The following is a 57226-nucleotide window of genomic DNA, read 5'->3' as shown; positions in this document are numbered from 1 at the left end:
TGCCCAGCCCGAGCCGAAGCGCTTCAGGACATTGTTCGCCCGCGCGCAGGCGGCGACAAGCTCGGCTTCGGTGGCGGATTCTAGATCGGGGCCGCGGAACCTGAGGACGCGCGAAAAGCTGCCGTCCTTGTTGAGCACCACGCCGGGCGCGACAAGCGCCGCCCATGGAAGGTGATCGGCGAGCCGGGCGGCCTTCTGACGGTATTCGCGCAGATTCAGCATGACAGATGCCCCTTCTGGCGAAGGTGGCGAACCAGGACCGGGGCGAAGTCGGGATCGCGTTTGGCGGCGAACACCGCGAGGGTGTGCCCGAACGCCCACATGGCCAGCCCGGCGATCCACTGCTGGAGACCGAGCCCGAGCGCGGCCGCGATCGTACCATTGACGATCGCGATCGCCCTCGGCGCCCCGCCGAGCAGGATCGGCTCGGCGAGCGCGCGGTGCATCGGCGCCTCGAAACCCTCGATATGACTGCCGGAGGCGATCACGAGATGAGCGCTCCACCGCCGAAGCTGAAGAAGCTGAGGAAGAAGCTCGACGCCGCGAACGCAATCGACAGGCCGAAGATGATCTGGATGAGGCGGCGGAACCCGCCTGCTGTCTCGCCGAACGCCAGCGTCAAACCGGTGACGATGATGATGATCACCGCGACGATCTTGGCGACCGGACCCTGGACCGACTCCAGCACCTGCTGGAGCGGTTCCTCCCACGGCATGCCCGAGCCGGCGGCCTGCGCGGTGGCGGCGAGCGCAAGCCCGAGGCCGATGGCGGCTCCGGTGAGGAAGATGCTCCGACGATCAGGAATACGGGCAGGAATACGGGACAAGCGCATGGTCATTCTCCTTGGGGTTCGAGGGCGTGGTCGGGAGTAAGGTCGAGGACGGCGTAGCCGCCGTCGGGATCGAGGCCGGCGACGCGCGCGATCGTGTCGACGCGGCGCGCGAGGCCGCGCCCGGCGATGAACACGATCATGTCGATGGATTCGGCGATCAGCCGGCGCGGAACGGTGACGACGCTTTCCTGCACGAGCTGCTCGAGCCGGTAGAGGGCCGACACTGCCGAATTGGCGTGGACGGTTGCGATGCCGCCCGGATGCCCGGTGTTCCAGGCTTTGAGCATGTCGAGCGCTTCGCGCCCGCGCACCTCGCCAACGACGATGCGATCGGGGCGGAGCCGCAATGTCGAGCGGACAAGATCAGCCATCGTGACGCCGCCGGCTCCGGCAGTGCCGATCGTACGCGTGCGCAGCCCCACCACGTCGGGCGCGGCGCATTGCAACTCACGCGTGTCTTCAATGATGATGACGCGTTCATCGAGGTGCGCCATCTCGGCGAGCAGCGCGTTGGCAAGCGTCGTCTTGCCCGAACTGGTGCCGCCCGCGACCAGGATGTTCTTGCGCTCGACCACGGCCATCGACAGCAGTCGCGCCGTGTCGGCGAGCATGATGCCGTCCCGCACATAGTCGAGCAAAGTGTAGATGCGCGCCGCGGGCTTGCGGATCGAGAAGCATGGCGCGAGGCTGACCGGCGGCAGGATACCCTCGAACCGCTCGCCCGCGCCTTCGCCGTGCGGCGGCAGCTCGGCCGAAACGATCGGCGCATTGCCATGAACCTCGGTGCGCGCGTGGGATGCTACCAGACGAATGATCCGCTCGACTTGCGCGGGCTCATATTTGGTGCCGGTATCGATCCGGCCTTCGCCAAGTCGATCGAGGCGCAACACGCCGTCCGGGTTGACCATGATCTCGATGACCATCGGATCGGCCAGCGCCGCCGCGATAGTCGTCCCCATCGCGGTGCGCAGCATCGCGCGCCGACGCCCTGCGGAATTATCGGAGCCGAAAAGCGTGTCGCTCATCGCCCACCTCCATTGTCTTTCGCGGAGGCAGCAAGCGTGCGCTGGCCGCTGGCGAGCGCTTCGCCGACGCGGGCAATGAACGCCTCGAAGCGGTCTCGGCCGATCGCACGCGCCGCTTCGTCGGCTTCGGCCAAAGGGGCCTGCACCATCAGTTCATAGCGGATGAACAGCGCCAGGCTCTCGAGCAGCACATGCCCGTCACGCTCGACACGCCCCAGCGCGAGCGACATGCGATCGAGCCGCTGGCTGAACTTGTTCTCCAGCCCGCTCGCCGCCTGCCGGTTGAGCCAGGCGGTGAGCGCGTCGGTGAGGATCGCCGATTTGGACGCGCCGGGCTGGCTCGCCAGCGCCTCGAAGCGGTGGCTCAGATCTTCGGGCAGGAAGAGCTGGTAGCGGACGCGGTTGGGTTTGATCGCCGCCATCGTCAGAAGCTCGGCAGTGTGTCGCTGTCGCGACCCTGGTTGATGGTATGGGCGCGGATCAGCGTGCCGGTGGTGCCGGCGCGGTCCATCGCGTGCTTTTCGGCGACGGGATCGGTGTCGTCGCGGTCGAGGCCGAGAAGATCGAGCTGCCTGGGCGGTTCGGGCTTTTTGGTCTGTTCCTCGCCGAGTCCGGGATGGCGCTGCTGTTGCAAGCCGCCGTCCTCATCGGCTTTCGCGTCGTCGTCGGCCTTGCCAAGCCGGCTGTCAGGCGCGCGGACCAGCCCGCTCCAATCGTCGGGGCGGCCCTGCGGGCGATCGGGATAGTCTCCGGGCGCGAGCTGGGGCGGCGGCGCGATCCGCTCGCGGAAATTGCGATCCTCGTAATAGCGCAGCTTCTTCGCGCGGATCGGCGCCATGCCGGAAACGAGCACCAGTTCGTCCTTGGGCGGGAGCTGCATCACCTCGCCGGTGGTCAGGAGCGGCCGCGCCGTCTCCTGCCGGCTGACCATGACATGGGCCAACCACAGCGCGAGCCTGTGGCCGGCGTAGTTGCGCATCGCGCGCTGCTCGGTGGCGATGCCGAGCGCGTCCGAGATCCGCCGCGCCGTGCGTTCGTCATTGGTCGCGAAGGCAATACGGACATGGCAGTTATCGAGAATGGAGTTGTGCTCGCCATATGCCTTCTCGATTTGATTGAGCGACTGCGCGATCAGGAAGGCGCGAACCCCATAGCCTGCAAGAAACGCAAGGCTGGTCTCGAAGAAGTCGAGGCGCCCCAATGCCGGAAACTCGTCCAGCATCATCAGGAGCTTGTGCTTGCCCGCCTTGGCAGGATCGGCATCCAGCTTCTCGGTAAGGCGGCGACCAATCTGGTTGAGCACCAAGCGTACCAGCGGCTTGGTTCGGCTGATGTCCGATGGCGGAATGACGAGGTAGAGCGAGACGGGGTGGCCCGCCTCGACGAGATCCGCGATCCGCCAGTCGCAGCGCGACGTGACCTCGGCGACGGTCGGGTCGCGATAGAGGCCGAGAAATGACATGGCGGTGGAGAGGACGCCGCTGCGCTCGTTCTCGGACTTGTTGAGCACCTCGCGCGCCGCCGACGCCACGACCGGATGCACGATCGGCGCATCCTTCGTGCCGAGATGATTGGTGGTCATCATCCGCCGGAGCGTGGTGACGAACGGCTGCTGGGGGTCCGACAGGAATGTGGCTACCCGCGCGAGCGTCTTTTCCGGCTCGGCATAAAGAACGTGGAGGATCGCGCCGACCAGCAGGCTGTGGCTGGTTTTCTCCCAATGGTTGCGCCGTTCGAGCGCGCCTTCGGGATCGACCAGGATGTCGGCGATGTTCTGGACGTCGCGGACCTCATGCTCGCCGCGCCGGACTTCGAGCAGCGGGTTGTATTTGGCGGAAGCGGGATCGGTCGGGTTGAACAGCAGGACGTGGGAGAAGCGCGCGCGCCAACCGGCGGTGAGCTGCCAGTTTTCACCCTTGATGTCGTGAACGACGGTGCTGCCGGTCCAGCCGAGCAACGTCGGTATGACCAGCCCGACGCCCTTGCCCGAACGGGTCGGCGCGAACGCCATGATATGTTCGGGGCCGTTATGGCGCAGATAACGGCCACGCGAGCGGCCCAGGAACACGCCGGCGTCACCATGAAGGCCTGCCCGCTCGATCTCGTTCGGCTTGGCCCAGCGCGCGGAACCATAAGTGGTGACCTGGCGCGACTGCCGCGCGCGCCAGAGCGAGCCTGCGATCGCCGCGCCGCAGCCGATGAAACCGCTCGCGCCGGCGAGCGCGCCGGCCTTGTCGAAAACATGCGGCGCATAGGCATCGTAGTGATACCACCAGGGGAAGAGCGCCCAGGGACGATAGACCGGCGTGCTTCCAGCCATGAACCAGGCCGGACCAAGTTCGGGCTGGTAGGCGAGCATCGCCGCCGCCCATTGGGTCGCCGCCCAGAGGCCCGCGATCACGATTGCGAACACGACAAGGATCTGGCCGATGAGCAATTTGGTCGGGGTCACGTTGAAGCTCCCGCCCATACCGCCGGATGCGGTCGGGGCGCGGCTTCAAGACTCGGCTATGGGCCGCCCGAAATGAACGGAGCCGCTGGGGGCTGGTGGGTGACCGAAGGAGATCACTCGTCGGCGACTGACTCAATATTCCAGCTCTGTTCTTTTGATCGAGCTATGACCCGAGTTGATGATTCTGCCCTGCCGTTGTCCCTCGAGGTGGCACTGACCACCACACCGCACCGCCGATGACCCGCTACACCCTGCAAAAATCCGAGCTGCAAATTCGGGCTTGCGTGTCGGATTATCAGACATTATATCGCATTTAATGTAGTGAAATCGTGCGAGGCATGCATGGCGACAATCGCTCCTCCGAAGCCCGCGGCAACCGCGTTTCCCAAAGCCGACGCCATTAGGGCGTTGGTCGACGAACTGCTGCAAGTGGCCAGGGCTGAGGCACAGGTGCGCGGAATTGCCCTACCTCCGGAAAACCCGAAGATCATCCAGGCGCCCGTGCCACTCGACTCCTTGTCCGTGGTCGACACGCTTTGCGCGGTGGAGCAGGTCCTCGACATCGAGCTTCGCGACAGCATCGTCCGCACCGGCGGCTACAATTCGATCGAGAAGGCGATTGACGACCTCCTCCCTAAGATCGAACGCGTCTGGGTTAAGAAGAAAGGGTCGAAGCCATGACCAATCTCGCACTCCGCCAGGAAGGCGACGAGCAGGAGCGGCGGCGCTTGGGCGACCGTCTGCGCGAAGCACGGAAATATCTCGGCCTCAAGCAGGAAGAAGTTGCTGCCTATCTCAAGATTCCCCGGACCGCGCTTACCGATATCGAGAATGGCCAGCGCCGCGTTGAAGCGATCGAACTGACGCGGCTTGCCCGTCTTTACCGCCAGTCGGTGGCCTATTTTACCGGCGAAGACGAGGCCTCCGCGAGCCTTCCCGCCGATGTCGCCCATCTGGCGCGACGCGTTGCGGCCTTGTCGACTGAGGACCGGGCCGAGCTGAGCCGGTTTGCCGAATATCTCCGCTCGCGGTCTGGCGGCGAACGGAGCTGATCGATGGCGTCGGATTATGCGAGCGCGGTTCGCGCTGGTACGATGGCAGCGGGCCGCCTGCATCGCGAACTCGATACGCGCGCACTGATCGAGACCCAAGGCGGCAGCGTCGATGTCTTCGGCGCGATCCATGCCGTGGGTCTACCCTTGCTGCTTCGTCCCCTGAAAGGCCTGCTCGGCGCCTATCTCAGCGCACCTGCTCCTGGCGTTCTCGTCACGACGGAACGACCGATGAGCATCCAGCGCTTCACGGCCGCGCACGAACTCGGGCATTTTTCGATGCGACACGAGCCGAGCCTCGACGATGAGAGCATCCTGCGCCGGATGCCGATGTCGCCCGAACCGGGAAACAACTTCGAGGAAACCGAAGCCGACGCCTTTGCGATCGCCTTCATGATGCCGAAATGGCTGATGCTCGCGCACAGCGCGCGACAAGGATGGCAGATCGATCATTTCCGGCGCCCCAATGTCGTCTATCAGCTCTCGCTGCGGATCGGCGCCAGCTATGAGGCGACGTGCCGCACCCTGGTTCGCTACAATCTGATTTCGCCATCGGTGATGACCGACCTGCTCCGGACGCAGCCGCGCAGCCTGAAGGTCGATCTCCTCAAGGACTATCGGCCCGACAACTATCGCGGCGACGTCTGGCTGCTGACCGAGCGCGATGCCGGCTCGCGGATCGATGGCAGTCGCAATGATCTTTTCGTGCTGCGGCTCGAAGAACATAGCGGCGGTGGGTATCTCTGGGATCTCGACCAACTGATCGCCAGCGGCTTCGCCGTCGTTCGCGACGAGCGTGAGGCAATCGACGGCGATGGCATCGGTGGTCCCGTTGTCCGCCGTGTCACCGCGGCGCCCGATGCGCCGCGGCGCGGCCGCATGTCGCTCGACGAGCGGCGGCCGTGGCAGCCTGCGCCGGCCCTCACCAGCCTGACGCTCGATTTCGACCTCACCGGCCCGGAACAGACGGGCCTGTCGCGCGCCGAACGGCGGCACCTGCTCGAGGCCGCCTGACGCCCCATGATCGATATCGTCCGTGACCTTCGGCCGCTGTTCGGACCTGCGCGCGATCAAGGCGCGCGGCCGACATGCCTCGCATTCGCCGCGAGCGACACCCACGCCGGGCTTCGCGACGGCTGGGCACCGCTGTCGTGTGAATTCGCCTTTCATGCCGCGCAGAAACGGGCGGGCAGACCGCCGACGAGCGGCGCACTGCTATCCACAATGCTGGACGCGCTACGGCTCGATGGCCAACCCGACGAGAAAGGCTGGCCGTATCTGGCTGCGGTTCCAGCCGATCATCGACTGTGGACGCCGCCGGCGACCGTTGGCCCGCTCTATGGCCGCAACGGACAGAGGGATGGAACCGACCTGTCATCCATCCTTGCCGCGCTGGACCGTGACACGCCGGTGCTCATGCTGACGATGCTGTCACGGTCTTTCTTCCAGCCGCGCGGTGATGGCGTCGTCGATCCGGCGAACGACGAACTCCCCGAGCCAGCGCAACGGCACGCGGTCGTCGCGGTCGGGCATGGAACCGTGGACGGCATCCCGGCCATTCTCATCCGCAACAGCTGGGGACCAGGTTGGGGCTTGGAAGGCCACGCCTGGCTTACTGAGCGCTTTCTAGCGCCGCGCCTTTTCGCCACGGCAAATTTGACGGAGGAAGTCGATGTATCTTCCCATACCGCCGCAGCCTGACTGCGTTGCTGGCTGGCGCGAGGCGGTCCGGCTCGTCGACCTCGCCACCGGACACCAGGCGCAGAATGTCGTCATCTCCGTGGCCGAGCCGACTGCGCGCGCAACACTCGCCGATCCCGTCGTGGCGGAAGTCGATGCCTTCCTTTCGGGCCATGGCAAGAAGCCCATCGAGACGGTCGCCAACACGATTTTTCCGGCAGCGCTGTACAGGCGCTACGGCGCGCCGCAATTCTTCGACCGGTTTCGCGACAACGTGCTGCCGAAGGTCCGGAGGTCGGGCGCTTGGTCGGGCTATTATTTCGAACGGATGATGGAATTGCCCCGCGCCGACGGCCAGCCAATCAATCAAATCTGGGGCATCGTCGAGCGCCTGCGCAACCCGAACGTCCGAGCGCTCAACAAATTCGAACTGCTGATCTTCGACCCCGCCCGCGACGTGAATGACTCGCCCTACGGCGGTCAGTGCCTGAGCTTTGCCAGTCTCAAGCTGATCGGCAAGGGCGACGATCGTCGCCTCGGCATGACCGCGCTCTACCGCAATCACTACTATATCGAAAAACTGCTCGGCAATCTGATCGGCCTCGGCCGTCTGCTCGAATTCATCGCCAAGGAAGGCGGGGTCGCGCTGGGTCCGCTCACGATCGTCTCGACCAACGCCACGGTCGACACCGCCAACTGGAACCGCGGCGATCTTAAGCAACTCTTTGAGCGCTGCGATCAGGCGAGCGCACATCTCCTTGCTGCGGCGTGAGGCGCGCCCAACGGCAGTTCTAGCGGCTCATCGTTGTCATCCGCGACACCGTACAGGCTGAACATGCCCTCGATGAACTCGCGCTGCCCGCCGTAGCTCGGATGGCGGACCGCGGTGGTCGGAATGTCGAGACCGTCCAGCGCCAGGTGAGCATCGCGCCCGATCGCGACGATCTGGCGGGGCCGGATCATTGACACGAGGGCTTGCAATATCGGCCAGGTCGCCTCGCGCTCGCTTCGCGTGTGGCATCGGTTCGACATCGGATCATCCGCTTCATGGGGATGGAACGGGAAAACGTTCCAGAGCATGACAGGCTGACCGATCCGCTCTAGCACACGCCAGACGATCGCCGCGGTGCGCTCCGCCACGGCGGGTCCCTGCGTCGCACGTTCGAATGCGATGCCGCCCATCAGCGTACCGGCATGTCCGAGGTGAATTTCGTCGGTCAGCGGTACGCCCGTACGCCGCCCCCCGCGATAGCCGAGATCACGCGCGATCCAGATCGTTTCGACGCGATGATCAAGCGCCGCGGTGAGCAGCATTTCGAGATTGTCGCGGCGCCGGGCGGCGGCGTCGCTGCGGTCATGGACCGTGCAGCGATCGCGCCAGGGATTGAACACTGAGGGAAGTTCGGTCGCCGCCAGGGTGGACACAAAGGATTTCGGGGTCATGACGGCAATTCCTTGATACGCAGGCGGCGATTGGCGAAGTCGATCAGGACGCGGCCGCGCCGATGCTCCTGAAGGAAGCGGAAAGCCGTATAGCCCTGGAGGATCGCTTCCTCCCAAAGCCACAGCGGACAGCGTTCTGATTCGTAGCCGGCGACGAACTGGCGGACATGCTTCAGCATGTCCAGCGGAAGGCCACCGCGCTTCACGTTTTCAAAGTACCGGAGTTGCTGCGCTTGTCCGAAAATCCAGGAAGTTATGCCCTCTTCGATGAGAATCGCCCGAGCACCGTCTTCGGCGTCGTCGAGTTTCGGATCGCTCTTGCGCTTGAGACGGAGCAGCGCACGCAGCACTGGCGACCAGCCAAGCACCGCGACATAAGCGTAGTGAAAGACATCGTGGAAGCGATAGTCGTCGGGTTCGAGCGCGTTGTCGGTGAGCCGGTCGCCGACATACACACCGCTTGAGCGTTGATACACGAATGTCTGCCCGCGAACGGTGCGTTCATAGACGTCGATCGCCATCCGCCGCGGCAATTGCTCTTCTGGGTCGAGCGCCGCATCGGTCGGCGCCGGATAGATGCGCTCGCGCGGCCAGCGATCGAAGATCTTGTGAAGATTCTTCACGGCGGCAGCCTCGATGGTAACACCGGATTCGTTTGCCGCCTGGATCAACCGGCGCATGACCGCGACCAGCCGGCCCGCGAGTGCTTCGCGGTCCTTCGCAAGACCGCCCGCCTGGAAATCGTTGATGAGCAGCCCAACGTCGCCTGCCAGCGCGAGCAGGCTATGCTCGAACTGCGGCATCGGTGCCTTGGCAAGCGGAATGTGCTGCGGCTGCAGCGCATGGAAACTGAGCGTTTCGTTGCCGCCCGTCTGCCATTGTCCGCCGTTTGTCGCCGCGGCGGCAGCGATGTCGCTGAGCGCCATGCGGCTGCGCCGTGCGATCGCCGCCAGATACCAAAGGACGTCACCAAGCTCTTCCGCGACGGCGTGAGCGTAACCCAGGTAGGAGGCATCGTCGCGCTGCTTTTTCTTGGCCTCACTGAGCAAGCTGCCGACTTCGCCGAAAAGGCCAAGCATCGAGAAGCCCAGTGCGCGGCCACCGCTGCGTTGATCAGTCCGCGCGGCCTGCTTCGCATAATCCGCAACAGTGAGAGCTTCGAAATCCTCGCTCATCGCCTGCCCTTCCGGCGATCCGATATCGCGTCTGCGGGGACGCTCACGCCATAGGCTTCAAGTGCCCGCAGTACGATCATCCGGATCGGCTCGCGGGAATCGAGCGACCGTTGACCGAGATCGCGTTTCGTAACGGCAGGAATCTGCACCTGAAGATGCTCGTCGCCGACATCGGTTTGCGCTGCGATATTTTTCATGAATCCATGAAAACATAATTTCATGAAAATAGGAAGCCCGAATCCTCCGGATCAGGAGACGCTCGGCCCGCTGCGCTGCCGCCCGAGTGTCCAGTTGATCCCGCCGTCGCGCATGATGCCCGAGACCGATTTGCCGACATGGCGATCGAGAACAGAGCGCCACGGCACCAGCGTGAAATCGCGCGACCGTTCGATGAGCGCATGGCGACCACTCGTCATCTCGACTGCGCGCACGAGCCTGCCTTGAACAGCCTCCCCCTCTCTGGCCTCGGCGAACGGAACGCCTAACTTGTCGGAGAGCTGGCGGGCGACACGCAGCAATTCTCGCCGCTGGAGCGCGGCGAGCATCCCTCGCCGATAGACCGTCTGCCCATCCTGTTCGTCTGCAAGCTGTTCGGTGATCAGCCATTGCCGTCGCATCGCCTGCGCTGAACGAACCTCGCGGCCGAACCCGGCATCGCGCACCGGCGCTGGGCTGGCGGCAACCAGCTCACGATCGAGCCAGGTCGCGGCCTCGGCCGCTGGCAGATTGTCGAGCGGGACGGTCGACAGCGCCTCGATGGCGACGGGCCGGTCGTGGAGTTGGCGCGCCTCGAACCGAACCACCTTGTCAAGATGATCGGGCGTGACGATCCAGCTTCCATCGGGATCGCGTTCGACATTGCGGGCGATCTTCCGCATCGCCTCCAGCCGGCGGACATGGGTTTCGGCGAAGCCTTCACTGGCGCTCGGGTCCTGCTGCAAATGCGCGTCGATCGTGTAGCGTCCGTCGTTCGCGGCGGCGACTTCGACAATCGTGCGATCGACCGGGCGAACGCCGCCCTCACGCGGCACGATCCGGACGATGGCGTTTTCGGGGGTCGGATCGACCATCTCGCCCTCGCCGATCTCGGCATAGTGCGTGCGCCCGTCGATGCCGTCGATTAGCAGATAATGGCGGTCTTCATGCTCGTCCGCCAATCCCCGCATGATAACGCGGCCGATAATCGGCGCGGCTTCCTGCGCCGTCGGATCATAGATGACGCGATCGGCCGCGGCACAGTCGAGCTTCCGCGCGGTCAGCTCGCGCTGCATGGTACGGATGATATCGCCACGCTCCCCGATCCGGCGCAGTGTGTTCGCGAGGTCGGGCTCGAGCCGCCAGGTGTCGCTGCCGATATGCGAGGCGAGTCCCATGCGCCCAAGTTTCTGCAAGCGGCCGACGCGAACCGATTGGTGAAACGGGTCGCTGTCGCTCGCGCTGACCAGGCGCATACTATCCATGTCGCGGATCAGCCGTCGGTCGATCGCGGTCAGCCGCTCCACGCCAGTATCGCTGCGAAGCCGCTCCTCGATTTCAAGGTCGGTGCGCGGCCCGAGGTCGAGGTTGGCGATCTCGATCGCGCGTTGCCTGGCCCCGTGCGAAATATATTCGCGCGCGATCAGCAGATTTTCGCCCCGGTCATTCACGCCGCGCACAACGATATGCGTGTGCGGATGGCCGGTATTGAAATGGTCGACTGCCACCCAATCCAGCCTCGTGCCGAGATCCTGCTCCATCTGCGTCATCAGCCTGCGCACAAAGGGCTTCAAGTCCGGATATTGGTCGGCGTCCTCGGCCGACACGATGAATCGAAACTGGCGGCGGTCGCCGTCGCAGCGTTCGAGGAACACCTTGCCGTCGGCGACATCCTCGTCGGCCGAATAGAGCGCGCCGGGCTCGCCCTCGCGGGTCACGCCATCGCGCTGGATATAACGCAAGTGCGCCTTCGCGCCGCCCATACCTTTCCCGCCAAGTCCAACAGGCCGTATCTTGACGATCACGCGGCGCGACCGGAACGCGCCCAATCGGTCGCGCGATCTGAGCACCCGTGCAACGCTCGCGCCACGTCCGATCCGGCTGCCGTCGAAGCGGCCACGCCTGCCGGTTTTTAGCCCTGCGCGCTTTGCCGCTTTCACGACGCGGCTCAGGTAGCGCTGCTCCTTGCCCCGGCAGCGCATCCGGCCCAGGTGCGGTTCGAACTCATCATCGCGCATAGCGGCGTCCTTCCATACCGGAATGACGCTCCCCGCCGATAAGAATGGCGCGTCCTCGCCAGAGCGCAAGGAGTCTCGCGATTGGGATCGGAAAAGCCCAGAAAACCGCCATTCCTGGCAACCCTGTCTCGCACTCAAAGGGCGAGTCTCGCAAAAGCCTTCAAAAAACGATGTGCAGACAAACACTTACAAAATCGCGAGATTTTGCCTCTATCTTGCCGTCAAGCCCGACTGCCACCTGCCGCCCCAGACGCCCGCTTTGCCTTCCCGCCTTCCCGATTAGAAAAGGGGAGCGGCGCCATGCGGCACCACTCCCGCGAACCTGCCCCTTCAACAGCGCATCGCCTTATTGCCAGCCTGCCTGTTCGGCCTGACGCAGCGCCCGATTGCACCGCTTCAGCCTCTTCTCAGCGGCCCTTAATTCGGCTTCGATCTGCCGCCGTTCTGCCGCGTCATCGCACCATGAAAGCTCCGCGCGAAGCTCCTCGATCTGTTGTTCAACCGACATCTCATCCTCCTGATACAAGCGAAAGATGAGCCATCGCCCGGCGGGGAGCGGGTCGGGTCAACCACCGCGCAGCGGCCGCGAAGCGGGCGACGGGGGAGCCGATTTTCTCGTCGCCGGAGTGGAGCGAAGCGGAACGCAGGTGGCGTGAAAATTGGGGGAACCGTCGATGGTTGAGGCGGTCCGTTCGCCGCCGGATACTCGGTGCTTGCTGAGCGGATTTCTTCCTCTCTGCAGGCCCGCAAGCGCGTTCCGGTGCAGGAAAAGGCCCACGCCGAGCCCTCAAGGCATGAGGAAAGCCCCGCGCCGGGTGACCGGCGCGGGAGCGATCCGGCTCAGTCGCCGGGGTTCCAGATGACAGCGAACGCGTCGTCGTCGTCCTGCCCGGCGGCGCGGCCGAGATTGGCGTAGAGGGTGCGGCCGCCAAGTTCGGGGGCTGACATGGCGAGGCGGACATATTCGCGCTGGCTCACCTCGCCGGTGCGGATCCAGCCGCCGCCCAGTTCGACGCCGTTCGACAGCACGCGGTAGTCGGGCTGGTCCCCGGTCTTACCGCGATTGGGGATGATGGCGATCTCGGCATTGACCGAAAGCGTCTTCAAGGCGCCCCGGAACGAACCGTCGTTCTGGCGCTGGACATGACCGATTGCGGGCATTTCTCGTCTCCTTCACACAGTCGCCCGACCCGATGCCGGGCGATGGGCGGACCGAAGGGACGGCCCTTGAGCGCGCTGCGAACCGCAGGCCGAAGCGAAGCGGAGGACCGGAAGCGCGGGGCTGATTTGGAGCGAAGCGGCCGCGAGGAGCGCCGCCAAAGCGGCGCGGGGAAATCAGTTCCGCGCGATGGTTTCGCGGGGCGCGCGGCCGTCCCAGGTCATGCGCCCAAGGAGCCGGCGACGGGGTGGTGAGACACGAAAGGACGAGATGCGCGCGCGGACAGGAAGCCCAGTCCGGCGTCCTTCCGGGAAGCCATGATTGCTTTCGCGGCCACGAAGCGGCGGCTATAGCCTCACGGCGATGAACGAAGGAACGACGATTGCGGGGCAGATCGAACGGCTGATCGTGCGGCTGGACGGCGCGGCGGTGTGCGATGCCTGCGTGACTGACCGGCTCAACCTGTGGGTTACCGCACAGGCCAATGTCGTCACCCGCGCGCTCGGCGGCACGCGCGGATTCGAGCGGCAGAAGGACGAATGCACGCTATGCGGAAGCACCCGGACGGTGATCCGCCGCACCGCCCGGTAGGTCAGGCGGCGGGGGTTTTCGGCACGCGAGCGCGCGGTGCGGCGCGATTTGGGCTAGTTGCCGTCGCCCGCGAGCGCGCGCGCCAGCGGCTCGTTGGTCGCCTCGATCTCGATGCGGTCTGCGAAAATCGCGCACCAGCCGCTGCCGAATTCACCGATGCGGGGCTTGGAACAGGTCATCGCCCAATCAAAGCCTATCGGCCCCTTGGACAACGTTTCGGCGCAACATCGCTGGACGACCACGGCGATAGCATAGGCGTCGAAATCGTCCATGCTGGCGAAACACACGATCCGCACGGCTGGGTCGTCGGGGCAGGTTTCCGCGATGAAATCGGCTCCGATGGTGGGAAATTCGGGATCGTTGAACGCCTCGCGAAACCCGCTCCACGGCACGTTCGCATCGTCCGGCGGAAAGGCTGCGAGCAGCGCCGCGCTCGGCGGATCGGGCGCGTCGTCATTCGCCAGCGCGTAGCCAGCGTTTGCGACTTCCTCGATCAGCGCGCACTCGGCGGCGGTGCAGCGAAAGGCGAAGCTGCCCTGAATCCAGATGTCAGCCATTGCTCGCCTCCTCCCGTTCGGGCGTGATGACAAGCGGGGGCACCGCGAAGTCGGCCGCATCGAAATGCGCGATGATCGCCGCATAGCTGCCCAATCGCTCGGCGGTGCAGCGCCCCATGAGGATATAGTCGTCCTCGTCGGCAGCGTAGCTTTGCGGTTCGCCGCTGCCGGTGAACACGGTGCGTTCCGCACCCCACTGGCAGGCATAGGCGCCCGACCAGCGCGCGAAGAAAAGCCCATGCGCGATGCAGAAGGCTTCGAGTCCCTCGAACCGCCCCCAGGCGACCTCGTGCGCCATGAGCGCCAAGGGCTCGCCCTCGGGCAGATCGCCGAGCGCGAAGGGTTCGCCGTCCCATTCGGTGGACAGCCCTTCGTTCGCGATGGCCTCGGCGAAGGCGGGAAGCTGGCTGGCGGGGAGCGTCCCGCCGATGGTGATGGATGCCGAAACACGGTCGGCCATGACAAGTCTCCTGTCTGAAATCCGCGCTGCGAGGGCCGCTTGCGGCCGAGCGGCGCGGCGATTTTATGGGGGGCGGAACGGGCGGCGGGTGCGCCGCCGCCCGTCCAGTTTCATGCGGCTTCGCGCTCGGGCTGTTCCTGCGGCTCGGCCTTGGCAGGGGCCGGAAGCGCAATCACCGCGCCGGGGCCGGTCGGTTCCGGCTCGCGGTCGGGGCGCGCCGCGAGCACCTTGGCATGAGCCGCGACGGTGCCGACGCCGCCGCGCGCCGTATAGGCAGCGGGCGGGAACGCCATCCATTTCGGCACCCAACCCTCGACCTTGGGCCGTCCGTTCGTGCCGTCCAGATGGTCGCGGACGATGCGCTTCAAGACCTTGCCCGGTTCCTTCGCATTGGCGGCGGCGACAGGTTCGCCCGCCACCTCGGCGACGATGCGGGTCAGCACCTCCTTGTCGCGGACACACTCGAAAAAGGCGTCGTCGGCCTGCCAGTAGCGGGCCATATCGACGCCGATCTCGCCGCCCACCGCCTCGACGGCGGCGCTGCCGCTGGCGAGCGTTTCGCCCATGACGATCACCACCACGTCCATGACGGCGCGGTCGGGCACGTCGAGCAAGCGGAGGAACACGCCGACAAGTCCGAAGTCGTCGCCGTTGCCGCCGGCCACGGTCGGTTCCTCGGGCGAGAAGCCGAGAAGGTCCAATACGGCGCGGCGCTTCGTATCGAAGTCGGTTTCCGCGCGGCAGGTTTCGACGCTTTCGGCAACCAAATCGTTGCGCGCGGTCTGCGGCTCGGGCTTGATGGTCCAAAGCGGCGAACCGACGATGGCGTGCGCCACCATCAAGCGCAGCGCGACCTTGGGGTGACGGGTCAGCGCGGCGCGCACGGCCGCGTGGCGATGCAGGTCGATATAGGTCTGCATCGTGCTCGTCACCTCGGGGCGCGGCACCTTGGGAGCGGTGTCGATCGGCTCGCCGCGTTCGAGCCGCTTGGCCTCCTTCGACGTGACATAGCCCTCGTAAAAGTCCACCTCGCCGCTCGCGCGCACGTCGATATAGACGCGCGCCCCCTTGCGCTTGGGAGCCTTCACAAACTCGTAGCGATGGAAGTATTCGCCGCGCGGGACGATCACGACATCGCTCCATCCCTCGTCGAGATAGGCTTCGCGGCGATCCTCGATGGCCGCGTCCTGCTCGCGCCAGAAGGCGTCGGCGTCGGCGAAAAAGCGATCCTCGCCGAACAGGTCGGCGATGATCGCGAGCTTGAGCCTCTCGACGTCGAACAGGGCATGTTCGACCTTGATCGACGCGCCGCCGAACAGCCAGTCCTTCAACTGATGGCCGGTCGGGCAATAGGCGTCGGGGTCGCTGAACAGCGCCAGCCATGCCTTTTGCTGGCTCGTGCTCGCCAAGGTCAGGTGCCGGACGGTCGCCGCGTTGATCTCTTCCTTGCGGTAGAGGTCGCGGATGCGCGGCAAGAGATTGCCGAGCGCGAGGATGCGTTTGACGCCAAGCTCGGGGATGCCGAACGTCGCGGAAATATCCGCTTCGTCGCGGCCTTCCTTGACCAGCCGGGTGAAGGTTTCCCAGCGTGTCACCTCGTCGGGCGCGAGCCGCGCGATATTCTCGATCAGCGACGCCTCGATGGCGGCGGCATCGTCGCCGTTCTCGAGAATGGCGCACGGCAAGGGGTCGGCGCTGCCGGTTTCGCCCGCGACGATCTGCGCGGCGGTGAAGCGCCGCGCGCCCGCGACGATCTCGAACGCATCGGGACCGCAATTCGGTCGCACGATCAGCGGCACGAGAACGCCGCGCGCGCGGACGGTCGGAAGGATGTCGGACACGTCCGGCGCCTTCTTCGCGTAGCGCATATTGGCCTTGCTGACGGACAGCTTGCCAAGGTCGATAAAGTCGAGTTTCATTGGTCTGCTCCTTCTGGAGCGCCGGTCCCGTTTGTCTTGCTGGATGGGCGGGACCGGCACTCGATGCGGCGAAACGCGCCGCGCGTCACCCGCCTCGGGGCGGAAGCTCCTTGCCGTTGCGGCTGTCGGCCGCGCGGCGAAGTTCGGTTTCAGCGAAGATGATCGCGCCCGCCCGCCGCGCGGTCTCGGCCCATGTCGAGAGCGGGGCGAACGGTTCGAAATGCTCGTCGCGCTCGATGAACAGGCCGAAGGGCAAGCGGACGCTCGCCATTTCGGACAGGCTGAATGTGCCGAGTTCGGGAAAGCCGAACCCCAAGTCGGCAAGGCCGAACAGCGTGTCGTCATCATCGTAAAGCTCGGTCGCGAGCCATGTTGCCGCGCCCAAGGGATTGAAGAATTTGACCAGCGGAACGGGATCGGGTTCTGGCGCGCCATCGCGCGCGGCGGCGCAGCGGGCCAAGTCGTTCGCGCGCAGCGCGAAGCGCAGTTCGGGGGTCAGCAGGATCATGCCGCCGCCCTCCGCTCGTCGCTTTCGCTGGCCTCGGTATGGCGCGCCATTATCCAGTCGGCGGCCTTGCTCGCCGCGCTCGCGGCGCAGAAGATGGCGCGATTGTCCTCGCGCAAGACCTCCAGCCATGATGCCAGATAATCGGCATGGCGCACGGTCGGTTCGATGCCAAGCGCGGCGCAGAGGAAGGCGCTACCCATTTCGGCGACCAGTTCCTCGCGGGCGTAGTCCTTGCTGCCGAACGGGTTGAGAATCTTGCGGTCGAGGCGCGAGGCGTGGCCGGTCGAATGGGTCAGTTCGTGCAGCGCGGTGCGATAATAGTTGATCTGCTCGAAGAACGCGGGTTGCGGCGGAACCTGCACATAATCATGCGCGGGTACATAGAAGGCACGGTTGCCGCCGATGCGGAAATCGACGCCCGATGCGGCAATAACCGCTTCGGCGACGGGCACGATCTGGCGTTCGGGGAGCGGCGCGGGGCCGGCGGCAAGGCCGGGGCGCAAGCCTTCGCATTGCGCGACGTTGAACACGGTGAAGCGTTTGAGGAAGGGCACGGCGCGGGCCTCGTCGCCGGTCAGGCGTGCGCGTTCCTTCTCGGCCTCGGGGGTGAAGCGGTCGGCATAGACAACGGTGGTCCCGCGCTCGCCCTTGCGGACGTTGCCGCCTGCTTCAAGGGCTTGGCGGAAGGTCAGCCACGATTGCGAAGGATAACCGCACTCGATAACCGCGCCCCAGAGAATGAGCACGTTGACGCCGCTGTAATTGCGGCTGGTGAGCGCATTGCGCGGAAGGCCGGGGGCGGCGGAGAAGCCTTGACCATTGGGGCGGCCCCAAGGCTGGACCCAAGGAACGCGGCCCGCCTCAAGTTCGGCAACGATCCGGTTCGTCACCTCGTCGTAAAGATTGGCGCGCTCTGCCGGGGGCTGGCTCCTGCCAGCTTCTCCGCGCGCGCGATGCTTGCCGCTCTGGCGCATGGCTATCCTCCTGCACCGCCCCAAAAACCCCAGGGCCTCCCCCGGAGCGGGGGTGGGCGGCGAACTGCGACCTGCCGGGCGCGGCCAGAAGGCGGTCCGCACCCGCAGGGCCGCAATGCAATGGAGGAGCCGAGCCCGAGCGCAGTCGAGGGCCGGCTTGCGGGACGCCGGGCCGGGCCCAGAAGGGAGCGCCGTCCACCCGTGCGACGAGGGGAAGGCCCAACGAAAAACGCCGCCGCGCCGGTCAGGCGCGGCGACGACAGGCCGGAGCAAGGCTCCGGCATCCCGCCAGTCCGATCATCACCTTTGGCCGGGACGCGCGAAGCGTGGCCCGGTGGAGCTTGGCGAACGGATGTGAGCCTAGCGGAATAGAGCGGCGGTCGCGCCGCAGGCGCGAGGCGCCCAAAAACCCGGATGCGTCAGGTCAGACCCTGCCGTCTTGACGCACTCTCGCCATGGTCGCCTTACGCGACGGTGACGCGGAGGCGAGCACTCGGCCGACTGACCCGCCGCGGATCAACCGTGCAGCGGGGATCCGTGCGAACCGGTGCGAGCGGTCATCGCGGGCAACAGGCTCATCATGGCGGCACTGGCGATGATGATCGCGCCGACCGCCGCGGCGATGCCGGTCGCGGTCGGCCGCGCGCCGCCGAGATGCATCAGGCCGGAGACGACGCTGTGGCCGGCGATCCCGGCGGGCACAGCGAAGAGAAAAGCGACCGCCCCGCGAACTGGAACCGGCAACCGTGACGCGATGAGCATGCGTCCGATCAGCAAGGCCGCGACGCCGACGACGAGGCCGAGAAGCAGGCCGAGCAACAGCCCCAGCTCGCCACCCGCCGCCCACAGAAAGGTGGCCGCACCCAGCCCGACCGGGAGCGCGAAGACGGCGAGCCGGAACATCGCCCAGGCGAAGAGGACGATGCCGGTGGCGGAAAGGATCAGACCGAGCAGCATGACGACCAACTCCATAGCCTCGGAACATAGCAGAAACACGAATCCGCATGAAGCCCGGATCGGTGCTCACTACGGACGGCCTGGCGCAGCCGTCTCGGGCGGCCCTGCGCGTAGCACGACGAACAGCGTGGCCGCGCCGGCTTCGCTCCGGCCGGCAGGGGGCCGGTCGCCGATCGCGAAGAAGATGGCATTGGCGGTACGCGGCGTTGCACTGGCGGCCGCGACAGCCGACTGGGAATTGACGGGCACTCCGGCGACGCTCGCGAGATAGGCGCGGGTCTCGCCGGGCAGCGCGCGGCCGGTCCGCACGTGCTCGGCATAGCGTGCCGGTCCCGCATTATAGGCTGCGAACAGACCGGGATAGCCGAAGCGGTCATACATCAGGCGAAGATAGAGCGTCCCCGCCAATATGTTGTCGCGCGGGCTATGTGGATCGGACCCGAGCCCGAGCCGCGCGCGCATTTCGGACCAGGTGCCGGGCATGAGCTGCATCAGCCCCATCGCGCCGGCGTGGCTGGTGATCGGGCGACCGTCCAGCATCGTGCGTCCGCCGCTCTCGGCGCGCATGACGCGCTCGATCCATTCTACCGGCACGCCGAAACGCGCCGAGGCTGCCTCGATATAAGGCCGCCAGTGAACGACCGACTGCGCGCCAGCCGGCGCCGCCGCTAGCAGCGCCAAGGCGGTGATGGCGACCCTCAGCCCAGCCACAACAGCCGCGCCTCGCCGATGACGTCGCCGCGCGATGTCGGTCCGAAATAACGCCCGTCGAACGAATCCGGGCTGTCCATCAGGAGGAACAGCGCACCGGTTCTCAGTGTCACACATCCGCTCCACCGCGGCATCGGCCGCCCGCGGCCGTCAGCTTCGCGGCGATCAGTGACTGGGCGGCCATTTACGGAGATATCGCGACCACGGGCGCAAACGCGGTCGCCGGGCACGGCCGCGACGCGCTTCACCAAAGGGACGTTGATCGGAATGTAGCGCCGCTCGGCGGCGAGCCGGCGCCAGCGGTCGGGCACGCGGGCCAGCACCATGTCGCCAGCCGCGATGTCGTGACGGCCGCCAACGGCATAGAGGCCGATCGGCGCGCTGGCCGACACGTTCCAGACCAGCCGCGGCGTCGGGGGCAGCGCGATCGTCGCCGTCAGCGCGGCGACGCCAACACTGATCAGCACGGAGGCCCGAACCGGCAGACGGGAGGGTAACAGCCTAGCCATTTCCGCCATCCCGCATGTTCGCGCGCGACCAGGCCTCGATATCGTCGATATGGTAGCGCCAGACGGTGCCGTGTTTCCGGCAGCACGGACCGCGCCGCTCGCGGCGCATCTTCTTGAGCGTGTCCGCTGCGAGGCCGAGATGGAACGCGGCCTGCTTGGTTGTCAGGAACGGGCAATGTTCGCGTGCCCGCCGGGCGCGCTCCGCGGTCGAAGATACAGCTCCACCGTTCACAGCGGGCGGCGCCACCTCGGTCGGTGTTCGTGCGCCGCCGCCTGCTTTGTCGTTCGGATCGTGTGTCATGGATGCAGCGTCTAGTCCGACGAACCCGCGTTACCCGCCGATCAGGCCCGCACGCGCCGCTTCCTGATCCGCGACGTAGGCGTCCAACATGTCCGCCTGACCGGGAAGCAGCGCGTCGATCGCCGGGAGGCCGTCAATATCGTCGCGGTAAAGCAGCACCGATGGGCACTGGCCTTCGACATTACCGAGATTGGGGCGATGCTGGGCATAGCCGATGAGCGCGGCCAGATCGGGATCGAACGCTCGAGCGATGGCGGGCGGGTAGACGAGATACTGATTCTCGAACGTCCGCAGCCATCCGAGGCAATAGGAGGTGATGACCGCGCGGCGCACATGATCGGACTGGTTAGCGCCGGCACCATGCAGGATCGATCCGAGGAACAGCAGCGCGGAGCCGGGTGGCATTTCGGCGGCGACCGGACGTGCATCGCCCGGTTGCGATGCCGCATCGTGATGGCTGCCCGGCCAGACCAGCGTCGCGCCACTCTCCAGCGTGAACGGATCGATCGGCCAGATGACGTTGATCTGATAGTGCATCCCGGTCTTGACGCCGCCCCAGAGATCCTGGTCGCGGTGCGGCACCTGCGCGAGCGCGCCGGGATGGATTTCGATCGCCTGGGTGAGGTTGAGAACGATACGATCGCACCATTCCCCGAGCACCGTTTCGGCGATACCGCAGATGATCGGGTGCAGCACAAGGCCGGCGATATGCCGTGAACGCCGCAACAACGCGCCAAAGCGCTTGGTGCGGGCTCCGTAGAATCCGCCTTCGCAAAAGGGCGTGGCGACGAAGCGCGGTGCGAGTTCGGCTTCGAGCGCGGTGATTAGCTCGGTCGGCACGGCGTTATCGACAATGACATAACCGTCGGCGAGCAGCATCGCGGCTAGGCGGGCGGGGTCGTGCATCGCCATTCCCTTCACGCGGCTCTTGCCGCCGCATCGGGAGTGATCGCACCCGGCACATAGATGCCGTTCGACGCCAGCAGCGCAGGCGTACCGGCGCAGATCTCGATGCGGAACGCTCCAAGGAACGCGCCATCGATGCGGCGCGCGGGGCCGAGCGGCGCTGCGCGCCAGCCCATCGCCAAAACCTCCTCGCGAAAAGCAGCGGTCACGACGCCGGTTAGCATGGTGATTCCGCTGCCGAGCGCATGATCGACCATCGCCGAGATGAGCCGGTTGCGGACACGCAGGCGTCCGGGGGCGCCCAATCGTTGCGGCAGGCAAAGTCGCGTAATCTCGCGAACCTGCTCCCCCCGGGGCGCATCGCACTCGCAGAGCGACGCGAAACGATCGGCGAGCAGATGCGCGCCCTCTGTCGATAGCAGCCGCATCGACCCCTGGTGAATGCAGCCATCGTCGGTGGCGATCAGATAGACCGCCTTGTCGCCGTCATAGCTGTCGATTTCATAGCGGCCGCCGACGACCGGAACATCCCAGCCCAGCAGATCGACGAACAGGGTCTTGCGGTCCTCGAACATCGAGGCGGCGCGCGCATCGGTAAGCGAGCACCCTTGGACAATATGGATCATAGCAGTAGCTCCCGTTCAACGTGAACGGTCGCAAAAGGAGCAGAGATGCGGAGTTCAAACAGTCGTCAATATTGAGGATGCGGCGATCCTACTCAGAAGCGCGGGACGATCTCCTCGATGCAGACGATCCCGCAGGCGAGCGCGATCGCCGGGAGCTGCGCGCGGGAATAGATGCCGAAATGCTCGCGCAGGTCGCGCATGTAGGTGCGCACGGTCGTTGGCGCGATGTGCATCATGATCCCGATCTCGACGTCGCTCTTGCCCATCGCCGCCAAGCGAAAGCATTCGAGCCGCTTTGGGCTGAGATGGGGCAATTCCAGGCGGCGCGCCGGAAAGCCGTGCAAGCGCCGCGCCTCGGTAAAAGCCTCGCTCGCCATCAGCGTCGCGATCCGGCAGATATGCGATGGCGGCAATTGCCCGTCGCGCGTTGCGAACGTACAGCATCCGGGCGGCTCGCCGGCGACGCCAATCGGAACGGTGAGGCCGTTGCGCAGGCCATGACGCGCGGCTTCGCGCACGATGCGCGCCTGCCGCCGCGTGAAGCCGCCCAGCAGTCGCTCCATTTCGTGCCAGCCGAACGCCCGGCTTGTCGAGCGCGCCGCGAGCAAGGCGGGATCGTCGCGGTAATAGCCTTCGGCGACGAAAACGTCGCCCCAGCTCTGGAAATTGTCCATGCGGAAATATCGCCCACCGGGCTGAAAGAAGGCCATGCTCTGGACGATCGCGAGCCATGGGAGGCCGAGCTGGCGTGCGGCGGCCTCGCTGCAACTGAACAGCTCGCGATCACTGTTCGCGCGCCTGGCCTGCTTAATATAGGCATCGAGGTCGCGAAACGGCACCGAGGGGCACTCCTTTCGACGCGCGCGTTGCGGGCGCGTCTATCGGGCGCGTGGTTCCAGCCCACGCGCGTGCAGCCCCCGATGATTTACTTGGTCTTGCTCGGCCGCCCCGTCGGCTTGTGCGGATGGCGCCGGAGCGTCACCGCCGGGCGCGCCAGTATCGCGCCGATTTCCAGTTCGTCGTCCGAAACGATCGAGATCGATATCCGGCCGGACAAGAGATAGACGGCATTGACGCCGAGTGCCTTCGCGAGCCGCTCCATTGCTTTCAGCGTCGGGCTCGACCGGCCATTTTCGATCGCACTCAGATAAGAGCTGCTCGTGCCCGCATCATGGGCGAGCGCTTCTTGCGTGATGCGCATCGCAAGCCGCAATTTCCTGAGATTCAAACTGAAGGACTTCGACGCATCCATAAGGGCGTAAGTTCACGCCCTGCGACCATTACTCCACACTGGATACAGGTTGGAGTTATTATCTATATTATTACGTTTTTACAAATATTTAAATGAGATTCCCGAACAACGCGCACTCAACTCTGATGCGGATTCTCAGGCGCGCCAAAAGACCGCATTCGGACGGTCGAATCGGTCGATGACCGAAGCCCTCACGCCAGGACATTGGCCGTGGCCGCCGCAGTGGAAATCCCATCGGCGTCGTCACATCCGGGGCGAGCATTGATTTCAAGCGCCGAGCGAATCACGATGCGAACAACGTCCCGTGGACACGTCCGCAATCGCCGTTCCGGCGTGGCGTACAGGAATCATCGGATAGTTTGACGTGCCTGTGTGTCGTTGTCTCCTTTGATTTGAATGCAGCGAAGCGGAGCGTCGCATTGGTTCATAGTTATGAAATCACCGTTCGTGTCGGGCCGCTGGCCGCCCACCATGCCAACCGACTACTCGCAACAGTCGGTTCTGGCGGTAATCCCGCAGCGGTCCGGTTTGCTCCAGCCCCGCCGAATTGTACTCGGATCTTCATGATGCAGCGGGATCGGTCCGGGGATCGGTAGTGACGAGCCCGAAAAACGTGGCGCCGGCATTGCCTGAAGGATATTGTCGATCTCCCGATAGACGCCTCGCGCTGCCATATGAGGATGGCGCGCCGCTTCGTCCGGATCAAGCACGGGGGCAAAGCAGGCATCGCTGCCTTCCAGCAGTGCGCGCCATTCTTCCCGTGTCCGCATGGCGAATATCTCGCTAAAACGCTGCTTGAGCTCGGGCCAGGCATCACGATCATAGCCGTCGTCAAAACTGCTATCGCCGGCCAACCCCAGCTTTTTGCAAAGCAGCGCATAGAACTTGGGCTCGAGTGATCCGACTGAGATGAAATTCCCGTCGGCGCACCGATAGGTCGAGTACCAGTGAGGGCCGTCAAGGATGCTGCAGCCGCGTATGCTGGCAACCTGGCCGGCGGCCTTCAGGCTCAGGAGCAAGTTCATCATGTGAGCGCTCCCATCGACGATCGCGGCGTCAACCACTTGCCCATTCCCGGTATCCCGGGCGTGCATTGCCGCTGCGAGGACGCCGATGGCCAAATAAAGCGCTCCACCCCCAATATCGCCTACCAGGCTTGGCGGCGCCATTGGCGGTTCACCAGGATGCCCAGCATACCAAAGGGCTCCTGACAGCGCGATATAGTTGATGTCATGGCCGGCCGCTTGGGCGAGAGGTCCCTGCTGCCCCCAACCCGTCATGCGACCGAATACAAGGCGGGGGTTACGCGCTAGGCAAACCTCGGGACCAAGGCCGAGCCTCTCCATCACCCCAGGCCGCATGCCTTCGATCAGTACATCGCCCCTTTGGACGAGATCCAGGACATGCGCGACGCCTTCGGGGGACTTCAGATCCAAGGCAATTACACGTTTCCCGCGGTTCACAATGGCGCCGCTGCCAAGATCGATATTTTCGGAGTTAGGGCTTACGCGTTCAATGACGACGACATCGGCGCCAAGGTCGGCCAACAGCATTCCGCAAAACGGCGCCGGGCCGATGCCCGCAATTTCGAGTATTTTGAGGCCTGCAAGCGGACCAGTTTTCGTCATTCAGGCATACCTGCGTCTGAGACCTTGGCGCTTTGATCCAGGCCGTTTCGCCGCTCCAGATTTCGAGACGGGTTGCAGTCGTGCTGGGCGGCAGTGTCGAAAGTAAGATTGGCAAAATGACCTTGATTCGCCTAATTCATTCTCTGGAGCAATTATTCCTGTGGGGCATGTCCATGCTCGATTCTCGCCTCAAGCATGCCGTCGCGGTTGGTCAGCTTCGTTCCTTCTCCAGGGCAGCGGATGCGGTTGGTGTCACGCAGTCGGCGGTGACCAAGAGTGTCGCTGAACTCGAACGGTATCTTGGCTATTCCCTTTTCCATCGGACCTCACGGGGCGCGATGCCGACAGAGGAGGGACGCGAATTTATCGATCGCGCAGCGCGCTTGCTTGCCGACGCAGCTGAACTACTCGGAGATACAGCCCGCCGCGCCGACGCCTATGCGGGCCCGCTTCGAATCGGACTGTTCCCAGGGTCAATCGACTGGTTGCTCACCCAACCTCTGGTTTCTTTGCTGCGGCGCCATCCGGCAGTGCGCGTCGAAGTCGTTTCGGGCAACAGCGAAAGGGGCGTGCGACTCCTGTCGCGCGGCGATATCGATGTCGCCTTTGGACTTGAAGCGGCCTTTGCACGCTGGCCGGAATTCAAGTGCGAGCGGGTCGCCTCGATCGAAATACTGCCTTTTGTGCGGAACAATCATCCCATTCTGGGGATAAACCCGACCAGCAAGGAGCCGCTGGTCCAGTTCGAATTCGTAGTGCCCTCATCTTCCGAACCCTACACATCGATCATTCAGCAGATGTACGAAAAAAGCGGTAAGCGTCCCGCTGACTGGATCCACATGACAGACTATTTTCAATTGGTTCGACGGATCGTTGCCACATCCGATGCTATCGGGATGGTTGCAAAACAGTTCACCGAGAACTCATGGTTTCGCGCCAATTTCGTGGCCTTGGAGGGAATCGGTTTATTCGATCCATTGACGCTTTGTTATGCTGTGCGTAGCCGCTGGCAGGTAAAACCGGCTGGCCGTGCGCTCGTCAGCCTTGTTCGTCAGGCATGGCGCACCGCACCATCGGATTAACGGCAAGGGGGCGGGGTGCGATCGGAAATCCGCTGCATCCGTCGCGATCAGCTAGAGCATTTCGCGCAGAAGTGGGAACCGGCTTTCCGGCAGGAAATGCTCTAGCAAATTGATCTTGGGCATTTTCCGAGTTGGCGGGTGATTCCACTCGCCTCGAAAATGGCCTAGAAGCTAATCGCCACTTCTCCGCCGATGACGCGCCCCCTGTTTAGCGGTGAAAGGCTTGCACCCGTGCCCCCGAAGGCCGCCGGCAAAGGTGTATCGCCGCCAATCGTCACCTCATTCAGGAGGTTTCGGCCATAGATGGAGAAGCGCCAGTGCTTGTTGTCGGTCGCCAATGTGAGGCTCGCATCGAGCATATCGGCGCCCTGAAGGAAGCCGACGTTGTTGTCGGTGAATGCCGCCTTGTCGCGATGCGTGAAGCTGACACGCGCCGTTGCTGTCCCCAATTCGCCAAGCTGCTGATCATAAGTCAGCCCCACGCCATAGGTCCATGGCGACAGCCTTGGCAATTTGAGCGCACGATCCACATCGTTGATGACGCCATCACCGCTGAGGTCGAACTGGACGTTGCGATACTGGCCATTCACGTAGCCGAGCTGACCCGAAATCACGAGGTTGGACAAAAGAAAAAACTGCCCCTCGGCCTCGACGCCTTTGATTGTGGCGTCGGCGGTGTTCCGTATGACCTGGCTGACGCCAAGCGGTCCGGGCAGGTTGATCTCGCGCTGCAGGTCCTTCATGCGATTGTAGAAGGCCGCCAGGTTGATCCGGTGGCGCCCGAATTGCTTCTTGGCGCCGAGTTCGAAACTGTCCTGGGTCTCTTGATTGAATGGCCCCGGCGGCACAGCGGGATCGGTGTTGCGCAAATTATATCCGCCGCTGCGGAACCCGCGCGTGTAAAGGCCATAAATCTGCGTGTCGTCATCCGGCTTCCACTGAAGGCCGATTTTCGGCGTAAACCCTCGCCATTTTGCCGCGTCGGCGAAATTGGTTGCACAGATCAGCGTGTCTAGATTGCAACCATTTGCGCGCAAGGCCGAGACCCGAACGGCTTTGCGTTCCCAGCTATACCGCGCGCCGAGATTCAAGGTCAGCGTATCGGTGAAATGCCAGTCGGTCGAAGCAAAAATGCCCCATGTTGTCTGGTCTTGCGTACCCCCACCGGAAACGATCCGAGCACCGCCCAAAAGATTCCGCAGCTCGGCGTAACGAAGATCCTGGGAAAAATAGTATAGACCGGTTGTCAATTCGACGTCACCGAACCTTCCGGCATAACGAAGTTCGTCGCTGAGCTGATCCTGGTCGATTTCGAAAAAGGCATGAAAGAAGGACTGTGGTGTTCCATCGATATCAGCGCCCGCGGAGGATCGGAATTTCCGATAGCCAGCGATGTTGGTGAAGACGCCTCCGCCCAGACCGACATCGATGTTGGTTTCCACGATCGCCTGGTCCCATTTGGCATCATAGAAACCTGGGAAATTGATCGAAAACCTGAAGCTGTCGCGGGGAAACAGCGCGTGACTCTGGACAGGGGCTCCATCGCTTTCGACATCGCCATGCTCATAGCGGAGATCCATTCGGAAGCGGTCGCCACCCTTGAGCGAAAGTGCCGGGCGAATGATAAGGTCATGTGATTTACCGAAGCTGCGATTGTCGAAGCGGTTGCGAAACCAGCCATTGTCGTCGCTGTAGTAGACGGCCAATTTGGCAGCCAAAACGTCATCGACGATAGGTCCGGTAACCGTGCCGCTTACGGTCTTCTTCAGTCCCGTTTCAATGGATAGCTTGGCTTTGGCTCCAAAATCGAAGCTGGGCCGTGTGGTCCGCACAACCACGGCACCGCCGGTAACGTTGCGACCGAAAAGCAAGCCTTGCGGTCCACGCAGAACTTAGATCCCCTCAAGGTCGAAGTTGTCCAGCACGACACCAGCGTTGATGCCGAGGTAAATACCGTCAGTGAAAACGCCTACGGTGGGGTCGATCGATGGGATCGTGCTGTTGATGCCGAGGCCCCGGATAGTGAAATTGGCATAGCCCGGTGCCGTACCCACATCCTCGAGCTGGACGTTGGGAACGTCGTAGCTCAGACTTTGAAGATTCTGGACGAACTTGGCATCCAACTGCGCTTCACCAAAAGCCGTGACCGCCATCGGTACTTTCTGCACGCTTTCGCCATAGCCCTTTTTGGTGGCGGTAACGACAATGTCCTCAGCCAGCGCTTCCGTGGCGCTCCCGGTTTGGTCGTTCGCCTGGGGCGTTGCTTCCTGGGCAAATGCTGTTCCCGAGCACAACAACGCGGCAGACGCCAATAGACATCCTCTCATGGCTGATCCTCTCTTCCCAGGAGATATTGTGTAGTTCATGCCGTTTGGCGGCATTTGAGGGCCGTCGTCCAATTCAATTCGCTGCAGAACTATTCCTGCTGCTCATCGATATCTGGCGGCGGCACGACGCCATCGGCAGCCCGACGGCCGCTCAAAAATATCATGGTAATTCATTGGGTTGATTACGCTCTCAGCGCCCGTTCTACCGCCTCAAGGCTGTCATTCAGCCCGAGCGGGTGCTCGGCATCCGTGAAGTCGACAATTCTACCCCAGTGCCGGGCGACATCATCGAGCGTGAACGCCCTGTCCGCTCCGAAGGCGTGCCCAAGCGCGCGCTCCCACCTAAGCTTGGCGATATAGCCGGCTCCAACTTCAAAAAGCCCTTTGGTTTCGCTGCAATTCTCGTGCGCAAGCCAACCGACCAATGGACTGATCGCTTCCGCTCTGAGATTGGCGAGAAACTCTTGTGGAAAGGCGGTCGCGGTCATACGCGATGCGGCGATTGGGGCGATCGTATTAACCTGGATGTTTCTGGACCGCCCCTCCTCCGCCAGCGCGTTCGCAAGCCCCAATATTCCGAGCTTGGCTGCGGCATAGTTGGCCTGACCGAAGTTGCCGTAGATTGCGGCTGCAGACGTGGTCATGACGATGCGGCCATAGCCCTTGTCGCGCAGTATCGGCCATGCTGCCTGCGTCACTGCCCGCGTCCCATTCAGATGGACCCGCTGAAGCAGTGTCCAGTCTTCGTCGGTCATTTTGTGGAAGCTCACATCGCGCAGGATGCCGGCATTGTTGATGACGACGTCAACGGTTCCGAAGTTGTCAAGCGCGGCTTGGATGATCAGCGCGCCCTCCTCGACCGACGCATAATTTGCCACCGCCTGACCGCCCGTGGCTCGAATTTCGTCGACCACATTGTCAGCGGCTGTGGAGCAGCTGCCGCTCCCTTTCTCGTCGCCACCCAGATCATTCACCACCACCTTGGCTCCGCGCCCGCCAAACATCAGCGCGTACTGGCGCCCAAGTCCGCCTCCGGCTCCGGTCACAACCACTACCCTGCCATCGAAACGAAGCTCTTCGTCCATCGCTTGTCTGCCTCTTTTACCTGAGCGACGCATCTGCGCATTTGATCCTGTGCGAGTCAGGCACGCGGCTCCATTTCCGTCGACGCTGTCGTTTTCGTCTGAGCCTTACCGAAAGGCTTGAATGCCGGTCAGGGCGCGCGAAACAACAAGCTTTTGAATCTCCGTCGTGCCATCGGGGATGGGGCAAATGATCGCCTCACGCACCAGCCGCTCGACGATGAATTCGCGGGTGACGCCGTTGCCGCCATGGATCTGAAGCGCATCGCGCGTCGCTTCGATCGCCATTTCGGTGGCGTACCACTTGGCCATCGAGCATTCCGTCTCTGCGCGCGTGCCCGCCTGGACGAGGGATATTGCCCGGTGCGTCAACAGACGGGCTGCGTCGATCTTGGTCGCCATGATGGCGATCTTGTCGGCGATCAGCTGATGGCCGGCGATCTTCTTGCCATGCTGCGCGCGATCGCGAGCGTACGCGATCGCCTCATCCATTGCTCGCCGTGCGATGCCGATACTCCACATCGCCATATGGCAGCGGGCAATCTCGAACACTTGCAACGTATTGCGCAATCCATCGCCGACCCGGCCGATCGTGTTTGCCACCGGTACGCGGCATTCGGTCAGGAATATCTGTGCAGTCGATTGGCCGTTGAGCGCCATCTTCTGGATATCGCGCACCTCATACTCACTCTCGTCACGATCGACCAGGATGTGAGTGACTTCATTTTCGCCAGTCTTGCACGTACAGATGAAGATGTCCGAGTAGGCTCCGTTGGTGATCCAGGTCTTTTCGCCATTGATGACCCAGAAATCGCCGTCTCGTACGGCGCGTGTCTTGATGGCGGCGACGTCCGAGCCGACATCGGGCTCCGAGATGCCGAGCGAAACGAACTTCTCGGCCGCGACGAGGTCGGCAAGATAGCGTTGCTTGATCGTCTCCGGGGCGAAGCGGCGGATGAGTTCTGCGCCAACCGCGTTGATGAAGCCGGGTATGGCCACATCGAGCGAGGAATAGGCGATCTCCTCGAAAATGAGCAGATGAGTGAGCCATCCCATATCAAGCCCGCCCCATTGCTCCTGATGCGGTGCGGTAATATGGCCATAGCCGGTCAGTGCTTGAGTCCATTCCTTCATGAGCGGTTTGGGGATGAACCGCTCCCCATGCCGGCGGATTTCCGGCTCAAGCTTGTTGTCGAGAAAGCGGCGGACGGTTTCCACCGCCATGCGTTGTTCATCGGACAGCTCAAAGTTCATATCGTGACCCCGTGTTTCCCTAGGCGCGCTCTGACAACTACCGGCCCAGGATCGTGACGGCGACCACCGCCTCTTCCACCCCGATGACACCTCCGCCGTTCTGCGCGATCGCGAACCGGGCATTCGGAACCTGTCGATCTTCCGCCTCGCCGCGCAATTGCAGCGCAAGCTCGTAGATTTGGCCGAGCCCGGTGGCGCCGATCGGATGTCCCTTGCATTCAAGCCCGCCCGACGTGTTTACCGGAATACGCCCACCCAGCGCCGTCTCACCGCGCTCTGCCGCGAGTCCGCCCTCGCCAGGCGGCGTCAGGCCGAGCGCCTCGATTTCAATGATCTCGCCAACCGCCGTGGCGTCATGCACCTCCGCGACGCCAATATCTTCTGGCCCCACGCCGGCCATCGCATAGGCCCGGTTCGCCGCAAGGCGGCTGACATGGTGGTCATAATCAAAGGGATCGCGCGCGGCGCCGGTTTGCAGCACAGACGCCAGGATTCTTAGCGCCCTGTCCGGGGCTGCCGACAGTTTGCGCCGACCGGCTTCGCTGCAGATGATCGCAGCGGCGGCGCCGTCGCTGATCGGAGAGCACATCGGCAGTGTGAACGGGTAAACGATCGGAGGCGCAGCGAGTACACTTTCGACGGTATATGGGAGGCGATACTGGGCAAGCAGATTGCGCGTCGAATGCATGTGATTTTTCGCCGAGACGGCCGCGATTTGCGCTTGCGTCGAGCCGTAGGTCTTCATGTGCGCGCGTGCCATCGCGGCGTATACATCCATGAAAACGCTGTAAGGCTGACTCGATGTCGTTCCTTCCGGAACATCGACGCCATTGCCCATGGCCAGCAGCTGCGCGCGGCCCGACTCGGTTTCATGCACGTCCCAAGCGCCATCGAATGCACTGAACATGAGCGCCTTGTCGGGCGAGTACATCTTCTCCGCGCCGAGCGCGAGTACGACATCCGCTGCCCCCGATCGAACATAGGCGGCGGCCATGTGCAAGGCCGTGGAAGCCGTCGCACATGCGTTTTCGACATTCACCACGGGAACGCTTGAGATGCCCATCGCTCGCGCCACGATTTCGCCGCGGATCATGTCCTGGCCCTCCATATGCCCCTGGACGCAATTGCCGAAGAAGATGGCTTCGACATCGCCGGCGGTGCATCCTGCGTCGGAAAAGGCCTGCGACGAAGCTTCGGCGCAGAGCATTTTCAGGCTCTTGTCGAACTGTTTTCCGAACGGGGTCATCCCAACCCCCATGACGAATATGTCGGTCATTCGTTGATCCATTCTTCCAATGTGTTCCGCATCCGATCAGGTCTCACCGGTCGGAAAAATCGGGCTTCCGCTTCTCCCGGAATGCCGCCAGTCCTTCGACAATGTCGTTGGACAAGGCGTAAGCAGCCATGGCTTCGAGTTCCTGACGCAGCCCGACTTCGAGCGAGCTATCCTGCGCAGCGCGGACTAGCTGCTTCATGTAGGCGAGCCCTGGCCGGCTCTTTTCTGCAAGAGATTCTACCAGCGCTTGCGCTGCCGCAATGAGATCCTCGGGAGCAACCAGTTGGGTCACGAGTCCGGCTTCCTTCATCTCGGCAGCCGAGATGGTCCCGCCGGTCATCATCAGATGTTTCGCACGCGCTTCGCCGATCTTCCTAGGGAGTCGAACCGACCCTCCACCGCCGGGCAACAGGCCGTAATTTGCATGGGCGTCGCCAAATCTGGCCGGGTGCGCGGCAATGACGAGATCACAGCACAACACCAGTTCCAAGCCGCCGGCGAGCGTAAGGCCGTTGACCGCCGCAATTATCGGAAGGCGCGACGTCTCGATCCTGTTAAAAGCCTGACCGAGCCGCGGCAGAAACAGATTTAAGCGTTCGGCGAGAGTTTGTCCGCCTGTTCCATCGCCAATTGCGAGCAGATCCGCGCCAGCGCAAAACGCCCGTCCGGCGCCGGTAAGAATGCAAGCGCGCACCGTCGCATCTGCTTCCGCTGCCTCGATCGCTGCGGCTAGTTCCTCGGCCAAAGCCAACGACAGACTGTTCAACGCTGCCGGCCGGTTGAGGGTCACCCAAAGCGCTGGGCCGCGTTGCTCAACCAGGATGTATTCATAATCCATTGCAGTCTCCCGCGCGCCGGCAGGCGGTCACCGGAATAGAGGATGTGGCTAGGATGGCTGCGTCGGTCATGCCCCCGAAATGCGCCGGTCCTGGCCCGCCCAATAGGGCTCTCGAAGCTTTGAACGAAGCACCTTTCCGACATTGCTCAACGGCAGTGGCTCGGCGGTAAAAACGACCTTGCTTGGCTTTTTTGCGGAGCCCAGACGCTGGCGCACCAAATCTATTATCTCGGTCTCCGTGATTTGTGCTCCGGGCTTGACACGCACCATTGCAAGCGGCGTTTCACCCCATTTTTCATGGGGCACGCCAAAGACCGCGACCTCGAGTACACCGGGATGGTCGGCAATTACGTTTTCGATTTCGGTGGGATAGATATTGAAGCCGCCTGACACGATCATGTCGTTGTTGCGATCGAGCAGATACAAAAATCCGTTTGTGTCGATCATGCCGACATCGCCGGTTTTGACCCAGCCATCTTCCATGCGCCGGGCGGTTTCCTCCGGATCGTTCCAGAATTCCTCCATCTGGCCATTTTCGAACCGTGCGACGATCTCGCCGGGCTCGTTTGGTCCCAGCACCTTTCCGTCCTCGTTACGGATTTCGATATCGGCGCCGCTCATGGGACGTCCGACCGCCCGAATTGGGGCAGAACCTTCAAATTCGCCGAACCACTCGTTGGGCCCCATAGACGCGATGGGCAGGATTTCGGTCTGTCCATAGCCCGAATGAAGAACATGATTCCCGAATATCTGGCACGACTTGCGAAGCGTCGGCTCGGAGATCGGCGCTGAAGCACTCAGCAGAAACTTCAAATTCGGAAAGTGGCGGCCATATGCCCCGTCGTGATGCACTATGGCATTGAGCATGGTGGGGGCTACAAAGGCATGGCTGATCCGTTCCTGCTCGAGAGTGTCAAGAAAGGACGCTGGATCGAAGCCGTCCATCATCACGTTGCGGGCGCCGCAATACCAGGCCGGCACGAACAGGAAGCCCGATGCATGGGACAACGGGCCGACATGCAGAATGGCATCCCCTGGAGCCACTTGGGGGCCGATGCTGAAAAATGCGGCGGAGATCGTCATCCATGAACGGTGCCGATAGGCAACGCCCTTGGGTTTGCCCGTCGTGCCGCCGGTGTGGCGGATGACACAATAGTCCTCCGGCGCGACGACGGGATCGGGATCCCGGTCCGAGGCTGTCGCCAACCAATTCTCATAGTTGTGATCGCGGATAATGATCCGCTCAAGCGTCGGAGCTTGGGCATCCAGCCCCGCCAACTCCGAAGCCAATGCCTCATCGACCAGCGCCAACCGAGATCCGGTACTCGCGATCATATGGGCGTGCGCTTCACATCGGTTGCGCGCATAGAGAGGAACACGCGTATAGTTTCCAATGGCAGCCGCCAGTATGATGTCGGCGGCCTCGATGGAGTTCTTCTCCAGCGTAGCAATCCGGTCACCCGGTTGAAGGCCGCACTCCGCAAGAGCATTTGCGAGCTTCACGCCGCGCAACCAGGCTTCCGAGAAAGTCAACCGCCTGTGGCCGTGAACGAGAGCCTCTTGCTGGGCGAAATAACGTGCGGCGCGACGTATTTGCGTACGGACGTCCATCAGCCGCGCTCCTCTAAGGCGCTCGCCCACAATGGCGCAGTCGACACATAATAAACTGACATGCGATAGGCCTCTCCGGACTTCTTTTCGTAAGCATCTGTGTCTGCAGCATTGATCCAATCGTCCAATTCAATATTCTGCGATGCTATTCTTGCTGCTCATATTATCGTGCCGGATCATGTCGGCGGCTTTCTCGCCGATCATGATGCAGGTTGCATTGGTGTTGCCGTTGACGACTGATGGCATGATCGAGGCATCGGCCACGCGGATATTTGCGAGGCCGTGAACGCGCAGGCGGTTGTCGACCACCGCCATCTCGTCGGTGCCCATCTTGCATGTTCCCACCGGATGATAAGCATGATTGGCTTCTGCCCGGATATAGGCGTCGATCTCTTCATCAGTTTCAAGGTAGCGGTCAGGATAGAGAGGCCGTTTCATCATCGCCTTCATGCGATCCGAATGCAGGATCTCCTGCACGACACGGAAGGCATTGCGCAACGTCTTGAGGTCGTCGGGATGACTCAAGAGATTGAGGTCGATCTTGGGATCGGATTCGGGGTTTGAGTCATGTAAGGCAACCCAGCCGCGGCTCTTTGGGCGCCCAATATTGAGAATGATCGTATAGCCCCATTTCGTCATCAGCTTGTAGTCGCGCGCATGGTCGCGATAGGCGACCGGCACGACATGGACCTGGCAATCCGCCCGGTTCTGCCCCGGCGCGGATCGCAAGAAACCGCCTGCAGCCGTGGGCGGCGATGCCAGCCAGCTTTTCCTTTGCGTGAGATACTGGAATAGGTCTCGCACGGTCTTGATCGCGCCAACGACATTGAGTGCGATCCCGAGCCGCTTCTTCGACTGGTAGATCAGCATCAGGTCAGGATGGTCGTGAAGATTCTGGCCGACACCGGGAATATCATGAATCACTTCGATTCCATGCTTCTCCAACTCATCACGCGGTCCGATACCGGAAAGCATCAACAGTTGGGGCGAATTATAGGCGCCGCCGCTGACAATGACTTCCTTTTCGCACGGGATCGTCTTCAACTGCCCGTCCTGGGAATACTCGACTGCCACCGCGCGGTTGCCCTCAAACCTGATACGATGGACGCGGGCATGTACTTCGACGCGGAGGTTGCCGCGCCTGCCCATCACCGGATCAAGGTAACACGCCTTCACGCTGGCGCGCTTCCCGTCCTTCACGGTAAACTGATAGATGCCGACACCTTCCTGGCTGGCCCCATTGAAGTCCGGATTGGCTTGATGGTCCAGTCCAGTCGCCGCCTCGATGAAAGCATCATAGACATCGAATTCGCGCTTGCCGTTGGATACGTGAAGCGGTCCCGACGAGCCGTGAAACTCATCCTCACCGCGCTCATTATTCTCAGCCTTGCGGAAATAGGACAGGACATCGTTGTAACCCCAGCCGTCGTTGCCGAGTTCGGCCCAGTGGTCGAAATCCGACCGGTCGCCGCGGATATAGACCATCCCGTTCATACCGCTCGATCCACCCAGCATCTTCCCGCGCGGATTGTAGAGGCGGCGGTCGTTGAGCGCCTTTGAAGGGTCGGTGTTGAACCGCCAGTTGAGCGTATTGATCCGATAGTCTTGGATCAGCGCCGCAAAAGCGCCGGGCGTGGACACAAGCGGCGAGGTGCCTGGGCCGCCTGCCTCGAGCAGGCAAACGGTGACATCGGGGTCCTCGGACAACCGGCTGGCGATAACGCCGCCCGACGACCCACCTCCAATAATTACATAGTCAGCCATTTGCTTCCCTTGTCATTCGACCCATGCTGGCGACCCGGCGTCATGCAACATGCCAGCATCAACCGCCGCAGCCACGTCAGAGGATCTTTTCGAAGATGTTGAGTAGTCCTTCGGTCTTGCTCGAATAGGGTGGCAGAAGTTGACCAAGCAGGCTGAGTTTCGGCTGAGAGAACACCGGCTTGTAATGAGTGAAGCGCTCGAAACTGGCGACGCCGGTATAGGCACCGATGCCGCTCTGTCCGATGCCACCGAAAGGCAGCCGGCGCTGGAAGACGTGCATGACCGTGCCGTTGAGAGTCACGCCGCCAGCGTGCGTTTCGGAAATGATCTTGCGCCGTTCCTCACTTTCGTCGCCAAAATAATAGAGCGCCAGCGGGCGCTCATGCCGGTTTACGTAGCGAATGAGATCGTCTTCGGAGCGATATGGCATGATCGGCAGGATCGGTCCGAAAATCTCCTCCTGCATCATCGCCATGTCATCGGTAACGTCGAGAACCGCCAACGGCACGATCCGATGCCGTTCAGGAAGCGTTCCATCGCCGTTGTCCGAGAGGTTGAGCACCGTCGCGCCCTTGGCTTCGGCATCATCGAGCAAACCTTGGAGCCGCGCGAACTGTCGGTCATTGATGATACTGGTGAAATCGGGGTTGCTTGCCGCGTTGGGGTAGCATTTGGCAACCTGAGCGCGGAGTGCGGCGACGAAGCTTTCCATCTGATCGACATGGACGAAGGCATAGTCAGCGGCGATGCAGGTCTGGCCGGCGTTGAGCAGCTTGCCGAACACTAAGCTTTCACAGACTTGTGCAAGCGATGCACCCTTGCCCACGATGGCAGGGCATTTGCCGCCAAGTTCCAGAGTAACAGGTGTAAGGTTGGCAGCCGCCGCTTCATAGACTTTGCGGCCAACCGCGGGTGAACCGGTGAAGAGAATATGGTCGAAAGGTAGGGCCGTCATCGCCTGTGCCATGTCGGGCCCGCCCTGGACAATCGCGAATTCCTCTTCGGCGAAATACCGGCGCACAAGCCGCTCGCTGGCTTCGGCGGCGTTGGCGGAAACTTCGCTCGGCTTTGCGATCACGCGGTTGCCGGCCGCCAATGCACCGGCCGCGCCAACGAATATGGTGCCGAGCGGATAGTTCCACGTGCCGAGAACGCCCACCACACCTAGGGGCTGGGGGACCAGGCGCGATGAACCGGGAAGGCCGAAGATGTCAGTCTTCACCCGCCGCGGCCTCAGCCACGTCTTCAGATTGCGGCGCGCAAATTTAATTTCCGATATGCCAAGCATCAGGTCGAGCAGGATAGTCTCGTAGCGGGATCGAATGCCGAAATCGGCGGCAACGGCATCGACCAATTCGTCTCTGTGCTGCTCAAATATCCGGCCAAGGCGCCCGAGCAGGTCCATGCGTTCTTCGTAGCTGCGCGAAACCTGCTCACGCGTCCCTTCGCGTTGGGTCGCGAAAATTCGTTCCAGCTCAGTTCTGTTCCAAGACGCATCCACGTTAAATCGTCCGGAGGCGCGCCGGCCGCTCGGCGCTGCTCGCCTGGGCGGTGCTTTCAGCTGCGCCGATCTCAGTGATCGCAGCGCGCTCGATTCTGTACGCCGTGCCGATGAATGAGGGACCGTTGCCGGTGGAACGTATCATGGATGCTCCTCGGTCTGAAAGTCAGGTCGAAAAATCGGGGGCAGCGGGCGGGAGAGGATGCCCGCCGCCCCCGTCGCAGCAGCGATCAGAACTTGACTGTCGCTTCGACGCCATAAGTGCGCGGCATGCCGCGGTTCAGATAATCGTAGCCGAACACGTTCATGTTGAGGCCGTAGGTGTAGTAATATTTGTCGAACAGATTCTTCGCCCACAAGCTAACCGACATATTGTCGTGCGCATAGGTTAATCGCGCATTGGCGAGCCAGTAGCCCGGATTTGCGCATGTAATCGCCTTACCCGCGAGCGTTATGTTCGATCCCGCTGGGGGTGTATCGCACGGTGTCTGCCCATAATTCTTGAACGGATCAAAATAGTACTTGCCCATGTAGGACGCATCACCGCGCAAGGTCAGCTTGTTGGTGCCGTCATCGATCATATCCCAGTCGAATCCGGCCTGGAACGTAACCTCCGGCGCGTTCGGGAAGGGATTGCCGTTGACGTTCAATGTCGGGCTTGCCGGGTTTGCCGGATCGATCACATTGCCTTTGTACTTGCTGTTGAGATAGCCCAGCGAAGCATCGAAACGCAACGTATCGGCCACCTGCCAGGCGAGTTCGGCGTCGCCACCGAACAGGCGACCATTGGCGCTGCGCGTGAAGGTTGTAGCGCCAACCACCTGCGTTACTTGGTGATTCGAATACTCGTAGTAGAAGCCCGCGAGGTTAAGTTGGACGCGGCGATCGAACAGCCGGGTTTTGAGCCCCGCCTCATATGCATTCACCTTTTCAGGCTGGATATAATAGACTTGATTGACGCCCTGATAGGCAAGCCCGTTGAAGCTGCCGCTGCGGTAACCGCGACTGTACTGGAGATAGCCCATGATATCATCGGCGAACTCATAGCTGACATTGATACGGCCGGTTAGCCTGTTTGCCTTTTCGCGCTGCTCAAGCGGCGCGAGATTGGGGTTGTATGGATTGCTGTAGGGGATCAGGTTGACAACCGGCGTCGTACCGTCGAGCGCATAGAGGAAAGTGCTGCCGTTAAGGTAATTGACCTTATCCTGGGTGTAGCGTGCACCCACCGCCACGGTCAGCCGCTCGGTCGTTTTCCAGGTTACGTCGCCGTAGATCGCCTTCGAGGGGCGCGACACGTCAAAACGCTGTTCGCCGAGGATCGGGGTGAACGGAGGCGCGCCTGCCCCGGCGCAGCCCGCCGAAAAGCTACCCCCCATGCCGCCATTGCCCGTATTATTGATCGCGATGTCGGTCTGGAGTGCAATCAGCGAGCGTGCATCAAGGAAGCCGTTGGGATTGATCTCGATCGCGTCGCAGAATCCGGCATCGCCAGGCCCCAACGCCGGATTGGCGGCAAAGGCTGGGATATAGCGGATCGCGTCGGGCGTTCCGATTGCGGCGTTATTGTAGCTGCCCGGAAGACCGGCGCCAAGCAGCAGCGGCCTCAGCGCCCCGAAAAAGTCCGGGTAGTTGACCGTCTTGACCTTGTCCCTGCCATAATAAAGGCCGGCAATGATATCGAGGCGGTCGTTCGAATAGCTGAAACGCAGATCCTGGTTGAAATTCTTGCTCGTCGACGTGAGGCCGATCGAGCAGAGATCGGCTGGGCCGCCATCGCAATCATCAGGATTGTTGATATAGTCGCCGGTGTCGTAGCCGGTAATCGAGGTGACGGAGAATTGGTCGCTGACATCCCATTTGATGTTGAGGGCTATCCCTTTCGACTTGCTGATGTTCTTACCTACCCGATCAACTGCGACCTCATTGTCACGCAGCAACCGCCCGCCTAGGAAAGGTTGCGGATCGTAACGCGAATAGCCGAGCGCATCCTGCCCGCCCGCGAGTTGACCACCTGCATAGGGCGCGGTGCCCCATGGATCGTCCTTCGCGGCATAGAGCTTCAAATTGATGTCGAGATCGGGATCGGGCCGGAAGCGGATCGAGATGCGACCGCCGATCGTATCGGTGGTCCCTAGGTCGCGCTCATTCCCAGGCAGTACATTGCGCTGCCAACCATCCCCTTTTGCAAAAGTACCGGCGACGCGGACGCCCAAGATGTCGGGAACCAGCGTCGCTTCAGCGGCGCCCTGCACCGTGAAAGTGTCGTAATTGGCATAGCCGGCGGTCAGATAGCCATTGGCCTCTCCCAGATCCGGCTTGCGCGTGAAGAAGCTGATCGCGCCACCCGTGGTGTTGCGACCGTAGAGTGTTCCTTGCGGTCCGCGCAGTACCTCGACCCGGTCGATGTCATAGAGTTGCAGGCCATGGCTCGCCCGGAAGCTCTGATAGACTTCATCGACATAGACGCCAACCGGCGACGCAGTGGAGGCGGAAAATTCGTTCGCCACTGAAATCCCGCGCAGCGAGAAATTCGGTTGGGTGCGACCATAGGGAGTGGTGACTTGCAGGCTGGGGATCGCGCCCATCAAGTCTGAGGTCTCCGTGATGCCGCGCGTGCGCAGCGTCTCGCCGCCTATGGCGGAAACGGCGGCCGGAACATCCTGCAAATTCTGTTCGCGCTTCTGCGCCGTGACGACGATTGTCTCAAGGCCACCTTCCTGCGCCTCGGGCTTTTCGCCCTGCGATGCAGCGTCCTGGGCATGTGCCGGCACTGCAAGCGCACACGCGATCGATAGCGCGGTGGCACAAAGCAAATTTGTCCTAAAGGCTGTGACCATGACTGTCCTCCCCACGGCATTTTTTGATTTGGCGCCATTTGCCGCGCCTTGGGGCTCATCGTCCAATTCAATTTGTTGGCGAACTATTCCTTCCACTCATTGATTGAGGATTGTTGAGCCTGCACCGGCGACGTCTCGTGGCGGAGCAAATGACCCCATACACTTCATTGGAATAGTCACGCTGAGCGCGCCCAGCGGGACGGATGCGCGCGCGCGAGGCGTTCCAATCCAGCTTTTCCAAACGGTGTATCGGTGTAATCGGCGGTGCCAACGGTTTTCCCTTGCCGAGTAGCAAAGGAAATCAGCTATTCGGGTGACCGTGAATGCACCATCTCTGTCGCCGTGAGCGGCGACAGCGCGCCTTGAAAGCAGCCCCGTCGACATCCGCGTATACGGGCTGTGCATTGTGCCGTTGTTGGATCATGAAGATGAGGTACGAATTCATCTGGCGATGCGGATTCTCAGGCGCGCCAAAAGACCGCATTCGGACGGTCGAATCGGTCGATGACCGAAGCCCTCACGCCAGGACATTGGCCGTGGCCGCCGCAGTGGAAATCCCATCGGCGTCGTCACATCCGGGGCGAGCATTGATTTCAAGCGCCGAGCGAATCACGATGCGAACAACGTCCCGTGGACACGTCCGCAATCGCCGTTCCGGCGTGGCGTACAGGAATCATCGGATAGTTTGACGTGCCTGTGTGTCGTTGTCTCCTTTGATTTGAATGCAGCGAAGCGGAGCGTCGCATTGGTTCATAGTTATGAAATCACCGTTCGTGTCGGGCCGCTGGCCGCCCACCATGCCAACCGACTACTCGCAACAGTCGGTTCTGGCGGTAATCCCGCAGCGGTCCGGTTTGCTCCAGCCCCGCCGAATTGTACTCGGATCTTCATGATGCAGCGGGATCGGTCCGGGGATCGGTAGTGACGAGCCCGAAAAACGTGGCGCCGGCATTGCCTGAAGGATATTGTCGATCTCCCGATAGACGCCTCGCGCTGCCATATGAGGATGGCGCGCCGCTTCGTCCGGATCAAGCACGGGGGCAAAGCAGGCATCGCTGCCTTCCAGCAGTGCGCGCCATTCTTCCCGTGTCCGCATGGCGAATATCTCGCTAAAACGCTGCTTGAGCTCGGGCCAGGCATCACGATCATAGCCGTCGTCAAAACTGCTATCGCCGGCCAACCCCAGCTTTTTGCAAAGCAGCGCATAGAACTTGGGCTCGAGTGATCCGACTGAGATGAAATTCCCGTCGGCGCACCGATAGGTCGAGTACCAGTGAGGGCCGTCAAGGATGCTGCAGCCGCGTATGCTGGCAACCTGGCCGGCGGCCTTCAGGCTCAGGAGCAAGTTCATCATGTGAGCGCTCCCATCGACGATCGCGGCGTCAACCACTTGCCCATTCCCGGTATCCCGGGCGTGCATTGCCGCTGCGAGGACGCCGATGGCCAAATAAAGCGCTCCACCCCCAATATCGCCTACCAGGCTTGGCGGCGCCATTGGCGGTTCACCAGGATGCCCAGCATACCAAAGGGCTCCTGACAGCGCGATATAGTTGATGTCATGGCCGGCCGCTTGGGCGAGAGGTCCCTGCTGCCCCCAACCCGTCATGCGACCGAATACAAGGCGGGGGTTACGCGCTAGGCAAACCTCGGGACCAAGGCCGAGCCTCTCCATCACCCCAGGCCGCATGCCTTCGATCAGTACATCGCCCCTTTGGACGAGATCCAGGACATGCGCGACGCCTTCGGGGGACTTCAGATCCAAGGCAATTACACGTTTCCCGCGGTTCACAATGGCGCCGCTGCCAAGATCGATATTTTCGGAGTTAGGGCTTACGCGTTCAATGACGACGACATCGGCGCCAAGGTCGGCCAACAGCATTCCGCAAAACGGCGCCGGGCCGATGCCCGCAATTTCGAGTATTTTGAGGCCTGCAAGCGGACCAGTTTTCGTCATTCAGGCATACCTGCGTCTGAGACCTTGGCGCTTTGATCCAGGCCGTTTCGCCGCTCCAGATTTCGAGACGGGTTGCAGTCGTGCTGGGCGGCAGTGTCGAAAGTAAGATTGGCAAAATGACCTTGATTCGCCTAATTCATTCTCTGGAGCAATTATTCCTGTGGGGCATGTCCATGCTCGATTCTCGCCTCAAGCATGCCGTCGCGGTTGGTCAGCTTCGTTCCTTCTCCAGGGCAGCGGATGCGGTTGGTGTCACGCAGTCGGCGGTGACCAAGAGTGTCGCTGAACTCGAACGGTATCTTGGCTATTCCCTTTTCCATCGGACCTCACGGGGCGCGATGCCGACAGAGGAGGGACGCGAATTTATCGATCGCGCAGCGCGCTTGCTTGCCGACGCAGCTGAACTACTCGGAGATACAGCCCGCCGCGCCGACGCCTATGCGGGCCCGCTTCGAATCGGACTGTTCCCAGGGTCAATCGACTGGTTGCTCACCCAACCTCTGGTTTCTTTGCTGCGGCGCCATCCGGCAGTGCGCGTCGAAGTCGTTTCGGGCAACAGCGAAAAGGGGCGTGCGACTCCTGTCGCGCGGCGATATCGATGTCGCCTTTGGACTTGAAGCGGCCTTTGCACGCTGGCCGGAATTCAAGTGCGAGCGGGTCGCCTCGATCGAAATACTGCCTTTTGTGCGGAACAATCATCCCATTCTGGGGATAAACCCGACCAGCAAGGAGCCGCTGGTCCAGTTCGAATTCGTAGTGCCCTCATCTTCCGAACCCTACACATCGATCATTCAGCAGATGTACGAAAAAAGCGGTAAGCGTCCCGCTGACTGGATCCACATGACAGACTATTTTCAATTGGTTCGACGGATCGTTGCCACATCCGATGCTATCGGGATGGTTGCAAAACAGTTCACCGAGAACTCATGGTTTCGCGCCAATTTCGTGGCCTTGGAGGGAATCGGTTTATTCGATCCATTGACGCTTTGTTATGCTGTGCGTAGCCGCTGGCAGGTAAAACCGGCTGGCCGTGCGCTCGTCAGCCTTGTTCGTCAGGCATGGCGCACCGCACCATCGGATTAACGGCAAGGGGGCGGGGTGCGATCGGAAATCCGCTGCATCCGTCGCGATCAGCTAGAGCATTTCGCGCAGAAGTGGGAACCGGCTTTCCGGCAGGAAATGCTCTAGCAAATTGATCTTGGGCATTTTCCGAGTTGGCGGGTGATTCCACTCGCCTCGAAAATGGCCTAGAAGCTAATCGCCACTTCTCCGCCGATGACGCGCCCCCTGTTTAGCGGTGAAAGGCTTGCACCCGTGCCCCCGAAGGCCGCCGGCAAAGGTGTATCGCCGCCAATCGTCACCTCATTCAGGAGGTTTCGGCCATAGATGGAGAAGCGCCAGTGCTTGTTGTCGGTCGCCAATGTGAGGCTCGCATCGAGCATATCGGCGCCCTGAAGGAAGCCGACGTTGTTGTCGGTGAATGCCGCCTTGTCGCGATGCGTGAAGCTGACACGCGCCGTTGCTGTCCCCAATTCGCCAAGCTGCTGATCATAAGTCAGCCCCACGCCATAGGTCCATGGCGACAGCCTTGGCAATTTGAGCGCACGATCCACATCGTTGATGACGCCATCACCGCTGAGGTCGAACTGGACGTTGCGATACTGGCCATTCACGTAGCCGAGCTGACCCGAAATCACGAGGTTGGACAAAAGAAAAAACTGCCCCTCGGCCTCGACGCCTTTGATTGTGGCGTCGGCGGTGTTCCGTATGACCTGGCTGACGCCAAGCGGTCCGGGCAGGTTGATCTCGCGCTGCAGGTCCTTCATGCGATTGTAGAAGGCCGCCAGGTTGATCCGGTGGCGCCCGAATTGCTTCTTGGCGCCGAGTTCGAAACTGTCCTGGGTCTCTTGATTGAATGGCCCCGGCGGCACAGCGGGATCGGTGTTGCGCAAATTATATCCGCCGCTGCGGAACCCGCGCGTGTAAAGGCCATAAATCTGCGTGTCGTCATCCGGCTTCCACTGAAGGCCGATTTTCGGCGTAAACCCTCGCCATTTTGCCGCGTCGGCGAAATTGGTTGCACAGATCAGCGTGTCTAGATTGCAACCATTTGCGCGCAAGGCCGAGACCCGAACGGCTTTGCGTTCCCAGCTATACCGCGCGCCGAGATTCAAGGTCAGCGTATCGGTGAAATGCCAGTCGGTCGAAGCAAAAATGCCCCATGTTGTCTGGTCTTGCGTACCCCCACCGGAAACGATCCGAGCACCGCCCAAAAGATTCCGCAGCTCGGCGTAACGAAGATCCTGGGAAAAATAGTATAGACCGGTTGTCAATTCGACGTCACCGAACCTTCCGGCATAACGAAGTTCGTCGCTGAGCTGATCCTGGTCGATTTCGAAAAAGGCATGAAAGAAGGACTGTGGTGTTCCATCGATATCAGCGCCCGCGGAGGATCGGAATTTCCGATAGCCAGCGATGTTGGTGAAGACGCCTCCGCCCAGACCGACATCGATGTTGGTTTCCACGATCGCCTGGTCCCATTTGGCATCATAGAAACCTGGGAAATTGATCGAAAACCTGAAGCTGTCGCGGGGAAACAGCGCGTGACTCTGGACAGGGGCTCCATCGCTTTCGACATCGCCATGCTCATAGCGGAGATCCATTCGGAAGCGGTCGCCACCCTTGAGCGAAAGTGCCGGGCGAATGATAAGGTCATGTGATTTACCGAAGCTGCGATTGTCGAAGCGGTTGCGAAACCAGCCATTGTCGTCGCTGTAGTAGACGGCCAATTTGGCAGCCAAAACGTCATCGACGATAGGTCCGGTAACCGTGCCGCTTACGGTCTTCTTCAGTCCCGTTTCAATGGATAGCTTGGCTTTGGCTCCAAAATCGAAGCTGGGCCGTGTGGTCCGCACAACCACGGCACCGCCGGTAACGTTGCGACCGAAAAGCAAGCCTTGCGGTCCACGCAGAACTTAGATCCCCTCAAGGTCGAAGTTGTCCAGCACGACACCAGCGTTGATGCCGAGGTAAATACCGTCAGTGAAAACGCCTACGGTGGGGTCGATCGATGGGATCGTGCTGTTGATGCCGAGGCCCCGGATAGTGAAATTGGCATAGCCCGGTGCCGTACCCACATCCTCGAGCTGGACGTTGGGAACGTCGTAGCTCAGACTTTGAAGATTCTGGACGAACTTGGCATCCAACTGCGCTTCACCAAAAGCCGTGACCGCCATCGGTACTTTCTGCACGCTTTCGCCATAGCCCTTTTTGGTGGCGGTAACGACAATGTCCTCAGCCAGCGCTTCCGTGGCGCTCCCGGTTTGGTCGTTCGCCTGGGGCGTTGCTTCCTGGGCAAATGCTGTTCCCGAGCACAACAACGCGGCAGACGCCAATAGACATCCTCTCATGGCTGATCCTCTCTTCCCAGGAGATATTGTGTAGTTCATGCCGTTTGGCGGCATTTGAGGGCCGTCGTCCAATTCAATTCGCTGCAGAACTATTCCTGCTGCTCATCGATATCTGGCGGCGGCACGACGCCATCGGCAGCCCGACGGCCGCTCAAAAATATCATGGTAATTCATTGGGTTGATTACGCTCTCAGCGCCCGTTCTACCGCCTCAAGGCTGTCATTCAGCCCGAGCGGGTGCTCGGCATCCGTGAAGTCGACAATTCTACCCCAGTGCCGGGCGACATCATCGAGCGTGAACGCCCTGTCCGCTCCGAAGGCGTGCCCAAGCGCGCGCTCCCACCTAAGCTTGGCGATATAGCCGGCTCCAACTTCAAAAAGCCCTTTGGTTTCGCTGCAATTCTCGTGCGCAAGCCAACCGACCAATGGACTGATCGCTTCCGCTCTGAGATTGGCGAGAAACTCTTGTGGAAAGGCGGTCGCGGTCATACGCGATGCGGCGATTGGGGCGATCGTATTAACCTGGATGTTTCTGGACCGCCCCTCCTCCGCCAGCGCGTTCGCAAGCCCCAATATTCCGAGCTTGGCTGCGGCATAGTTGGCCTGACCGAAGTTGCCGTAGATTGCGGCTGCAGACGTGGTCATGACGATGCGGCCATAGCCCTTGTCGCGCAGTATCGGCCATGCTGCCTGCGTCACTGCCCGCGTCCCATTCAGATGGACCCGCTGAAGCAGTGTCCAGTCTTCGTCGGTCATTTTGTGGAAGCTCACATCGCGCAGGATGCCGGCATTGTTGATGACGACGTCAACGGTTCCGAAGTTGTCAAGCGCGGCTTGGATGATCAGCGCGCCCTCCTCGACCGACGCATAATTTGCCACCGCCTGACCGCCCGTGGCTCGAATTTCGTCGACCACATTGTCAGCGGCTGTGGAGCAGCTGCCGCTCCCTTTCTCGTCGCCACCCAGATCATTCACCACCACCTTGGCTCCGCGCCCGCCAAACATCAGCGCGTACTGGCGCCCAAGTCCGCCTCCGGCTCCGGTCACAACCACTACCCTGCCATCGAAACGAAGCTCTTCGTCCATCGCTTGTCTGCCTCTTTTACCTGAGCGACGCATCTGCGCATTTGATCCTGTGCGAGTCAGGCACGCGGCTCCATTTCCGTCGACGCTGTCGTTTTCGTCTGAGCCTTACCGAAAGGCTTGAATGCCGGTCAGGGCGCGCGAAACAACAAGCTTTTGAATCTCCGTCGTGCCATCGGGGATGGGGCAAATGATCGCCTCACGCACCAGCCGCTCGACGATGAATTCGCGGGTGACGCCGTTGCCGCCATGGATCTGAAGCGCATCGCGCGTCGCTTCGATCGCCATTTCGGTGGCGTACCACTTGGCCATCGAGCATTCCGTCTCTGCGCGCGTGCCCGCCTGGACGAGGGATATTGCCCGGTGCGTCAACAGACGGGCTGCGTCGATCTTGGTCGCCATGATGGCGATCTTGTCGGCGATCAGCTGATGGCCGGCGATCTTCTTGCCATGCTGCGCGCGATCGCGAGCGTACGCGATCGCCTCATCCATTGCTCGCCGTGCGATGCCGATACTCCACATCGCCATATGGCAGCGGGCAATCTCGAACACTTGCAACGTATTGCGCAATCCATCGCCGACCCGGCCGATCGTGTTTGCCACCGGTACGCGGCATTCGGTCAGGAATATCTGTGCAGTCGATTGGCCGTTGAGCGCCATCTTCTGGATATCGCGCACCTCATACTCACTCTCGTCACGATCGACCAGGATGTGAGTGACTTCATTTTCGCCAGTCTTGCACGTACAGATGAAGATGTCCGAGTAGGCTCCGTTGGTGATCCAGGTCTTTTCGCCATTGATGACCCAGAAATCGCCGTCTCGTACGGCGCGTGTCTTGATGGCGGCGACGTCCGAGCCGACATCGGGCTCCGAGATGCCGAGCGAAACGAACTTCTCGGCCGCGACGAGGTCGGCAAGATAGCGTTGCTTGATCGTCTCCGGGGCGAAGCGGCGGATGAGTTCTGCGCCAACCGCGTTGATGAAGCCGGGTATGGCCACATCGAGCGAGGAATAGGCGATCTCCTCGAAAATGAGCAGATGAGTGAGCCATCCCATATCAAGCCCGCCCCATTGCTCCTGATGCGGTGCGGTAATATGGCCATAGCCGGTCAGTGCTTGAGTCCATTCCTTCATGAGCGGTTTGGGGATGAACCGCTCCCCATGCCGGCGGATTTCCGGCTCAAGCTTGTTGTCGAGAAAGCGGCGGACGGTTTCCACCGCCATGCGTTGTTCATCGGACAGCTCAAAGTTCATATCGTGACCCCGTGTTTCCCTAGGCGCGCTCTGACAACTACCGGCCCAGGATCGTGACGGCGACCACCGCCTCTTCCACCCCGATGACACCTCCGCCGTTCTGCGCGATCGCGAACCGGGCATTCGGAACCTGTCGATCTTCCGCCTCGCCGCGCAATTGCAGCGCAAGCTCGTAGATTTGGCCGAGCCCGGTGGCGCCGATCGGATGTCCCTTGCATTCAAGCCCGCCCGACGTGTTTACCGGAATACGCCCACCCAGCGCCGTCTCACCGCGCTCTGCCGCGAGTCCGCCCTCGCCAGGCGGCGTCAGGCCGAGCGCCTCGATTTCAATGATCTCGCCAACCGCCGTGGCGTCATGCACCTCCGCGACGCCAATATCTTCTGGCCCCACGCCGGCCATCGCATAGGCCCGGTTCGCCGCAAGGCGGCTGACATGGTGGTCATAATCAAAGGGATCGCGCGCGGCGCCGGTTTGCAGCACAGACGCCAGGATTCTTAGCGCCCTGTCCGGGGCTGCCGACAGTTTGCGCCGACCGGCTTCGCTGCAGATGATCGCAGCGGCGGCGCCGTCGCTGATCGGAGAGCACATCGGCAGTGTGAACGGGTAAACGATCGGAGGCGCAGCGAGTACACTTTCGACGGTATATGGGAGGCGATACTGGGCAAGCAGATTGCGCGTCGAATGCATGTGATTTTTCGCCGAGACGGCCGCGATTTGCGCTTGCGTCGAGCCGTAGGTCTTCATGTGCGCGCGTGCCATCGCGGCGTATACATCCATGAAAACGCTGTAAGGCTGACTCGATGTCGTTCCTTCCGGAACATCGACGCCATTGCCCATGGCCAGCAGCTGCGCGCGGCCCGACTCGGTTTCATGCACGTCCCAAGCGCCATCGAATGCACTGAACATGAGCGCCTTGTCGGGCGAGTACATCTTCTCCGCGCCGAGCGCGAGTACGACATCCGCTGCCCCCGATCGAACATAGGCGGCGGCCATGTGCAAGGCCGTGGAAGCCGTCGCACATGCGTTTTCGACATTCACCACGGGAACGCTTGAGATGCCCATCGCTCGCGCCACGATTTCGCCGCGGATCATGTCCTGGCCCTCCATATGCCCCTGGACGCAATTGCCGAAGAAGATGGCTTCGACATCGCCGGCGGTGCATCCTGCGTCGGAAAAGGCCTGCGACGAAGCTTCGGCGCAGAGCATTTTCAGGCTCTTGTCGAACTGTTTTCCGAACGGGGTCATCCCAACCCCCATGACGAATATGTCGGTCATTCGTTGATCCATTCTTCCAATGTGTTCCGCATCCGATCAGGTCTCACCGGTCGGAAAAATCGGGCTTCCGCTTCTCCCGGAATGCCGCCAGTCCTTCGACAATGTCGTTGGACAAGGCGTAAGCAGCCATGGCTTCGAGTTCCTGACGCAGCCCGACTTCGAGCGAGCTATCCTGCGCAGCGCGGACTAGCTGCTTCATGTAGGCGAGCCCTGGCCGGCTCTTTTCTGCAAGAGATTCTACCAGCGCTTGCGCTGCCGCAATGAGATCCTCGGGAGCAACCAGTTGGGTCACGAGTCCGGCTTCCTTCATCTCGGCAGCCGAGATGGTCCCGCCGGTCATCATCAGATGTTTCGCACGCGCTTCGCCGATCTTCCTAGGGAGTCGAACCGACCCTCCACCGCCGGGCAACAGGCCGTAATTTGCATGGGCGTCGCCAAATCTGGCCGGGTGCGCGGCAATGACGAGATCACAGCACAACACCAGTTCCAAGCCGCCGGCGAGCGTAAGGCCGTTGACCGCCGCAATTATCGGAAGGCGCGACGTCTCGATCCTGTTAAAAGCCTGACCGAGCCGCGGCAGAAACAGATTTAAGCGTTCGGCGAGAGTTTGTCCGCCTGTTCCATCGCCAATTGCGAGCAGATCCGCGCCAGCGCAAAACGCCCGTCCGGCGCCGGTAAGAATGCAAGCGCGCACCGTCGCATCTGCTTCCGCTGCCTCGATCGCTGCGGCTAGTTCCTCGGCCAAAGCCAACGACAGACTGTTCAACGCTGCCGGCCGGTTGAGGGTCACCCAAAGCGCTGGGCCGCGTTGCTCAACCAGGATGTATTCATAATCCATTGCAGTCTCCCGCGCGCCGGCAGGCGGTCACCGGAATAGAGGATGTGGCTAGGATGGCTGCGTCGGTCATGCCCCCGAAATGCGCCGGTCCTGGCCCGCCCAATAGGGCTCTCGAAGCTTTGAACGAAGCACCTTTCCGACATTGCTCAACGGCAGTGGCTCGGCGGTAAAAACGACCTTGCTTGGCTTTTTTGCGGAGCCCAGACGCTGGCGCACCAAATCTATTATCTCGGTCTCCGTGATTTGTGCTCCGGGCTTGACACGCACCATTGCAAGCGGCGTTTCACCCCATTTTTCATGGGGCACGCCAAAGACCGCGACCTCGAGTACACCGGGATGGTCGGCAATTACGTTTTCGATTTCGGTGGGATAGATATTGAAGCCGCCTGACACGATCATGTCGTTGTTGCGATCGAGCAGATACAAAAATCCGTTTGTGTCGATCATGCCGACATCGCCGGTTTTGACCCAGCCATCTTCCATGCGCCGGGCGGTTTCCTCCGGATCGTTCCAGAATTCCTCCATCTGGCCATTTTCGAACCGTGCGACGATCTCGCCGGGCTCGTTTGGTCCCAGCACCTTTCCGTCCTCGTTACGGATTTCGATATCGGCGCCGCTCATGGGACGTCCGACCGCCCGAATTGGGGCAGAACCTTCAAATTCGCCGAACCACTCGTTGGGCCCCATAGACGCGATGGGCAGGATTTCGGTCTGTCCATAGCCCGAATGAAGAACATGATTCCCGAATATCTGGCACGACTTGCGAAGCGTCGGCTCGGAGATCGGCGCTGAAGCACTCAGCAGAAACTTCAAATTCGGAAAGTGGCGGCCATATGCCCCGTCGTGATGCACTATGGCATTGAGCATGGTGGGGGCTACAAAGGCATGGCTGATCCGTTCCTGCTCGAGAGTGTCAAGAAAGGACGCTGGATCGAAGCCGTCCATCATCACGTTGCGGGCGCCGCAATACCAGGCCGGCACGAACAGGAAGCCCGATGCATGGGACAACGGGCCGACATGCAGAATGGCATCCCCTGGAGCCACTTGGGGGCCGATGCTGAAAAATGCGGCGGAGATCGTCATCCATGAACGGTGCCGATAGGCAACGCCCTTGGGTTTGCCCGTCGTGCCGCCGGTGTGGCGGATGACACAATAGTCCTCCGGCGCGACGACGGGATCGGGATCCCGGTCCGAGGCTGTCGCCAACCAATTCTCATAGTTGTGATCGCGGATAATGATCCGCTCAAGCGTCGGAGCTTGGGCATCCAGCCCCGCCAACTCCGAAGCCAATGCCTCATCGACCAGCGCCAACCGAGATCCGGTACTCGCGATCATATGGGCGTGCGCTTCACATCGGTTGCGCGCATAGAGAGGAACACGCGTATAGTTTCCAATGGCAGCCGCCAGTATGATGTCGGCGGCCTCGATGGAGTTCTTCTCCAGCGTAGCAATCCGGTCACCCGGTTGAAGGCCGCACTCCGCAAGAGCATTTGCGAGCTTCACGCCGCGCAACCAGGCTTCCGAGAAAGTCAACCGCCTGTGGCCGTGAACGAGAGCCTCTTGCTGGGCGAAATAACGTGCGGCGCGACGTATTTGCGTACGGACGTCCATCAGCCGCGCTCCTCTAAGGCGCTCGCCCACAATGGCGCAGTCGACACATAATAAACTGACATGCGATAGGCCTCTCCGGACTTCTTTTCGTAAGCATCTGTGTCTGCAGCATTGATCCAATCGTCCAATTCAATATTCTGCGATGCTATTCTTGCTGCTCATATTATCGTGCCGGATCATGTCGGCGGCTTTCTCGCCGATCATGATGCAGGTTGCATTGGTGTTGCCGTTGACGACTGATGGCATGATCGAGGCATCGGCCACGCGGATATTTGCGAGGCCGTGAACGCGCAGGCGGTTGTCGACCACCGCCATCTCGTCGGTGCCCATCTTGCATGTTCCCACCGGATGATAAGCATGATTGGCTTCTGCCCGGATATAGGCGTCGATCTCTTCATCAGTTTCAAGGTAGCGGTCAGGATAGAGAGGCCGTTTCATCATCGCCTTCATGCGATCCGAATGCAGGATCTCCTGCACGACACGGAAGGCATTGCGCAACGTCTTGAGGTCGTCGGGATGACTCAAGAGATTGAGGTCGATCTTGGGATCGGATTCGGGGTTTGAGTCATGTAAGGCAACCCAGCCGCGGCTCTTTGGGCGCCCAATATTGAGAATGATCGTATAGCCCCATTTCGTCATCAGCTTGTAGTCGCGCGCATGGTCGCGATAGGCGACCGGCACGACATGGACCTGGCAATCCGCCCGGTTCTGCCCCGGCGCGGATCGCAAGAAACCGCCTGCAGCCGTGGGCGGCGATGCCAGCCAGCTTTTCCTTTGCGTGAGATACTGGAATAGGTCTCGCACGGTCTTGATCGCGCCAACGACATTGAGTGCGATCCCGAGCCGCTTCTTCGACTGGTAGATCAGCATCAGGTCAGGATGGTCGTGAAGATTCTGGCCGACACCGGGAATATCATGAATCACTTCGATTCCATGCTTCTCCAACTCATCACGCGGTCCGATACCGGAAAGCATCAACAGTTGGGGCGAATTATAGGCGCCGCCGCTGACAATGACTTCCTTTTCGCACGGGATCGTCTTCAACTGCCCGTCCTGGGAATACTCGACTGCCACCGCGCGGTTGCCCTCAAACCTGATACGATGGACGCGGGCATGTACTTCGACGCGGAGGTTGCCGCGCCTGCCCATCACCGGATCAAGGTAACACGCCTTCACGCTGGCGCGCTTCCCGTCCTTCACGGTAAACTGATAGATGCCGACACCTTCCTGGCTGGCCCCATTGAAGTCCGGATTGGCTTGATGGTCCAGTCCAGTCGCCGCCTCGATGAAAGCATCATAGACATCGAATTCGCGCTTGCCGTTGGATACGTGAAGCGGTCCCGACGAGCCGTGAAACTCATCCTCACCGCGCTCATTATTCTCAGCCTTGCGGAAATAGGACAGGACATCGTTGTAACCCCAGCCGTCGTTGCCGAGTTCGGCCCAGTGGTCGAAATCCGACCGGTCGCCGCGGATATAGACCATCCCGTTCATACCGCTCGATCCACCCAGCATCTTCCCGCGCGGATTGTAGAGGCGGCGGTCGTTGAGCGCCTTTGAAGGGTCGGTGTTGAACCGCCAGTTGAGCGTATTGATCCGATAGTCTTGGATCAGCGCCGCAAAAGCGCCGGGCGTGGACACAAGCGGCGAGGTGCCTGGGCCGCCTGCCTCGAGCAGGCAAACGGTGACATCGGGGTCCTCGGACAACCGGCTGGCGATAACGCCGCCCGACGACCCACCTCCAATAATTACATAGTCAGCCATTTGCTTCCCTTGTCATTCGACCCATGCTGGCGACCCGGCGTCATGCAACATGCCAGCATCAACCGCCGCAGCCACGTCAGAGGATCTTTTCGAAGATGTTGAGTAGTCCTTCGGTCTTGCTCGAATAGGGTGGCAGAAGTTGACCAAGCAGGCTGAGTTTCGGCTGAGAGAACACCGGCTTGTAATGAGTGAAGCGCTCGAAACTGGCGACGCCGGTATAGGCACCGATGCCGCTCTGTCCGATGCCACCGAAAGGCAGCCGGCGCTGGAAGACGTGCATGACCGTGCCGTTGAGAGTCACGCCGCCAGCGTGCGTTTCGGAAATGATCTTGCGCCGTTCCTCACTTTCGTCGCCAAAATAATAGAGCGCCAGCGGGCGCTCATGCCGGTTTACGTAGCGAATGAGATCGTCTTCGGAGCGATATGGCATGATCGGCAGGATCGGTCCGAAAATCTCCTCCTGCATCATCGCCATGTCATCGGTAACGTCGAGAACCGCCAACGGCACGATCCGATGCCGTTCAGGAAGCGTTCCATCGCCGTTGTCCGAGAGGTTGAGCACCGTCGCGCCCTTGGCTTCGGCATCATCGAGCAAACCTTGGAGCCGCGCGAACTGTCGGTCATTGATGATACTGGTGAAATCGGGGTTGCTTGCCGCGTTGGGGTAGCATTTGGCAACCTGAGCGCGGAGTGCGGCGACGAAGCTTTCCATCTGATCGACATGGACGAAGGCATAGTCAGCGGCGATGCAGGTCTGGCCGGCGTTGAGCAGCTTGCCGAACACTAAGCTTTCACAGACTTGTGCAAGCGATGCACCCTTGCCCACGATGGCAGGGCATTTGCCGCCAAGTTCCAGAGTAACAGGTGTAAGGTTGGCAGCCGCCGCTTCATAGACTTTGCGGCCAACCGCGGGTGAACCGGTGAAGAGAATATGGTCGAAAGGTAGGGCCGTCATCGCCTGTGCCATGTCGGGCCCGCCCTGGACAATCGCGAATTCCTCTTCGGCGAAATACCGGCGCACAAGCCGCTCGCTGGCTTCGGCGGCGTTGGCGGAAACTTCGCTCGGCTTTGCGATCACGCGGTTGCCGGCCGCCAATGCACCGGCCGCGCCAACGAATATGGTGCCGAGCGGATAGTTCCACGTGCCGAGAACGCCCACCACACCTAGGGGCTGGGGGACCAGGCGCGATGAACCGGGAAGGCCGAAGATGTCAGTCTTCACCCGCCGCGGCCTCAGCCACGTCTTCAGATTGCGGCGCGCAAATTTAATTTCCGATATGCCAAGCATCAGGTCGAGCAGGATAGTCTCGTAGCGGGATCGAATGCCGAAATCGGCGGCAACGGCATCGACCAATTCGTCTCTGTGCTGCTCAAATATCCGGCCAAGGCGCCCGAGCAGGTCCATGCGTTCTTCGTAGCTGCGCGAAACCTGCTCACGCGTCCCTTCGCGTTGGGTCGCGAAAATTCGTTCCAGCTCAGTTCTGTTCCAAGACGCATCCACGTTAAATCGTCCGGAGGCGCGCCGGCCGCTCGGCGCTGCTCGCCTGGGCGGTGCTTTCAGCTGCGCCGATCTCAGTGATCGCAGCGCGCTCGATTCTGTACGCCGTGCCGATGAATGAGGGACCGTTGCCGGTGGAACGTATCATGGATGCTCCTCGGTCTGAAAGTCAGGTCGAAAAATCGGGGGCAGCGGGCGGGAGAGGATGCCCGCCGCCCCCGTCGCAGCAGCGATCAGAACTTGACTGTCGCTTCGACGCCATAAGTGCGCGGCATGCCGCGGTTCAGATAATCGTAGCCGAACACGTTCATGTTGAGGCCGTAGGTGTAGTAATATTTGTCGAACAGATTCTTCGCCCACAAGCTAACCGACATATTGTCGTGCGCATAGGTTAATCGCGCATTGGCGAGCCAGTAGCCCGGATTTGCGCATGTAATCGCCTTACCCGCGAGCGTTATGTTCGATCCCGCTGGGGGTGTATCGCACGGTGTCTGCCCATAATTCTTGAACGGATCAAAATAGTACTTGCCCATGTAGGACGCATCACCGCGCAAGGTCAGCTTGTTGGTGCCGTCATCGATCATATCCCAGTCGAATCCGGCCTGGAACGTAACCTCCGGCGCGTTCGGGAAGGGATTGCCGTTGACGTTCAATGTCGGGCTTGCCGGGTTTGCCGGATCGATCACATTGCCTTTGTACTTGCTGTTGAGATAGCCCAGCGAAGCATCGAAACGCAACGTATCGGCCACCTGCCAGGCGAGTTCGGCGTCGCCACCGAACAGGCGACCATTGGCGCTGCGCGTGAAGGTTGTAGCGCCAACCACCTGCGTTACTTGGTGATTCGAATACTCGTAGTAGAAGCCCGCGAGGTTAAGTTGGACGCGGCGATCGAACAGCCGGGTTTTGAGCCCCGCCTCATATGCATTCACCTTTTCAGGCTGGATATAATAGACTTGATTGACGCCCTGATAGGCAAGCCCGTTGAAGCTGCCGCTGCGGTAACCGCGACTGTACTGGAGATAGCCCATGATATCATCGGCGAACTCATAGCTGACATTGATACGGCCGGTTAGCCTGTTTGCCTTTTCGCGCTGCTCAAGCGGCGCGAGATTGGGGTTGTATGGATTGCTGTAGGGGATCAGGTTGACAACCGGCGTCGTACCGTCGAGCGCATAGAGGAAAGTGCTGCCGTTAAGGTAATTGACCTTATCCTGGGTGTAGCGTGCACCCACCGCCACGGTCAGCCGCTCGGTCGTTTTCCAGGTTACGTCGCCGTAGATCGCCTTCGAGGGGCGCGACACGTCAAAACGCTGTTCGCCGAGGATCGGGGTGAACGGAGGCGCGCCTGCCCCGGCGCAGCCCGCCGAAAAGCTACCCCCCATGCCGCCATTGCCCGTATTATTGATCGCGATGTCGGTCTGGAGTGCAATCAGCGAGCGTGCATCAAGGAAGCCGTTGGGATTGATCTCGATCGCGTCGCAGAATCCGGCATCGCCAGGCCCCAACGCCGGATTGGCGGCAAAGGCTGGGATATAGCGGATCGCGTCGGGCGTTCCGATTGCGGCGTTATTGTAGCTGCCCGGAAGACCGGCGCCAAGCAGCAGCGGCCTCAGCGCCCCGAAAAAGTCCGGGTAGTTGACCGTCTTGACCTTGTCCCTGCCATAATAAAGGCCGGCAATGATATCGAGGCGGTCGTTCGAATAGCTGAAACGCAGATCCTGGTTGAAATTCTTGCTCGTCGACGTGAGGCCGATCGAGCAGAGATCGGCTGGGCCGCCATCGCAATCATCAGGATTGTTGATATAGTCGCCGGTGTCGTAGCCGGTAATCGAGGTGACGGAGAATTGGTCGCTGACATCCCATTTGATGTTGAGGGCTATCCCTTTCGACTTGCTGATGTTCTTACCTACCCGATCAACTGCGACCTCATTGTCACGCAGCAACCGCCCGCCTAGGAAAGGTTGCGGATCGTAACGCGAATAGCCGAGCGCATCCTGCCCGCCCGCGAGTTGACCACCTGCATAGGGCGCGGTG

The 57226-nt window shown here is 61.6% G+C and carries 58 protein-coding genes (2 of these 58 running past the window's edge); 9 read left to right on the top strand and 49 right to left on the bottom strand.

Features of this window, described 5'->3' with window-relative positions; genetic code table 11:
• The 6 genes in view from trbE to NP825_RS05080 are tightly spaced (at most 38 nt apart) and all read right to left on the bottom strand, a layout consistent with a single transcriptional unit that may run on beyond the window.
• Positions 1-222, bottom strand: the 5' portion of a protein-coding gene (trbE, locus tag NP825_RS05105; protein WP_058454882.1) for a conjugal transfer protein TrbE. It extends 2247 nt beyond the left edge of the window; the window shows 222 of its 2469 coding nt (coding positions 1-222); the start codon lies at positions 220-222; its stop codon lies off the left edge, out of view.
• Positions 216-446, bottom strand: a complete 231-nt coding sequence (locus NP825_RS05100; RefSeq protein WP_051035683.1) for a VirB3 family type IV secretion system protein — start codon at positions 444-446, stop codon at positions 216-218. Before NP825_RS05100 ends, trbE begins: the two co-directional genes overlap by 7 nt.
• 38 nt (positions 447-484) lie before the next feature.
• Complete coding sequence (locus NP825_RS05095; RefSeq protein ID WP_017499935.1) at positions 485-838, bottom strand: TrbC/VirB2 family protein; 354 nt, start codon at positions 836-838, stop codon at positions 485-487.
• Positions 835-1857: a P-type conjugative transfer ATPase TrbB gene (gene trbB / locus NP825_RS05090; protein WP_058454883.1), complete on the bottom strand. Its 1023-nt coding sequence runs from the start codon at positions 1855-1857 to the stop codon at positions 835-837. The genes NP825_RS05095 and trbB overlap by 4 nt, the downstream gene beginning before the upstream one ends.
• Entirely contained in the window at positions 1854-2279 is a 426-nt protein-coding gene (locus NP825_RS05085) for a hypothetical protein (protein WP_058454884.1), read from the bottom strand. The genes trbB and NP825_RS05085 overlap by 4 nt, the downstream gene beginning before the upstream one ends.
• Positions 2280-2281: 2 nt before the next feature.
• The gene (locus tag NP825_RS05080) at positions 2282-4309 is read right to left on the bottom strand and encodes a conjugal transfer protein TraG (protein WP_058454967.1); all 2028 of its coding nucleotides are present in this window, start codon (positions 4307-4309) and stop codon (positions 2282-2284) included.
• A 342-nt stretch (positions 4310-4651) separates the two neighbouring features.
• Between NP825_RS05080 and NP825_RS05075 the strand changes: the two genes are divergently transcribed.
• The 5 genes from NP825_RS05075 to NP825_RS05055 are packed head-to-tail and all read left to right on the top strand — an operon-like array spanning position 4652 to position 7813.
• Entirely contained in the window at positions 4652-4990 is a 339-nt protein-coding gene (locus NP825_RS05075) for a hypothetical protein (protein ID WP_058454885.1), read from the top strand.
• A complete protein-coding gene (locus NP825_RS05070) occupies positions 4987-5361 on the top strand; it encodes a helix-turn-helix domain-containing protein (RefSeq protein WP_017499940.1) in 375 nt (124 codons plus the stop codon). The genes NP825_RS05075 and NP825_RS05070 overlap by 4 nt, the downstream gene beginning before the upstream one ends.
• A gap of 3 nt (positions 5362-5364) precedes the next feature.
• Positions 5365-6375, top strand: coding sequence for an ImmA/IrrE family metallo-endopeptidase (locus NP825_RS05065; protein WP_082657683.1), 1011 nt, complete (start codon positions 5365-5367; stop codon positions 6373-6375).
• Between the two features lie 6 nt (positions 6376-6381).
• Positions 6382-7062 (top strand): C1 family peptidase, encoded by a 681-nt coding sequence (locus NP825_RS05060; RefSeq protein WP_058454886.1) that lies wholly within the window; start codon positions 6382-6384, stop codon positions 7060-7062.
• Positions 7034-7813, top strand: coding sequence for a hypothetical protein (locus NP825_RS05055; protein ID WP_058454887.1), 780 nt, complete (start codon positions 7034-7036; stop codon positions 7811-7813). The genes NP825_RS05060 and NP825_RS05055 overlap by 29 nt, the downstream gene beginning before the upstream one ends.
• Here NP825_RS05055 and NP825_RS05050 read toward each other — a convergent pair.
• The 6 genes from NP825_RS05050 to NP825_RS05025 form a co-directional block, all read right to left on the bottom strand.
• Complete coding sequence (locus NP825_RS05050) at positions 7780-8484, bottom strand: uracil-DNA glycosylase (RefSeq protein WP_017499944.1); 705 nt, start codon at positions 8482-8484, stop codon at positions 7780-7782. The two genes, NP825_RS05055 and NP825_RS05050, sit on opposite strands and share 34 nt — an antisense overlap.
• Complete coding sequence (locus NP825_RS05045; RefSeq protein WP_017499945.1) at positions 8481-9659, bottom strand: nucleoside triphosphate pyrophosphohydrolase family protein; 1179 nt, start codon at positions 9657-9659, stop codon at positions 8481-8483. Before NP825_RS05045 ends, NP825_RS05050 begins: the two co-directional genes overlap by 4 nt.
• Positions 9656-9880 (bottom strand): hypothetical protein, encoded by a 225-nt coding sequence (locus NP825_RS05040; protein WP_231726911.1) that lies wholly within the window; start codon positions 9878-9880, stop codon positions 9656-9658. The genes NP825_RS05045 and NP825_RS05040 overlap by 4 nt, the downstream gene beginning before the upstream one ends.
• A 27-nt stretch (positions 9881-9907) precedes the next feature.
• Entirely contained in the window at positions 9908-11872 is a 1965-nt protein-coding gene (gene rlxS, locus NP825_RS05035; RefSeq protein ID WP_058454888.1) for a relaxase/mobilization nuclease RlxS, read from the bottom strand.
• 346 nt (positions 11873-12218) lie between these two features.
• Positions 12219-12380, bottom strand: coding sequence for a hypothetical protein (locus NP825_RS05030; protein ID WP_167541760.1), 162 nt, complete (start codon positions 12378-12380; stop codon positions 12219-12221).
• A gap of 332 nt (positions 12381-12712) precedes the next feature.
• A complete protein-coding gene (locus NP825_RS05025) occupies positions 12713-13033 on the bottom strand; it encodes a DUF736 family protein (protein WP_058454889.1) in 321 nt (106 codons plus the stop codon).
• Between the two features lie 361 nt (positions 13034-13394).
• On the opposite strand from NP825_RS05025, the gene NP825_RS05020 reads away from it, so the two are divergent.
• Complete coding sequence (locus NP825_RS05020; RefSeq protein WP_058454890.1) at positions 13395-13622, top strand: hypothetical protein; 228 nt, start codon at positions 13395-13397, stop codon at positions 13620-13622.
• A gap of 53 nt (positions 13623-13675) precedes the next feature.
• On the opposite strand, the gene NP825_RS05015 is transcribed toward NP825_RS05020, so the two are convergent.
• The 14 genes from NP825_RS05015 to NP825_RS04950 form a co-directional block, all read right to left on the bottom strand.
• A complete protein-coding gene (locus tag NP825_RS05015) occupies positions 13676-14179 on the bottom strand; it encodes a hypothetical protein (protein WP_058454891.1) in 504 nt (167 codons plus the stop codon).
• Positions 14172-14639: a hypothetical protein gene (locus tag NP825_RS05010; RefSeq protein WP_017499952.1), complete on the bottom strand. Its 468-nt coding sequence runs from the start codon at positions 14637-14639 to the stop codon at positions 14172-14174. Before NP825_RS05010 ends, NP825_RS05015 begins: the two co-directional genes overlap by 8 nt.
• Before the next feature lie 110 nt (positions 14640-14749).
• Positions 14750-16558, bottom strand: coding sequence for a ParB N-terminal domain-containing protein (locus NP825_RS05005; RefSeq protein ID WP_058454892.1), 1809 nt, complete (start codon positions 16556-16558; stop codon positions 14750-14752).
• An 85-nt stretch (positions 16559-16643) separates the two neighbouring features.
• Positions 16644-17066: a DUF2958 domain-containing protein gene (locus NP825_RS05000; RefSeq protein ID WP_058454893.1), complete on the bottom strand. Its 423-nt coding sequence runs from the start codon at positions 17064-17066 to the stop codon at positions 16644-16646.
• Positions 17063-18040 (bottom strand): ArdC family protein, encoded by a 978-nt coding sequence (locus NP825_RS04995; protein WP_058454894.1) that lies wholly within the window; start codon positions 18038-18040, stop codon positions 17063-17065. Before NP825_RS04995 ends, NP825_RS05000 begins: the two co-directional genes overlap by 4 nt.
• A 516-nt stretch (positions 18041-18556) precedes the next feature.
• Complete coding sequence (locus tag NP825_RS04990) at positions 18557-19012, bottom strand: hypothetical protein (protein WP_058454895.1); 456 nt, start codon at positions 19010-19012, stop codon at positions 18557-18559.
• Positions 19013-19066: 54 nt separating this feature from the next.
• On the bottom strand, positions 19067-19708 hold the full coding sequence (locus NP825_RS04985) for a lytic transglycosylase domain-containing protein (RefSeq protein ID WP_058454896.1): 642 nt from the start codon (positions 19706-19708) through the stop codon (positions 19067-19069).
• Positions 19696-20175 carry a S26 family signal peptidase gene (locus NP825_RS04980; protein WP_369815587.1) on the bottom strand — a complete coding sequence of 160 codons (480 nt, stop codon included), beginning with the start codon at positions 20173-20175 and terminating at the stop codon, positions 19696-19698. The genes NP825_RS04985 and NP825_RS04980 overlap by 13 nt, the downstream gene beginning before the upstream one ends.
• 34 nt (positions 20176-20209) lie before the next feature.
• On the bottom strand, positions 20210-20518 hold the full coding sequence (locus NP825_RS04975; RefSeq protein WP_082657684.1) for a helix-turn-helix domain-containing protein: 309 nt from the start codon (positions 20516-20518) through the stop codon (positions 20210-20212).
• Between the two features lie 30 nt (positions 20519-20548).
• Entirely contained in the window at positions 20549-21430 is an 882-nt protein-coding gene (locus NP825_RS04970) for a phytanoyl-CoA dioxygenase family protein (protein ID WP_082731460.1), read from the bottom strand.
• A gap of 5 nt (positions 21431-21435) precedes the next feature.
• Positions 21436-22050 carry an acyl-homoserine-lactone synthase gene (locus NP825_RS04965; RefSeq protein WP_058454899.1) on the bottom strand — a complete coding sequence of 205 codons (615 nt, stop codon included), beginning with the start codon at positions 22048-22050 and terminating at the stop codon, positions 21436-21438.
• Between the two features lie 92 nt (positions 22051-22142).
• Entirely contained in the window at positions 22143-22889 is a 747-nt protein-coding gene (locus NP825_RS04960) for a LuxR family transcriptional regulator (RefSeq protein ID WP_066113774.1), read from the bottom strand.
• An 86-nt stretch (positions 22890-22975) separates the two neighbouring features.
• Entirely contained in the window at positions 22976-23302 is a 327-nt protein-coding gene (locus tag NP825_RS04955) for a helix-turn-helix domain-containing protein (RefSeq protein ID WP_017499963.1), read from the bottom strand.
• 482 nt (positions 23303-23784) lie between these two features.
• A complete protein-coding gene (locus tag NP825_RS04950) occupies positions 23785-24930 on the bottom strand; it encodes a CaiB/BaiF CoA-transferase family protein (protein ID WP_041685272.1) in 1146 nt (381 codons plus the stop codon).
• Between the two features lie 32 nt (positions 24931-24962).
• Here NP825_RS04950 and NP825_RS04945 point away from each other — a divergent pair, with 32 nt between their 5' ends.
• Positions 24963-26012 (top strand): LysR family transcriptional regulator, encoded by a 1050-nt coding sequence (locus NP825_RS04945; protein ID WP_011415069.1) that lies wholly within the window; start codon positions 24963-24965, stop codon positions 26010-26012.
• Positions 26013-26176: 164 nt separating this feature from the next.
• On the opposite strand, the gene NP825_RS04940 is transcribed toward NP825_RS04945, so the two are convergent.
• The 12 genes from NP825_RS04940 to NP825_RS04885 all read right to left on the bottom strand — a co-directional run bounded on the left by NP825_RS04940 (position 26177) and on the right by NP825_RS04885 (position 42459).
• Positions 26177-27883: a TonB-dependent receptor gene (locus tag NP825_RS04940; protein WP_257548991.1), complete on the bottom strand. Its 1707-nt coding sequence runs from the start codon at positions 27881-27883 to the stop codon at positions 26177-26179.
• Between the two features lie 21 nt (positions 27884-27904).
• On the bottom strand, positions 27905-28324 hold the full coding sequence (locus NP825_RS04935; protein WP_257548989.1) for a TonB-dependent receptor plug domain-containing protein: 420 nt from the start codon (positions 28322-28324) through the stop codon (positions 27905-27907).
• Between the two features lie 197 nt (positions 28325-28521).
• Positions 28522-29424, bottom strand: coding sequence for an SDR family oxidoreductase (locus tag NP825_RS04930; protein WP_054525393.1), 903 nt, complete (start codon positions 29422-29424; stop codon positions 28522-28524).
• A 105-nt stretch (positions 29425-29529) separates the two neighbouring features.
• Entirely contained in the window at positions 29530-30675 is a 1146-nt protein-coding gene (locus NP825_RS04925) for an acyl-CoA dehydrogenase family protein (protein WP_011415064.1), read from the bottom strand.
• Positions 30676-30712: 37 nt separating this feature from the next.
• A complete protein-coding gene (locus NP825_RS04920; protein WP_011415063.1) occupies positions 30713-31951 on the bottom strand; it encodes a thiolase family protein in 1239 nt (412 codons plus the stop codon).
• 43 nt (positions 31952-31994) lie between these two features.
• Complete coding sequence (locus tag NP825_RS04915) at positions 31995-32789, bottom strand: enoyl-CoA hydratase/isomerase family protein (protein ID WP_054525391.1); 795 nt, start codon at positions 32787-32789, stop codon at positions 31995-31997.
• 66 nt (positions 32790-32855) lie between these two features.
• Positions 32856-34400, bottom strand: coding sequence for a class I adenylate-forming enzyme family protein (locus NP825_RS04910; protein WP_026108915.1), 1545 nt, complete (start codon positions 34398-34400; stop codon positions 32856-32858).
• A 129-nt stretch (positions 34401-34529) separates the two neighbouring features.
• Entirely contained in the window at positions 34530-36164 is a 1635-nt protein-coding gene (locus NP825_RS04905) for a GMC family oxidoreductase (protein WP_257548978.1), read from the bottom strand.
• A gap of 76 nt (positions 36165-36240) precedes the next feature.
• Positions 36241-37665, bottom strand: coding sequence for an aldehyde dehydrogenase family protein (locus NP825_RS04900; RefSeq protein WP_067678632.1), 1425 nt, complete (start codon positions 37663-37665; stop codon positions 36241-36243).
• Position 37666: 1 nt separating this feature from the next.
• Positions 37667-37810 (bottom strand): hypothetical protein, encoded by a 144-nt coding sequence (locus NP825_RS04895; protein ID WP_257548974.1) that lies wholly within the window; start codon positions 37808-37810, stop codon positions 37667-37669.
• 85 nt (positions 37811-37895) lie between these two features.
• Positions 37896-40439 (bottom strand): TonB-dependent receptor, encoded by a 2544-nt coding sequence (locus NP825_RS04890; protein WP_257548972.1) that lies wholly within the window; start codon positions 40437-40439, stop codon positions 37896-37898.
• Between the two features lie 874 nt (positions 40440-41313).
• Positions 41314-42459 (bottom strand): CaiB/BaiF CoA-transferase family protein, encoded by a 1146-nt coding sequence (locus NP825_RS04885; protein WP_041685272.1) that lies wholly within the window; start codon positions 42457-42459, stop codon positions 41314-41316.
• Positions 42460-42575: 116 nt separating this feature from the next.
• Here NP825_RS04885 and NP825_RS04880 point away from each other — a divergent pair, with 116 nt between their 5' ends.
• Complete coding sequence (locus NP825_RS04880; RefSeq protein ID WP_257548995.1) at positions 42576-43076, top strand: LysR family transcriptional regulator; 501 nt, start codon at positions 42576-42578, stop codon at positions 43074-43076.
• Positions 43030-43542 (top strand): substrate-binding domain-containing protein, encoded by a 513-nt coding sequence (locus tag NP825_RS04875; protein WP_257548993.1) that lies wholly within the window; start codon positions 43030-43032, stop codon positions 43540-43542. Before NP825_RS04880 ends, NP825_RS04875 begins: the two co-directional genes overlap by 47 nt.
• Positions 43543-43706: 164 nt before the next feature.
• Here NP825_RS04875 and NP825_RS04870 read toward each other — a convergent pair whose 3' ends face one another.
• The 11 genes from NP825_RS04870 to NP825_RS04820 all read right to left on the bottom strand — a co-directional run.
• Positions 43707-45413 carry a TonB-dependent receptor gene (locus NP825_RS04870; protein WP_257548991.1) on the bottom strand — a complete coding sequence of 569 codons (1707 nt, stop codon included), beginning with the start codon at positions 45411-45413 and terminating at the stop codon, positions 43707-43709.
• Positions 45414-45434: 21 nt separating this feature from the next.
• On the bottom strand, positions 45435-45854 hold the full coding sequence (locus NP825_RS04865) for a TonB-dependent receptor plug domain-containing protein (protein WP_257548989.1): 420 nt from the start codon (positions 45852-45854) through the stop codon (positions 45435-45437).
• Between the two features lie 197 nt (positions 45855-46051).
• Positions 46052-46954: an SDR family oxidoreductase gene (locus tag NP825_RS04860; RefSeq protein WP_054525393.1), complete on the bottom strand. Its 903-nt coding sequence runs from the start codon at positions 46952-46954 to the stop codon at positions 46052-46054.
• Between the two features lie 105 nt (positions 46955-47059).
• The gene (locus NP825_RS04855; RefSeq protein ID WP_011415064.1) at positions 47060-48205 is read right to left on the bottom strand and encodes an acyl-CoA dehydrogenase family protein; all 1146 of its coding nucleotides are present in this window, start codon (positions 48203-48205) and stop codon (positions 47060-47062) included.
• 37 nt (positions 48206-48242) lie between these two features.
• A complete protein-coding gene (locus tag NP825_RS04850; RefSeq protein ID WP_011415063.1) occupies positions 48243-49481 on the bottom strand; it encodes a thiolase family protein in 1239 nt (412 codons plus the stop codon).
• A gap of 43 nt (positions 49482-49524) precedes the next feature.
• Positions 49525-50319, bottom strand: a complete 795-nt coding sequence (locus NP825_RS04845) for an enoyl-CoA hydratase/isomerase family protein (protein ID WP_054525391.1) — start codon at positions 50317-50319, stop codon at positions 49525-49527.
• A 66-nt stretch (positions 50320-50385) separates the two neighbouring features.
• A complete protein-coding gene (locus NP825_RS04840) occupies positions 50386-51930 on the bottom strand; it encodes a class I adenylate-forming enzyme family protein (RefSeq protein WP_026108915.1) in 1545 nt (514 codons plus the stop codon).
• 129 nt (positions 51931-52059) lie between these two features.
• Positions 52060-53694 carry a GMC family oxidoreductase gene (locus NP825_RS04835; protein ID WP_257548978.1) on the bottom strand — a complete coding sequence of 545 codons (1635 nt, stop codon included), beginning with the start codon at positions 53692-53694 and terminating at the stop codon, positions 52060-52062.
• A gap of 76 nt (positions 53695-53770) precedes the next feature.
• Entirely contained in the window at positions 53771-55195 is a 1425-nt protein-coding gene (locus NP825_RS04830; RefSeq protein WP_067678632.1) for an aldehyde dehydrogenase family protein, read from the bottom strand.
• Position 55196: 1 nt separating this feature from the next.
• The gene (locus tag NP825_RS04825; protein ID WP_257548974.1) at positions 55197-55340 is read right to left on the bottom strand and encodes a hypothetical protein; all 144 of its coding nucleotides are present in this window, start codon (positions 55338-55340) and stop codon (positions 55197-55199) included.
• An 85-nt stretch (positions 55341-55425) separates the two neighbouring features.
• On the bottom strand, positions 55426-57226 hold the 3' portion of the coding sequence (locus NP825_RS04820; RefSeq protein WP_257548972.1) for a TonB-dependent receptor. 743 nt of this gene lie beyond the right edge of the window; only the last 1801 of its 2544 coding nucleotides appear in the window; its start codon lies beyond the right edge, outside the window — the gene reads right to left on this strand; the stop codon is at positions 55426-55428.

It is taken from the genome of Sphingopyxis sp. DBS4 (genome assembly GCF_024628865.1).
Taxonomy (GTDB): domain Bacteria; phylum Pseudomonadota; class Alphaproteobacteria; order Sphingomonadales; family Sphingomonadaceae; genus Sphingopyxis.
Note: the sequence above shows the minus strand (reverse complement) of the source record. Positions and strands in the feature narration are given on the sequence as shown.

Bases quoted from the DNA above. Each gene is read 5' to 3' on its own strand.
- NP825_RS05100 (WP_051035683.1), bottom strand. From the start codon at position 446: ATGCACCGCGCGCTCGCCGAGCCGATCCTGCTCGGCGGGGCGCCGAGG.
- NP825_RS05095 (WP_017499935.1), bottom strand. From the start codon at position 838: ATGACCATGCGCTTGTCCCGTATTCCTGCCCGTATTCCTGATCGTCGG.
- trbB (WP_058454883.1), bottom strand. From the start codon at position 1,857: ATGAGCGACACGCTTTTCGGCTCCGATAATTCCGCAGGGCGTCGGCGC.
- NP825_RS05085 (WP_058454884.1), bottom strand. From the start codon at position 2,279: ATGGCGGCGATCAAACCCAACCGCGTCCGCTACCAGCTCTTCCTGCCC.
- NP825_RS05075 (WP_058454885.1), top strand. From the start codon at position 4,652: ATGGCGACAATCGCTCCTCCGAAGCCCGCGGCAACCGCGTTTCCCAAA.
- NP825_RS05070 (WP_017499940.1), top strand. From the start codon at position 4,987: ATGACCAATCTCGCACTCCGCCAGGAAGGCGACGAGCAGGAGCGGCGG.
- NP825_RS05065 (WP_082657683.1), top strand. From the start codon at position 5,365: ATGGCGTCGGATTATGCGAGCGCGGTTCGCGCTGGTACGATGGCAGCG.
- NP825_RS05060 (WP_058454886.1), top strand. From the start codon at position 6,382: ATGATCGATATCGTCCGTGACCTTCGGCCGCTGTTCGGACCTGCGCGC.
- NP825_RS05055 (WP_058454887.1), top strand. From the start codon at position 7,034: ATGTATCTTCCCATACCGCCGCAGCCTGACTGCGTTGCTGGCTGGCGC.
- NP825_RS05050 (WP_017499944.1), bottom strand. From the start codon at position 8,484: ATGACCCCGAAATCCTTTGTGTCCACCCTGGCGGCGACCGAACTTCCC.
- NP825_RS05045 (WP_017499945.1), bottom strand. From the start codon at position 9,659: ATGAGCGAGGATTTCGAAGCTCTCACTGTTGCGGATTATGCGAAGCAG.
- NP825_RS05040 (WP_231726911.1), bottom strand. From the start codon at position 9,880: ATGAAATTATGTTTTCATGGATTCATGAAAAATATCGCAGCGCAAACC.
- rlxS (WP_058454888.1), bottom strand. From the start codon at position 11,872: ATGCGCGATGATGAGTTCGAACCGCACCTGGGCCGGATGCGCTGCCGG.
- NP825_RS05030 (WP_167541760.1), bottom strand. From the start codon at position 12,380: ATGTCGGTTGAACAACAGATCGAGGAGCTTCGCGCGGAGCTTTCATGG.
- NP825_RS05025 (WP_058454889.1), bottom strand. From the start codon at position 13,033: ATGCCCGCAATCGGTCATGTCCAGCGCCAGAACGACGGTTCGTTCCGG.
- NP825_RS05020 (WP_058454890.1), top strand. From the start codon at position 13,395: ATGAACGAAGGAACGACGATTGCGGGGCAGATCGAACGGCTGATCGTG.
- NP825_RS05015 (WP_058454891.1), bottom strand. From the start codon at position 14,179: ATGGCTGACATCTGGATTCAGGGCAGCTTCGCCTTTCGCTGCACCGCC.
- NP825_RS05010 (WP_017499952.1), bottom strand. From the start codon at position 14,639: ATGGCCGACCGTGTTTCGGCATCCATCACCATCGGCGGGACGCTCCCC.
- NP825_RS05005 (WP_058454892.1), bottom strand. From the start codon at position 16,558: ATGAAACTCGACTTTATCGACCTTGGCAAGCTGTCCGTCAGCAAGGCC.
- NP825_RS05000 (WP_058454893.1), bottom strand. From the start codon at position 17,066: ATGATCCTGCTGACCCCCGAACTGCGCTTCGCGCTGCGCGCGAACGAC.
- NP825_RS04995 (WP_058454894.1), bottom strand. From the start codon at position 18,040: ATGCGCCAGAGCGGCAAGCATCGCGCGCGCGGAGAAGCTGGCAGGAGC.
- NP825_RS04990 (WP_058454895.1), bottom strand. From the start codon at position 19,012: ATGGAGTTGGTCGTCATGCTGCTCGGTCTGATCCTTTCCGCCACCGGC.
- NP825_RS04975 (WP_082657684.1), bottom strand. From the start codon at position 20,518: ATGACACACGATCCGAACGACAAAGCAGGCGGCGGCGCACGAACACCG.
- NP825_RS04970 (WP_082731460.1), bottom strand. From the start codon at position 21,430: ATGGCGATGCACGACCCCGCCCGCCTAGCCGCGATGCTGCTCGCCGAC.
- NP825_RS04965 (WP_058454899.1), bottom strand. From the start codon at position 22,050: ATGATCCATATTGTCCAAGGGTGCTCGCTTACCGATGCGCGCGCCGCC.
- NP825_RS04955 (WP_017499963.1), bottom strand. From the start codon at position 23,302: ATGGATGCGTCGAAGTCCTTCAGTTTGAATCTCAGGAAATTGCGGCTT.
- NP825_RS04950 (WP_041685272.1), bottom strand. From the start codon at position 24,930: ATGACGAAAACTGGTCCGCTTGCAGGCCTCAAAATACTCGAAATTGCG.
- NP825_RS04930 (WP_054525393.1), bottom strand. From the start codon at position 29,424: ATGGACGAAGAGCTTCGTTTCGATGGCAGGGTAGTGGTTGTGACCGGA.
- NP825_RS04925 (WP_011415064.1), bottom strand. From the start codon at position 30,675: ATGAACTTTGAGCTGTCCGATGAACAACGCATGGCGGTGGAAACCGTC.
- NP825_RS04920 (WP_011415063.1), bottom strand. From the start codon at position 31,951: ATGACCGACATATTCGTCATGGGGGTTGGGATGACCCCGTTCGGAAAA.
- NP825_RS04915 (WP_054525391.1), bottom strand. From the start codon at position 32,789: ATGGATTATGAATACATCCTGGTTGAGCAACGCGGCCCAGCGCTTTGG.
- NP825_RS04910 (WP_026108915.1), bottom strand. From the start codon at position 34,400: ATGGACGTCCGTACGCAAATACGTCGCGCCGCACGTTATTTCGCCCAG.
- NP825_RS04905 (WP_257548978.1), bottom strand. From the start codon at position 36,164: ATGGCTGACTATGTAATTATTGGAGGTGGGTCGTCGGGCGGCGTTATC.
- NP825_RS04895 (WP_257548974.1), bottom strand. From the start codon at position 37,810: ATGATACGTTCCACCGGCAACGGTCCCTCATTCATCGGCACGGCGTAC.
- NP825_RS04885 (WP_041685272.1), bottom strand. From the start codon at position 42,459: ATGACGAAAACTGGTCCGCTTGCAGGCCTCAAAATACTCGAAATTGCG.
- NP825_RS04880 (WP_257548995.1), top strand. From the start codon at position 42,576: ATGACCTTGATTCGCCTAATTCATTCTCTGGAGCAATTATTCCTGTGG.
- NP825_RS04860 (WP_054525393.1), bottom strand. From the start codon at position 46,954: ATGGACGAAGAGCTTCGTTTCGATGGCAGGGTAGTGGTTGTGACCGGA.
- NP825_RS04855 (WP_011415064.1), bottom strand. From the start codon at position 48,205: ATGAACTTTGAGCTGTCCGATGAACAACGCATGGCGGTGGAAACCGTC.
- NP825_RS04850 (WP_011415063.1), bottom strand. From the start codon at position 49,481: ATGACCGACATATTCGTCATGGGGGTTGGGATGACCCCGTTCGGAAAA.
- NP825_RS04845 (WP_054525391.1), bottom strand. From the start codon at position 50,319: ATGGATTATGAATACATCCTGGTTGAGCAACGCGGCCCAGCGCTTTGG.
- NP825_RS04840 (WP_026108915.1), bottom strand. From the start codon at position 51,930: ATGGACGTCCGTACGCAAATACGTCGCGCCGCACGTTATTTCGCCCAG.
- NP825_RS04835 (WP_257548978.1), bottom strand. From the start codon at position 53,694: ATGGCTGACTATGTAATTATTGGAGGTGGGTCGTCGGGCGGCGTTATC.
- NP825_RS04825 (WP_257548974.1), bottom strand. From the start codon at position 55,340: ATGATACGTTCCACCGGCAACGGTCCCTCATTCATCGGCACGGCGTAC.